The following is a 48,395-nucleotide window of genomic DNA, read 5'->3' as shown; positions in this document are numbered from 1 at the left end:
ACATCATACAATCTATTGAAAAGTAAATATCTTGCTGTTAAACTGAAAATGATATTAGTCTTCAAAAACATACAAAAAATTACAATTTTTTCAAGATTAATAGTTTTAATATACTAGAATAAAGGACGTTAGCTATGAATGAAAAAGGAATGACTCTAATTGAAATACTCGCCTCAATCGTTATTCTTTCTATAATTATAGTGTCAATGTTAACTATGATAGTTCAATCGTCCCAATCTAATACGATTTCAAAAAAGATTATGAGCGCTACTTATGTTGCTGAATCTACGATGGAAGAGTTAAATGGTACAGTTGCTCAATCCACAGATTTAGCGACGACCTTTCCTATAGAATTATACAAACTAACTAAATCTGATGGCAATCCAAAATACACTCTTACTACGATAGTTAACCCTAATTGTCAGACTAATTGTAAGAGCTTTGAAACAACTGTACCTGGATATTATGTATATGTTGAATTGACTTCTCCTCCACCCATTACTAAAGTAAACTCTGCAACAGGAAACCGTTTAGTAAATGTAATCGTACGGGTTTATAAGAATAAGACAACGGCAAAAATAGAAGCTCAAATGGAGATGCTGCTATCATGGAAAAAAGTGTAAGCTTAAATACGCAAAACAACGAAAATGGTGTAACTCTCATTGAACTTTTAGCCGCACTCTCTCTTTTATCAATCATTTTACTTTTAGCAGGTTCTGTTCATTTGCTTGGGATTAAGCAGTCTAGCAGCCAAACTGCTGAAATCAATAACCAATCAAATGTTAGGCTGGCAATGAATATTATTACTCGTGAAATTCGTAAAGCTTCGACCGTAAGCTTTGTGAATATTGATGATTCGGATATTACGAATGATCAATTAAAAATTAATGGGGTCGATGTTTATAAGTTGGCGGATAAAAATATTATGAAAAATGCTGATCCTTTAATTAATAATATTCAAATCTTTAACTTAAAAAAAGTTAAAGACGACATGTACACGATAACCATTGCCAATATCCCCTCAAATAATCTTCCACAAACAACACTTTCGAGCACTATCTATATTAGGAAATAGGTGAAAAGATGAAAAAACTTTTTTCTCATATTAAATCATTAAATAATGAAAAAGGTGTAGCTCTCATTGTTGTTCTTATGGTCCTAGTTGTCATTTCCATTTTGGGTATTAGTCTTCTTGGTCTTGCTTCAACCAATGTAAAGATGAGCAGCGGTGACCGTGATACTCAATCTGCCTATTATGTTGCTGAGTCGGGAATTACTTATCGAATGAATATAATAGAATCAAAGCTTAAAGAATCTTATAGCCTCGCAGTAACTAGTTCCGACTTTTTTACAAGGATGAATAATGAAATGGAGCTAGGAGTGGTAAAAGACTATACGGGTTTTGAAACAACTTCTGGGAGCAAGCCTGTTGCCTCGACAACAATTGAACAGATTCCCAGTAGTACATCAATATCTTACAGTTATGATTACAAAATCACTTCAGTTGGAAAAATTAATAATCGGACAAGAAAAGTAGTGAAAATATTCCATTTATCTTGGAAACCGCGGACAAGTGTAACAATACCGGCAGATACTGTATTGTTTGTAAAAGATAGTTTAGTATTAAAAAACGTACCGGTAGATGGATCAGTGGGAACATCAGCAACTATGAGTGAGGTTACACTAAATGGTAGTAAAGCAATTGTAACAGGAAAGATATATACTAATGTGAGCACTCCATTAAATATACCTGAGTTCCCTGTTTTCTCAATAACAACTACAAATAATTATTCATTTACACCAACGACCCAAACATTAACAATGAACTCTGATCTGGCATTTAATACCCTAACAGTCAATAGTGGGCAAGAGTTAACAATTGATGTTGGTAATTATAATAAAAATTTAGTGTTAAACAATTTAAATGTTTACGGAAAAATTAAAGTGGTCGGTACTGGTAAGCTCTCATTTTATCTAAAAAATCTTGATATGGGGTCAGGCAGTATTATTGGCACGGAAGGGAATATTTTAGGGACTGATTCTAATATAGAAAAAATCTATGTATTTCTAGAAGGAACACCGACAAAAATAAATGGAAAAATATATGGATCCATGTACGCGAAAAATGCGTTAAACGAGGTAATAGTGATTGACCCTGCGAAGGGGAAAGGTGTGCTTGGGCATATTATTGATGCAGGCATTAATACAGGTACTACTATTGGCATTAGTTATTTGAGTAATGATAATACCGTACCAAAAATGATATATGCTCCAAATGCAAGTGTTTCAATAAATACCTCCTTTTCAGGTTCAATCATTGCCCAGTCGTTAACTTCTAGCGGTAATGATGATAACTTTATATTTAAATTTGTTCAAATAAATTATGATAATTCCCCTCTCTTTGTTGATAATGGAACCGGACTTTCGCCTGTTAAAGACAGTATAACTGCCGACCCAACTAGAGAAAGTAATTAATGAAGCAGTATTTTTAAACTCAATCCTTGCTTTTAGGTATTCTGATTTTCTTCCTTAGCAATGATTGGGTTTTTTTCTTGTAAAAAAATTATCAAGATTCTTTCTTACTATAAAAAAATATAATACAATATTTAGTAGGCGGATTTTGTCTAATTTTGTATAAAAAAGTTCTTATTACTTATTTCATAGATAAGAGTCAGCTATAGAAAGGAAGTTTCAACATGCAGTCGTTTATATGGGCCATTGGTTCAGGTTTACTGTTACTATTAGTTTTAAATTTCATACCAATTGGTCTCACCTTCAAAGGAAAGCTTTCTGTTGCTTTGATTGGTTTTGTGTTGGCCCTTGCTGGACTAGCGGTTGATACTTCCATCCCGTTATGGCAGACAGGGTTAATGATACTATTACTAGTGTTGATATCAGCTTATATTATGGATAATCGGTTTGGGGCGTTACTATATATTTCAGAGTCTGATTTACTTGAATTACAAGTAGAGGAAGACATTGAATATGAAGTGTTTAATCAAAGCTCTGAAAAGCATTTAGAAATGGAATTGCTTGATCTAGAAGCCGAACCAGAACCAGAAGTATTACCTACATTACATTTGGAAGAAAATCAGATAATGCCATTCTCCGAAGAATCCCAAAATGAAGTGGAAAATAAGGAAATAGACAATTACGATATGTTAGATCTTGTTGATACGATAGAACTTGATGAAAAAGATGAATATATAGTAGATGAAAAGGAAACTGGAGAAGGCTATCTATCAGATATAGAAAGTTTGCTATTAGAAACCGAACCTGAACTTGAAGTATTACTTACATTACATTTAGAAGAAAATCAGATAATACCATTCTCCGAACAATCCCAAAATGAAGTAGAGATAGAAAATAAGGAAATAGACAATGACGATCTGTTTTTTCTTGATGATACGAATGGATCTGATAACAAGGATGAAGATATCGTAGAGGAAAAGGAAACTGGAAAAGGCTATTTATCAGATATAGAAAGTTTGCTATTTGAAGAGTTGGAAGTGACTGATTCTAATGATGAGGGTCACCTTCGGGATATCAATAATTATTTAACGGAAGACAAAGATACAGAATCGGTTATTAGTGAAGAGGATAAAAATTCACTTAACGAACTTTTCCTTGCAATTGAGGAAGCTGCTTCAGCAAAAAATGAAGAAAGCAAAAAGGAAAGCGATCCGGAGAGGGAATTCAAATTACAAAAGTAGTTTGATAGATTGGGGCAGTGATATGAAGAAAAAAAACTCTCAGTTTATAAAATTATTTATCGTACTAGTCCTTAGTACAGCATTTATCTTTAGTACCTCTCACTTTGGAGCAAAGGCCTATGAAAAATTTTCTTCTCTTGATGGGAAATATTCCGATGGAACCCGAATCGGTCAGATCGATATTTCGGGAAAAACAGCTACAGAAGCAGCCAGTTTACTTGAAAAACAATACCTAGATTGGCTGAAGGAGACTACATTTACCTTTCAATATAGTGAAAAGACAGTTCCGGTTGACTTGAATCTTTTCAATCTCGATAAGGAAACAACAATTAACTCCATTAAGGATGGACAGACCAATCCTGTCTATGTAACGATGGATTTAACACAGCTAGAGGAACAAGTTAGTATTCTTTTCCCAGAGCTTACTAGTAAGGATGTTGATTTTGTAAAACTGAAATCAAGTTTAGAATCAAATGCCTCTACACTTCAAAATAGTCAAAAAATTTTTAACTTAACAAAGGATTACGTGCTGGCAAACTCAGTTAAAAAGGATTTTGTTATCAATGAGGCTGTTCTTAAATTAAACGATATACCTATTGAACTTCCTGAATTTATCGAAAAAAACCCAGAGATTAAAATTGCAGAAGGAGAAACATTTTCCGTTCTTGACTATGCCAAGAATTTGAAGATTACCAATGCCAACTTACTAAGTTTGCTCGGAACAGGGATTTATCAAGCGGTATTACCAACAAATTTCACCATCGTGGATCGAAATATTAGCACTGCACTTCCCTACTATGCAGGATTGGGAATGGAAGCTCGCGTAAATCCTGAGAATAACATGGACTTAATTATCACCAATCCAAATAAAACAAGCTATACTCTTGTGCTTGGATTAAAAAATAATCAATTAACTATGAGTTTAAAGGGTGAAAAGCTCCTTTATTCCTATAAAATCAATAAGATAGACGAACAGTTATTAAAGCCGAAAACGATTGTTCAATATAGCCCACAATTAAAATCAGGGAATACAATCGTCAAATCCGCAGGGAACGACGGCAAATACGTAAAAATTTACCGTAATATCTATCAAGGAGAGCAGCTCTTAAAGACAGAATTTATCTCTGAAGATTATTATTCTCCTTCCTATCGTGTGGAGATACATGCTCTAACGGGTACAACACAGGGAACAGCGACAACCGTAAGTCAGACAACAACAACTACTACTCCTACTCCTTCAACTGAAACTAGTCCTGATGGCAGTCAAACTACTTCAACATCTGGTACGATACAACAAGATTCCAATGTTGATGACCTTTGGGGGAAGCCGAATGAACAACCAAAATAAAGTTGATAACAATAGAAAGCAAACAAGAAAACGATTAGGTGAATTATTAATTGAACAAGGTCTTGTTACACAGGAACAGCTTGCGGCGACCATAGAAGAAAAAGGGTCCAGTCAAAAGCTAGGCGAAGCCTTGCTCCAAAAAGGATATATAACAGACCAACAATTGGCAGAGGTATTAGAGAATCAGCTGGGTATACCACATGTGAATCTAGTACAATATCCATTTGATACAAGTTTATTTTCCTTAATTTCAAAGGATATGGCAAAAAGGAATTTGATTGTTCCGCTTAAAAAAGAGGGAAATAAGCTGTTTGTGGCAATGGTCAATCCCATGGACTTTATCATCATCGATGATTTACGCCTTTCTACTGGGTTCCAAATTGAAGCGGGGATTGCGACAAAGGAAGATATCCTCCGAACGATAAATAAGTATTATGAAGATGATGATGGGTTTGAGGAGCTTTTTGATGACTTGACTTCGAATGATAGGGGCAGGGAGGAAGACGTTACAAACCAGGATTCACCGATTGTGCGCCTTGTTAATCAGCTTCTTACCAATGCCGTTATTCAAAAGGCCAGTGATATTCATATCGACCCACAAGAAACAAAAATCGTCATTCGCTACCGAGTTGACGGTGTGCTTAGGGTGGAGCGTACTTTACCACGTCACATGCAAAGCGTTTTAACAGCAAGAATCAAAATTATGTCCAATTTAGACATCACCGAACATCGGATACCACAAGACGGCAGAATCAAATTACACCTCGATTTTTACCCCATTGATTTGCGTGTATCGACCTTGCCAACTGTCTATGGCGAAAAAATAGTTATGCGATTATTGGACATGGGAGCAGCTCTAAATGATTTAAATAAAATTGGCTTTAATGCTTTAAATTTCAAGCGTTTTAATCAATTAATTGAACAGCCAACAGGGATTGTCCTGATAACTGGACCAACGGGATCGGGGAAATCATCCACCCTTTATGCGGCCTTAAATAAATTAAACAGTGAAGAGGTCAATATCATTACGATCGAAGACCCAGTCGAGTATCAATTGGAAGGAATTAATCAAATACAAGTAAATCCAAATGTCGGAATGACCTTTGCTGCAGGTCTGCGCTCCATCCTTCGACAGGATCCAAATATCATCATGGTCGGAGAGATTCGAGATAAAGAGACAGCAGAAATAGCGATTCGTGCATCTTTAACCGGGCATTTAGTTTTAAGTACACTGCATACAAATGATTCACTAGGAACGATAACACGTTTAAATGATATGGGTGTAGAACCGTTTATGATTGCCTCTTCAGTTAGTGGCATTGTCGCACAACGACTTGTCCGCAAGGTGTGCCGTGATTGTGCAGAATCACAAGAGCCTTCGCTTAGGGAAAAGGAAATCTTTGCAAGACGTGGGTTGAAGATTGACAAGATTATCAGAGGAAAAGGCTGTCCTTCCTGCAATATGACGGGTTATAAAGGAAGAATTGCCCTCCATGAGGTACTGGTCCTAGACGATAATATGCGAAGAATTATTATGAATGATAACTCATTTCAAAAGTTAAAGGAACATGCGATTAAAAATAAAACCATATTTCTAATTGATGATGGGTTATTAAAAGTGAAACAAGGTTTGACAACAACAGAAGAAGTCTTACGTGTTGCCATTCTAGAGTAGGAGCGAGACTATGAATGAAAGAATTGATAATATTCTACGGGCTGCAATGGAATTTAAGGCATCAGATATCCATTTAACCGTTGGAGTACAACCCATTTTTCGGATTAATGGTGATATTAAACGCTATGGGAAAGAGATATTGTTGCCAGCAGACACGGAGGCCATTGCCAAACAAATTATCCCTGAAAACTTATATGAACAATTTAAAGAACGAGGGGAACTTGATTTCTCATATGGAATTCCGGGAGTATCCCGTTTCCGTGTTAATGCCTACCATCAACGTAAAAGTGTTTCCCTTGCCTTAAGGGTGGTTGCGTCTAAAACTCCAACACTTGAAGCTTTGGATTTGCCGGAAATCATTCCAAAGCTTGTTGAAAAGCCACAAGGATTAATTCTTGTGACAGGGCCTACAGGAAGCGGTAAGTCGACAACACTTGCCTCAATGGTAGATTATATGAACCGTACAATGAGGAAGCATATCATTACCCTGGAAGACCCAATTGAATATCTTCATAAACATGGAAATTCGATTATTGATCAGCGGGAGGTAGGATTTGATACTAAGAATTACGCGAGTGGTTTAAGAGCAGCCCTTCGTCAAGACCCTGATGTAATTCTAGTAGGGGAGATGCGTGATTTAGAGACAATTGGTATTGCAATCACAGCTGCAGAAACGGGTCACTTAGTTTTTGGTACACTTCATACATCAAGTGCACCGGCAACCATTAACCGTATTATTGATGTTTTTCCACCGGCACAGCAGCCACAAATTCGAGTCCAGTTAGCTTCAGTATTGGTAGGGGTTATTTCACAGCGTCTATTTCCAACAGTAGATAAACAAGGACGCAAAGCTGCAACGGAGATATTAGTGAATAATCCTGCGATTGCTAACTTAATTAGAAGTGAAAAAATTCACCAAATTCAAAGTACGATGCAAACTTCACGGGCCCAAGGAATGCATACGCTGGAGATGAGTATTAGAGACATGCTTGATCGCAATTTGATTCAGAAAGAAGCAGCAACTAAATATCTCCAAGAAAAGATGATGATGGATGCCTAGATTTAAGTATTCTGGCCGAGATAAACGCGGCAAAAAGCAGGGAGTGATTTCGGCAGCTTCCCGCCGTGAAGCAATGGTTAAACTGAAAGATGATGGCGTAAGAGTAGTAGAAATGAAGGAAGTACCTGAGACTTTAATGACCATGGAATTATCCTTTGGCAATCCCGTCAAAATGCAGGATTTTGTAATTTATCTCAGGCAATTTGCGACCCTATTGAAGGCAGGAGTAACCATTGTAGAGTCAACAGCGGTTCTTGCTGCTCAAACAGAAAGTAAAGGACTTAAACGTGCGCTTCTAGATGTAGAACAGGAACTTCGTGAAGGAAATCCTTTTTCTGACGCAGTTTCTAAGCATCCGAAAATCTTTAATTCGATGTTTGTTAACATGGTAAAGGCCGGAGAAGTCAGCGGAAATATGGATGGAACGCTCGAACGGTTAGCTGAGGATTTTGAGAAGCAGCATCATACAAGGGAAAAAGTTAAATCAGCGCTTACGTATCCTGCAGTAATTGGAGTTATTGCTATACTGGCTGTTATCTTCTTACTTATTGGGGTTGTTCCTAAATTTGTTACGATGTTTACCAATATGAATCTCGAGCTCCCTGCTATTACAAAATTTGTTCTATCCGCTAGTAAATTTATGAAAACATTTTGGTGGTTGATAGGAATTGTTTTATTAGCTATTTACCTATCTTTTATGTTCATGAAAAAAAATAAGCAGGTTAAATACTACCTGGATTTGGTGACATTAAAAATGCCGATATTTGGGAAAATGGTGCAAAAGGCACAGTTAGCACGAATGATGCGTACGCTTAGTACTTTATTCTCAAGCTCCGTGCCGATCCTGCAAGCGATGTCGATTGTCGAAAAGGTTGTAGAAAATGAAGTCATCTCTAAAGTAATTCGTGAATCACGTGATTCGCTCGAAAAAGGAAAATCAATGACAGAGCCTATGCTTGCCCACTGGGCATTTCCTCCACTTGTAACTCAAATGATTATTATTGGTGAAGGAACAGGGGCACTAGATGCAATGCTGTCGAAGATTGCGGAATTCTATGAAAAAGAAGTAGAAGCAGGTACTGACCGGCTTAAGTCCTTGATCGAGCCGATTATGATTGTCCTTTTGGCCGGAGTTGTTGGAGTCATTGTCATGTCGATCATGATGCCGATGTTCTCGATGTACGATCAAATGAGTTGAAAAATTTCAATTTTATTACAAATTTCTAGGAAACATTACAAATATCCAAAATTTGTGACAGAAAATGATACAAAACAGCTTTTACAATCATGTCAATTATTGTATACTCATAGAGAAAATATACTAGGTTCGTAGAACCATGAGGAGTGGGAAAATGGTACAAGCTTTAAAAGCAAAAATGAAAGAACAAAAAGGTTTTACTTTAATTGAATTACTAGCAGTAATCGTAATTTTGGGGATTATTGCTGCGATTGCAATTCCTGCGATTGGAAATGTAATAACTAAATCTGACAATAAGGCAAAGGTACAGGACGCATTACTAATTATTAATGCTGCAAAATTATATGTTGCAGACCAACGTCCAACTGGTAATACAATTCTAACTGTGGATGGTACAACCCCTGCAACAATTTACGATACTACTGCTACTACTCCAACTGTAGCAAGTCTAGATGCTTATCTTGATCGTGTAGCAGACAAAAGTTTTCAAGTATCTGTAATTCCCTCTTTGGCTTCAGATGGAACAACCAAGTATACTTATAGATTAAGTAATCATGATGCTGTAAAGGTAGTTAATAGTAGTACCGATAAGACTGCTACAGTTACCGAGAAAAAATTATCAGAATATAAATAATGATTATAATGATAATTTTTGTCTACGGAATTGTTTTTGGTTCATTCTTCAACGTAGTCGGCCTAAGAGTCCCATTAAAACAATCAATCGTCAAACCAAGATCTGCATGTCCAATTTGCGGACATCAGTTAACACCATTTGAACTAATTCCGGTTTTATCATATATGTTTCAAAAAGGGAAATGCCGCGGCTGTCAGTCGCGGATTTCTCCTATTTATCCTTTATTTGAACTATTAACCGGATTCTTATTTGCAACAGCACCATACGTGTTTGGATGGTCTGGAGAATTAATCGTCGCTTTGACGTTTATCTCAATGTTTATGATTATTACCGTGTCCGATATCCATTATATGATCATCCCTGATAAAATTTTAGTTTGGTTTGCAGGGATTTTTTTATTGGAACGAATTTTTTTGCCGCTTAACCCTTGGTGGGATAGCCTACTAGGGGCCGTTTCAGGATTCCTCTTGCTCCTTATCATTGCTGTTGTCAGTAAGGGCGGAATGGGCTTTGGTGATGTAAAGCTTTTTTCCCTAATCGGATTAGTGTTAGGATTTAAACTGGTACTATTATCATTCTTTTTATCAACATTATTCGGTGCAGTTCTTGGTGGCTTGGCACTTTTGTTTAGAATTGTAAAAAAACGACAGCCAATCCCATTCGGTCCATTTATTGCGGCTGGATCTTTGACAGCTTATTTTTGGGGTAACGAACTTATTAACCTATACTTTCAAATACTTTATTGATGATACATTACTAAGGGGTTCATAACTATGGCTTTTTCCCTCTTTTCTACCAAAAACAGAATAATCAATCTGGTAATAAACGATCATTCCATTCGGTTTTTGGAATTAAAACAAGAGGCCCCGCCTAAACCACTGAGATGGTTAGAGCGTTACTTACCTCCTGGAATTATCACGGATGGAAAGATTGTTGATTTTGATTCTCTATCGAGCATCCTTGAAGAATGTATTGATGAATGGAAGATTAAGCGAAGGTCGATTCGTTTTATTGTTCCAGATCCACTTGTCATTATCCGAAAGGTCACGATACCTGCAGATGTTCGTGATGATGAAATAAAGGGATATTTGTATCTAGAGCTTGGATCTAGTATCCATTTACCTTTTGAAGAACCGGTATTTGACTATTACACACTTCCGGATAATGGCAAGACAAAGGATTTACTATTATTTGCAGCTCCTGAGCAGAGCGTGATGGAATATGTAAACCTGCTAAACCGGATAAAACTAAATCCTATTGCAGCAGATATTTCTCCGCTTTCGTTATACCGTTTATATCATAAATTAGATAGGGCAATAGCGGATGAAATTTTATTCACTGTTCAGTTTGATTTAACAAGTGTTAATTTATGTATCTTTGATGAAACGATTCCGGTAGTGATGCGCCAGTTCTCCTTGCCATTTAATATCGACCAATGGGAAATATCACGAGGTCCAATAGGGTTAATGGTATGTAAGTTTAACGGAGACCCAGAAGAATTGGTGATTCAGTTTGAAGATATTTTTAAAGAAGTGAATAAGTTATTAGATTTTTACCGTTATTCACACAATAATAATGAAAAGCAGGATGTTTCAAAGTTTCTCTTAAATGGCGACCATCCGATGCTGATGGCGATTTATGATGAAATGAAAGAAAGATACGATATTCCTGTTGATCTCATCGCGATTGACAGTGAAGCGAAGAGTAAACAACTAAGCATACCGACCAATCTTTTATTACCTCTAGGTCTTGCTTTAAAAGAGGTGCAATGATGCTAGTAGAAATTAACCTGCTTCCTCAAAAAGAGCCTAAGAAATTTAATATTATTAATTTATCAACTATTGTCGCTGTACTAGCCCTGATAAGCGGTTTATATTTTTGGCAAATTCAATCCGTAAAAAGTGAAGTGGATTATGTAGATAAACAAATAGCTATGACTAAAAAAATAGCTGAAAAGGAAGAAAAAAGTGCCAACACAACTGAAGTTGCTTCATCAGCTAGTTTACTAAAAACAGCAGTAGATTGGGCAGCCGACTATCCGATACAAACAGTCCCTGTAATGAGACACCTTAATTCATTATTGCCAGAACGTGGATTTATTCAATCTTTTGCCTATACTGAGGCTGGAACGATAACAATTAGTGTGCAATTTGATAGTACTCGTGAAGCTGCTTATTTTTTAGAAAGCTTAAAAGAATCTGATTGGATTGAAGACGCAAGCCTTAACTCACTATCTGCAACTGAAACTGAACAAACAGCTGCTAACACTGCCGCACAGTCAACTGGACAAACTTCTGCAAGTGCTGGAACTGAACAACCGACAGCTAGTACAGCAACCACAGCGGCCCAGGGCACTGCTTCTAACCAAGCTACTACTACTGTGGGAAAGACTTCTCAAATAAATACAGCTGAAACTACGACTAATCAAAACAATACAAACTCGACTAATACAGGCGTTGCTGCCAGTGGAACTGCCACTGCCACAACTAAACCTGATCAAAATATTCTTCCTCGTTATGTTGGTCAATTTGAAATTAAATTTAATAAAGATGCGATAAAAAAGTCAACGAAGGAGAACCAGAAGGGCGAGGAAGGGGTGACAGCTCCATGAAGTTCAACCTCTCAAAATTAGATAAGATTATTGTCGGTTCTGGAGCGGTTTTAATTATCATTGTCTTCGTGTATTCTCAGTTTTTTTCGCTTAGTCCCTTAAAGTCTGACTTAAGCATCAAAGAGCAGGCATTGAAATCTGAACAAAAACTATTAGAAGTTGTTAACCAGAAAAACTCGGATACGAACAAGTCTAAACCGGAAAATACAGTCGAACTTCAAAAAAAGGTTCCAGTAGAGCCGCTACAAGAACAGTTTATTCTTGATTTAGAAAAGGCTGAAACGGTGTCTAATAGTAAGATAAAAACGATGAGTTTTTCTAAAGATGCCGCTGTTACGGTTGCCACCGATCAAACAAACGCTCAAAATGCAGCAACAGGTCAAACAACTGCACAAACGACAACAACCAATCAATCTGGTACTGCGACTACTCAGAGTACAACCAGTCCAACATCAACGGATCAATCAGGAACGCAGCAACAAGCTGTTACTCCTTACAGCGGGTTAAAAAAGTTAACCGTTCAGCTGTCAGTAGAGTCAGCAACCTATCAGAATTTGGAGAAGTTTATTCAAACAATTGAATCTCTTCCAAGGATTGTTTCTGTTGAAGCGATCAATTATACGGGTGATAAAGAGGTTACAAGTCTAGAAACAGAGACTCAGCCGTTAACCTATTCGCTTACGGTTTCGACATTTTACATGCCAAGTCTGACCGATTTGCAGGCAGATCTTCCAAAAATGGACTCTCCAGCACCAGCCGGAAAAGATAACCCATTAAGTCAATACCCTGCAACAGCAAACACACAACCATAGTTAAAACAGTGCCGAACTAACAAACAATTTGACGAAAGACTACCATAACAAGACGACAAAAGTCTTGTTATTTTTTTTTGCCGCTATGATAGGATGAAACCAATGACCCTTCGGAAGAGAGAGGAGTACAAACAGTGGACAAGCCTAATAAAGGCAATACAATCACGATTAAATTAAACGGTGAGACTAAAGCCCACCAAGAAGAACCAGCACATACCGAAAAGGAAACTAGCCTCGAATCAACTACAAAAGTGATAAAAATAGATTCGAATAAACTAGATTCAGAAGTGTTTTTTGAAACAGCCGCCGCCCAGGAATCCGTCGATGAAAGCTTTGACTGGATTATTCCCGAATCCTCCGAACATGAGATAGAGGAATTTACGCTCGCAAGCAACAAAAAAACAAACAAAACCAGCCTCCCCAAAATAACAACCTTCTCTACCAATTCAAATAAGAAGAAGGAGCGAAACATTCTATCTATAATAATTTCAGCGACCTTCGCCATCCTGCTCGGTACGACGATTGGGTTTGTGATGTTGAAATTAGTAATTGCTGGGCCTGCGAACAAGACAGGTACTGCAACAATCCCAACTGTCGTTGAAGAAAAAGGAAACACGACAGTTGTGAATACTGGTGAAAAAACAAACAAAGTTACCTTAGACCAAATGACCACCTATGTGATCCAGGGTGGTGTATTCTCTTCGAGCGACGGGGCAAAGGAAACATCTACCGAGGTTACTTCCAAAGGGGTTCCAGCAAAGTTAATTGAAATAAGTGGGAAGCAATATCTATTTCTCGGGGTAGCCAATTCCATTGAAACGGCTAAATCACTTGGTAATCAATATAAAGCAGATGGTGTCGCAGATATCTTTGCCAAGCCGCTATTACTTGATGAAAAACAAGTAGCAGGTCTTAATGACAAAGACAAAAGCTTCCTAGAGAGTGTACCTGCTATCTATGAAACGTTATCACTAGCAACCTCAACAGCGCTATTAAATAATGAACTGTCTTCCGAATCGACAAAGGCAATCACAGGCCTTGAAGAACAATTAAAAACGAGCGGTCTAAAGAATGAAAAGGTACAGACGATAAAAACAGAATTAACAACTGCTGTTGATAAGCTAAATTCTTATCAAAAGTCCAAAAGTAAAAAGAGCCTCAGTCAAGCCCAGCAGCATCTATTAAACTTTCTAAGTGCCTATTATTCATTGTAATCGACAATAGATGATATTTTCCGGGAAATAAGCCTCACCATTTTTGGTGGGGCTTTTGACATTGTACTTAGTAGATAATTCTATTTCGGATTTACTAAACTGAGCTTTTACCTTTTCATTTACATAATTTTACAATATTCCTCAAATTTTTTTCATCTTGAAATTGTGTGCTTCTACAATTTCTGATACCATTAACATGTATCTCCCTATAATAAATGCCAAAAGGTAAGGTGATTGAATGCAAAACCTCATTTTAGCCTCTTCTTCTCCACGGCGAAAAGAACTTCTAGCAAATCTCCACTTATCATTTGCGGTCTCAAGCAGTGAAGTAGATGAAAGCTTTGATCCGGCACTCTCTCCAGAGGAAGTAGTCATGGAGTTAGCCGAGCGTAAAGCACAGGTCGTTTTTCAAAAGAATCAAGACTCTTTTGTAATCGGCTCGGACACGGTTGTGGTTGCGGATAATCAAATCATTGGAAAGCCAGCTGACGAAGCAGAAGCCATTAGCACGTTAAAAAGGTTATCAGGACGGCAGCATGAGGTTTTTACTGGTGTGGCAATCGTGTCCCCAACAGGTATCAGCAAATTTTATGAAAGAACAGAAGTATGGTTTTGGGAGTTAACAGACGAAGACATTAACGCCTATGTGCAAAGCGGTGAACCGTTTGATAAAGCAGGGGCCTATGGAATCCAGCAGCTTGGCAGCATGCTTGTCAAAAAAATAAATGGAGACTATTTTGCGGTTGTCGGTCTGCCAGTCGCTAGGACCATAAGGGAATTGAAAAAGGCCGGCTACTCTTTGCCATATTAGAAAAGACTCCCGCTAAAAGGGAGGAAAATAAGTGTCTGCAAATACGATGATGATCCGTGATTTTCCGCAGGATGAACGGCCAAGAGAGCGGTTTATTAACCATGGACCGCAAAGCTTATCGAATCATGAACTGATTGCCATTCTGCTTCGAACTGGAACAAAAGATGAATCAGTGCTGCAATTATCGAATCGCCTGTTAACTCATTTTGAGGGGCTGCGCATGTTAAAGGGTGCAACCTTAGAAGAAATGACAGAAATCAAAGGGATTGGTGCAGCTAAAGCGATTCAGATTCTTGCTGCGGTTGAAATTGGCCGAAGAATTGCGAATCTTAATTACACAGATCGCTACGTGATTCGCTCACCTGAAGACGGAGCAAAGTATGTCATGAACGATATGCGCTTTTTGACCCAGGAACATTTTGTCTGTTTGTTTTTAAATACGAAAAATCAAGTCATTCATAAACAAACCGTTTTTATCGGCAGCTTAAATGCCTCGATTGTGCACCCGAGGGAAGTGTTCCGCGAGGCCTTAAAGCGTTCAGCTGCATCAATAATTGCCCTGCATAACCATCCCAGCGGAGACCCGACACCAAGCAAGGAAGACATTGATGTCACGAAGCGTCTTGTCGAGTGCGGGAAGATCATTGGCATTGATTTACTCGATCATTTGATTATCGGTGAAAACAAGTTTGTTAGTTTAAAGGAAAAAGGTTATTTATAACACTAGGATATTATTTGACGTTAGGATATAATATTGGGTATGATTTTTTAGGATTGTTTTTTAAAGTAATCATTTAAATAGTACGAAAAAAGACATGATAATTAAGGTGATTACCTGCCTATAGAATTTGTGCATTTCGTATCAGAAAGGGAGATACAACATTATGTTTGGAATTAGACCTAGAGATCTTGGAATTGACTTGGGAACGGCCAACACCCTCGTCTATGTAAAAGGAAAAGGCATTGTATTAAGGGAGCCTTCTGTTGTGGCCATGCAAACAGATACCAAAAGCATTGTAGCAGTAGGGAACGACGCAAAAAATATGATCGGACGGACACCAGGGAACGTTGTTGCCATGAGACCAATGAAGGATGGTGTCATTGCTGACTTTGAAACGACGGCTGCCATGATGAAATACCATATCCGCCAGGCACAAAAAAGTAATAATCTTTTTTCTGGCAAGCCATACGTCATGGTCTGCGTACCATCCGGTATAACTGCAGTCGAAGAAAGAGCCGTAATTGATGCAACAAGACAAGCAGGGGCAAAGGATGCCTATACGATTGAAGAGCCATTTGCTGCGGCAATTGGTGCGAATTTGCCTGTTTGGGAGCCAACCGGAAGTATGGTTGTGGATATTGGTGGAGGTACGACGGAAGTAGCGATTATCTCCTTAGGAGGAATCGTAACGAGCCAATCGATTCGTGTGGCTGGTGATGAAATGGACGAGTCCGTGATTACTTATATCCGTAAAAACTATAATTTGATGATTGGTGAACGGACAGCCGAACAAATCAAAATGGAAATTGGATCTGCAGGCATACCTGAAGGCGTCGATAATATGGAGATTCGCGGCCGCGATTTATTAACGGGTCTGCCAAAAACGATTGAAATTACTGCAAAAGAAATTGCGACTGCCTTAAATGATACCGTTTATGCGATCGTTGAAGCTGTAAAAAATACATTAGAAAAAACACCGCCAGAGCTTGCTGCCGATATAATGGACCGCGGAATTGTCTTAACCGGCGGGGGCGCGCTTCTTCGTAATTTGGACAGAGTGATTAGTGAAGAAACGAAAATGCCTGTCTTAATTGCTGAAAATCCGCTTGATTGCGTGGCAATTGGTACGGGAAAAGCGCTCGATCATATTCATTTATTTAAAAACAAAGCAAGAGATTCACGTTAAACAAGAGATTTTTAAGACTGATACTTTCTTATCTATATAGAAAAAAAGAGGTGTATAATCATGCCACAGTTCTTTATGAATAAACGACTGATTCTATTACTTGTCAGCATTATTGTTCTCGTGGCATTGATTGGGTTTTCTTTAAGGGAGAGAAGCAAACTATCCTGGCCGGAGCAATTTGTCAAAGATACAACCGGCTGGGTTCAATCCTTGGTTTCTAAGCCTACCAACTATGTTGCAGGCTTTTTTGAAAATCTCCAGGATCTTACGAACACTTACGAAGAGAATAAAGAATTAAAATCACGGGTAGAAAATGTTGCCAGCCTTGAAGCACAAGTTCAGGAGCTGAAAAAAGACAATAGCGAACTGCGTGATGTTCTCGGTGAAAAGAAGACCCTGCGAGATTATGAACCACTTCCAGCTACTGTGATTGGAAGAAATCCTGATCGTTGGCATGAAATGATTATAATCGACAAAGGTAAATTAAACGGTGTGAAGAAAAACATGGCGGTTGTCACAGCCAACGGCTTGATTGGAAAAGTAAAGAGTGTGACTCAATTTAGCTCGACCGTACAACTGTTGAGTTCCATGGATCCGAAGAACCGGATTTCTGCGATTGTTCAAGGGAAAACCAATGTATATGGACTGGTAGAAGGCTATGACAGTGAGAAAAAATTGCTTCAGGTCAAAGCCATTCCTTCCGGTGCAAAAATTGAAAAAGGACAAACTGTCATCACCTCTGGGTTAGGGGATGTTTTTCCAAAGGGCTTAATGATCGGAAAAGTGGTTGAAGTAAAACAGGATCAATATGGATTAAACCAAACGGCTTTGGTAAAACCAGGGGCTGATTTTTATGATATTAAAACAGTTATCGTCACGAAAAGAGTAATGGCTCAGCCGGTAACTACAGATACGACATCAGGGAAGGAGACGGGATCGTGAAAAAATTCCTTCTTCCTCTTTTGTTTCTGTTTTTATTTATTTTAGAAAGCTTATTTGTCCAATATGTTCCAACAGATCTTTTGGGGGAAAATAAAATTATTGCCCCGCACTTTCTTTTTGCTGCTTTATTATTTTTGACGATATTTGTAAGCAGAAAACAAGGAATTATTTATGCAGCCATTTTTGGGCTTTTGTTTGATATTGTCTATATCGAAATTATTGGAATATACCTTTTCCTTTTTCCGTTTATTGCGTACCTAGCTTCCAAAATCTTGAATATTTTGCAAAATAATTTTATGGTCGCTATTCTGATCGCGATTGTTGGGATTGCCTTATTGGAAGTAGGTGTTTATGAAATGGACCATCTGATCCATGTGACGGATATGGATTTTATGAGTTATCTTCATTTGCGCTTTTACCCAACCCTTATCTTAAATGCACTATTTGTGATTATTGCAGGATATCCTTTAAAAAGGTTGTTTGAAAAACATATGGATGCAATTAGGCCTGAATAGTCTAATACTTTGTTTTCTTTAAAAAAGGAGAATGGAGCCTTCGTGTCGAATTTGTATTAAATGTCTGTATTTTTTGATTTGGAATAGGTCTTAAGAGTTGCTATTCCTAAATTGTTTTCTTATTATGAGGTGAAAAATTCTCCATGAAAAAGCGGCAAAATGTTACAATAAAAGGTACGAAGGAAGGTCTTGTCCTTCATCTTGATGATACATGTTCCTATCAGGAACTGAAAAAGGAACTGGATCAAAAACTATCGGCAAACTCGAGGATGCAAGATGAGCGCAATTTAATTTCGGTAAAAGTGAATGTAGGTAACCGCTATATAACCTCGGAGCAGCATGAAGAGTTAAAGCAGCTTATTCTTCAAAAGAAGAACTTGGATGTTGATGCGATTGTTTCGAATGTCATTACGCTGGAAGACGCTAAACAGCTGAAGACTGAAAATGAGGTAAAGACTGTTTCAAAAATTATTCGTTCAGGGCAAGTTCTGGAAGCCCCTGGTGATTTACTATTAATTGGCGATGTTAACCCTGGCGGTACAGTTATCGCCGGTGGAAATATTTTTATAATGGGTTCATTAAAAGGTGTTGCTCATGCCGGCTGCTATGGCAATGATGAGGCTGTAATTGCCGCGTCTAGTATGAAACCATCACAGCTTCGGATTAGTGATCAAATTAATCGTGCACCGGATCATGCAGAAAACAATGAACCACGGGAAATGGAATGTGCTTACATAGATGAGGACCGGAAAATCATTGTTGATAGATTACAAGTTTTAGTTCATGTAAGGCCTAATTTAAACAGATTCGAAGGGGGACTTTAGGTGGGAGAGGCAATCGTAATTACATCCGGTAAGGGCGGAGTGGGTAAAACCACTACTTCTGCTAATATTGGGACTTCTTTGGCCCTTCAAGGCAAAAAGGTATGCTTAGTGGATACAGACATCGGTCTTCGAAATTTAGATGTAGTCATGGGCTTAGAAAACAGGATTATTTATGACCTGGTGGATGTAGTAGAAAAGAGATGTAAAATCCATCAAGCGCTGGTTAAAGATAAACGATTTGACGGTTTATTATATTTACTTCCGGCGGCACAAACGGTTGATAAGTCAGCCGTAAAACCGGAACAAATGAAAGAACTTATTCTCGAATTAAAGCAAGACTATGATTATATTATTATTGATTGCCCTGCCGGGATTGAACAGGGTTTTCAAAATGCAATAGCGGGTGCTGATAAAGCGATTGTGGTCACAACCCCGGAGGTATCAGCCGTTCGTGATGCCGACAGGATCATCGGTCTTTTAGAAAAGCAAAAGAATATGGAAGCACCAAAATTAGTCGTCAACCGGATTCGCAATCATATGATGAAGACTGGTGATATGCTTGATATTGATGAAATTACCCAGCATTTATCGATTGAATTAATTGGAATTGTTGCTGACGATGAAGAGGTCATCAAAGCTTCCAATCATGGTGAGCCGATTGCCCTAAATCCAAATAGCAAGGCATCGATTGCCTACCGGAATATCGCAAGAAGAATTCTGGGGGAATCCATTCCGCTTCAGCCGCTTGAGGAAGCAAACAAAGGTGTTTTTACTAAACTTAAAAAATTCTTTGGTGTCAGATAAATCTTCAGCAAGGCAGTAATCGAAATATATACAATCAGCCTGTCCGTTTAATTGCGGACAGGCTTTTTAATGTTTGTCATACTCGTCCTCCTTCGCACATAAACTTGTACAAAAAGCAGGAAAAGGGTTGATGGATATGGCGCGGTCTACACCGGAAGAAATACGGCGGCGAATCGCCAGAAGAAAAAAGGAACAAGGCACCAATGCAAACTCAACAATTCCTGAACGCCAGATTGCTTGGCCAGGGTATGATGAGCACGATGATTTTAAGTATACGAGTCCTTCCGACTCCGGTGGCGGTGATGCCGGACATCCTCTCTTTAAAAAGGAGGTCTTCTTTTTCAAGATTTTGGCTTCAGCACTTCTCTTCTTAGTGGTGGCTCTTCTATTTCGCAATCAAACCGCAAAACTTGATCCGGCTCGGGATTTTATCACAAGTCAAATGGATAAGGACTTTAAGTTTGCCGTGGTATCCAATTGGTACGAGGAAAAGTTTGGTAAACCGTTAGCCCTGCTGCCTTTTACTGACGAAAAAACATCAGACAAAAAAACAGTGGCAGATAATCAAAATCTTTCTGTACCGGCCATGGGGAAGATTCTCGAAAACTTCGAAAAAAATGGCCAGGGAATCATGATTGAAACAGGCAAAGGTGCCCCGGTCCAAGCGATTAATGATGGTCTGGTTACCTTTGCGGGTGTTAAAGAGGGGATTGGCAAAACCGTCATTATTCAGCACTCTGACAAATCAGAAACGTGGTACGGCAATTTGGATGAGGTAAAAGTGAAGCTGTATGAGTATGTCGGCAAAAGAGACGTAGTTGGAACTGTTTCTACCTCTACAGGGGAAGATAAGACAAAAGGAAAATATTATTTTGCCATTAAAAAAGACGATAATTTTATCGATCCGATCCAGGTGATTCGCTTTGATTAGGATGATGACACTTCTAAGACTGATTTCAATCCACCCGTTATTGTGGATTGTCATTGCCTTATCGATTGCTACAGCACATTTCCTTGAAGTGTCTCTGCTGCTGGGAATTATTTTTATACATGAGATGGGGCATGCTGCTGCGGCTTCTTTTTTTTCCTGGCGAATCAAAAAAATTTCTTTGCTTCCATTTGGCGGGGTAGCGGAAATGGATGAGCATGGTAATCGTCCTTTAAAGGAAGAGACGATTGTGGTGCTGGCCGGGCCGCTGCAGCATGTCTGGATGGTTGGGCTCGCTTATCTCTTGTTTTCTCTCCAACTGCTTCCAGAAGATTTATTTCATCTCTTTCTTAATTATAATCTGATGATCTTTGTTTTTAATCTTTTCCCAGTTTGGCCGCTTGATGGGGGCAAGCTGGTATTTTTACTGCTCTCCTTAAAAGATTCATTTCCAAGAGCCCATCAATTCACATTACTGATTTCTCTATTCTGTTTAAGCTTGTTTTCCGTGTTGATTTTAGTAACAGCACCAATGCATTTAAATGTTTGGGTAGTAATCTTTTTTCTCTTTTTCTCGCTTTATCATGAATGGAAACAGCGGCGTTATATCTTTATGAGATTTTTACTTGAACGCTATTACGGGAAAAAGGCGACCCCTGACATTCTGAAGCCCATCCAAGCAAATGAAGAGGACCTGGTCATTCACGTTCTCGAAAAGTTTCAGCGCGGCTGCAAGCATCCCATTATCGTCGAGGCAGATGGACGGGAAACCGGAAAACTGGATGAAAACGAGCTCCTCCATGCCTATTTTTCCGAAAAACGGTTGACCGATAAAATCAGCGACCTTCTTTTTTCATACTATTAGGGTATAATAATAAAAAAGCGAGAAGCGCCCGGTTCACGAGCGCTTCTTCTGCGATTAAGAAAGTTGTAAAGTGAGGACGCTTCGATTGGAACGATTAATTGTAAACTATCATTCACGGGAAAAGCGATTTGCTTACCTAAGGGATAACCGTGTTGAAAATATTGTTATAGACCGACCTGAACATCGTTCGCTGGTCGGTAATATTTATTTAGGGACTGTTACAAAGGTGCTGCCAGGGATGAACGCTGCCTTTATCGATATTGGCGAGGAGAAAAATGCTTATTTGCACCGCAATGTTCTCCCCTCATTCGTTCAATCCAAAGATCAACAAAAGAACGTTACCTCGTTTGTCCATCAAGGTGAAAAAATGCTCGTACAGGTTGAGAAGGATGCGACAGGAACAAAAGGCCCAAAGGTCAAAGGAATCATTGAGATAGAGGGAAATCATCTTGTCTATATGCCGCAAGGGCGGTATGTGGCCGTATCCAAAAAAATTGCCCATGAATCGAAAAAAACGACCTTGCGCAAAATGGGCACAAAGTTAAAAACGGAAGAAGAGGGCATGATCTTTCGGACATCAGGAATCTATAGTTCAGAAGAGGAAATTGCTGCTGAACTTCAAGCGTTGAGAGAACAATACCAAGAACTTTTACAAAAAGCGTCCGTCCAAAAAAAGCCCGGAATTATTTTTCAAAAGGACACCTTTATTGAAATGGTCATCAACCAAGCTGCCCGGATGAAAACAGGTGAAATCATTGTCGACGATCTTTCTCTAAAAAATGTACTCGAAAAGGTCAACGATCACACCAAACTTAGTTTTTACAATGGCAAAGAGAATATATTCTCAAACAGTAAAGTCGAGCATGAAATTGACAAGGCGTTAAAGCGGGTCGTTTGGCTTGACCATGGGGCATACCTGATTTTTGATGAGACCGAAGCGTTAACGATTATCGATGTCAACACAGGGAAATTTTCCGGTAAGATAGACTACGAGGAAACGGTTCTTAAAACCAACCAACTCGCAGCGAAAGAAATCGTCAGACAGCTTCGTCTCCGTGATATTGGCGGAATTGTTTTGATAGATTTTATCGATATGTCCCGGGAGCAGGACAAGCAAACCATTCTAGCTACAGTGGAATTGGAATTAAATAAAGATGAGAGAAGAACAAAAATCATCGGGTTTACAGAACTTGGCATCCTTCAACTGACAAGGAAAAAGACAAAGGTTACCTTATCAGAAGCCCTAAAGGTGAAATGTCCGGTTTGCGAGGGGACAGGCCGCATTCTTAGTCCAGAAACCGTTGCCTTTCGGCTGGAGCGAGAGCTGTTAGAGCACCGCAACTCCGATTTTGAGGCTATCCTGATCGGGACAACTCCAGAGGTAAAAGAAGCTCTCCTCGGAACAGACGAGGCCCATAGAGAAGTATTAGAGGAACTTCTTCATCTGAGACTATATTTTACGCTTCAGCCTGCTTTACCCCATTTTTATCAGCTAAAGCAGTTTGGTCATGATGATGAACTTTCGCAAAAGGAACAGCTCTGACCGATGAAGTGCCCAAATGGCTATTGACACATTCAATTAATCTATGTTAGTATCTTAATGTTATGTTTGTAGCACCCGTGCTACAACCGCACAGTGCAGGTAGTAAGACTTTTGCATTTGCATAAGCGCCTGTATTTGGCGAGTCTGAGTTTATAAGGAGGTGCAGTTCATGTACGCAATTATCGAAACTGGCGGTAAGCAATTAAAAGTTGAAGAAGGCCAAGCTATCTACATTGAAAAATTAGATGTTGAAGCTGGTGAAACAGTTACTTTTGACAAGGTTCTTTTCGTTGGCGGTGAAACTGTAAAAGTTGGAAGCCCTGTTGTTGCAGGCGCTACCGTTACAGCTAAAGTTGAAAAACAAGGCCGTGCGAAGAAAATCATTGTTTTCAAGTACAAAGCGAAGAAAAACAACCGTAAGAAGCAAGGTCATCGTCAACCTTACACTAAAGTTGTCATCGAAAAAATCAACGCATAAGGTGTTGGAAAAATAGATGATTAACATTACGATTTATCGTACTGAGTCCGGAGCGATTCATTCTTTCGAAATGGACGGTCATGCATTGTTCGCAGATCGTGGCAAGGACATTGTTTGTGCAGGCGTATCAGCCGTATCTGTTGGTGCGATTAATGCGGTTCATGAACTAACCGGTGTCACGCCCGATCTAGAACATCGAGCAGATGGCTTTCTCCGCTGCGTTGTACCGGAAGACCTTCCGGTTGACGTTTATGAGAAAGTACAGCTTCTTCTCGAAGGTATGGCTGTGTCATTACGATCGATTGAAGAAACGTACGGAGAGCACATTAAAATAACCTTCAAAAAGCAGGAGGTGGAATGAAATGTTATTAAAATTAGATCTTCAATTGTTTGCATCTAAAAAGGGAGTAGGTTCTACAAAGAACGGACGTGACTCTATCGCGAAGCGCCTTGGTGCTAAGCGTGCAGACGGTCAATTTGTAACTGGTGGTTCTATCCTTTACCGTCAACGCGGTACAAAGATTTACCCAGGTGAAAACGTTGGCCGCGGTGGTGACGACACTCTTTTTGCTAAAATCGACGGCGTTGTAAAATTCGAACGTTTAGGTCGTGACCGTAAGCAAGTAAGTGTTTATCCAGCAGCTGCTCAAGAAGCGTAAGCAATTCATCAGAAACTCTAACCTGATTGGTTAGAGTTTTCTTTTTGCAATAAAGACCTCACTCATAAAATCTTCTTAGAAAGCTCTTTTTGCCTCTAAAAAACTTTTCTTATACAAAAAAGTCTACTCAAGTATGTTTTTTTGATATACTAACAGCAAACAGTGTCAACACTTAAATGTGGGAGTGTACATATGGGGAAAGAATGGGATATCGTGGAAGTGCTGCGGCACTCACGACATGATTGGCTAAATAAGCTGCAGCTAATTAAAGGAAATCTGGATTTGAATCGGATTGACCGGGCAAAACAAGTGATTGACGAAATCGTAATTGAGACCCAGCATGAGACCAAACTATCAAATTTACATATGCCTTTATTTGCAGCGCTGCTTTTAAAATCGAACTGGGAAAATCCTTCCTTTAAGCTCGAATATGAGGTGATGTTTGATCCAGATGCCTCAAAAATTAATGATCTGGCTGTGACGAAGTGGACACATGCCTTTTTTGGCAATTTGAATCAAGCCATTGAGCCATTTCAAGAAAATAATCTATCAATTACCATAGAACCGCAATCAGACGGTGTTCGTTTCTTTTTTGATTTTAGCGGGATAATAACTAACAGAGAACTGATTGAGGGCTTCCTATCTGATAAAACGTTTGATTTGTCGATCAAGGAATTTACAGAAACGGAACTCTCCCTCGAGTTATTTATGCCAATGCTGAAAAATAACTCGGTTTAATTTGAATTTATTTATGTGCAAGACTGGAGGAATAAGATGTTTGTCGATCAAGTTAAGATATATGTAAAAGGCGGTGACGGCGGAAATGGTATGGTTGCCTTTCGCCGTGAAAAATATGTACCAAATGGCGGCCCTGCCGGCGGAGATGGCGGAAAGGGAGCTAATGTCGTTTTTGAAGTAAATGAGGGCTTACGCACACTAATGGATTTCCGTTACAAGCGTCATTTTAAGGCGGAACGCGGAGAACACGGCATGTCGAAGGGAATGCACGGCAGAGGCGCTCAAGATATGATTGTTAAGGTTCCACCGGGAACGGTAGTCCTCGATGCTGAAACAAAAGAGGTCATCGCTGATTTAGTCGAGCATGGCCAAAGGGCGGTTATTGCCAAGGGCGGCCGCGGCGGACGAGGAAATACCCGTTTTGCCACCCCGCAAAATCCAGCACCGGAGATTGCTGAAAATGGTGAACCAGGACAAGAACGAGATGTGGTTCTTGAGTTGAAACTTCTTGCTGATGCAGGTCTAGTAGGTTTCCCAAGCGTAGGGAAGTCGACCTTATTATCAGTCGTATCATCGGCAAAGCCGAAAATTGCGGAATATCACTTCACTACGATTGTTCCTAATCTTGGCATGGTAGAAACAGAAGATGGCCGAAGCTTTGTTATGGCCGACCTGCCGGGATTGATTGAAGGCGCAAGTGAAGGTGTTGGCCTTGGTCATCAATTTTTGCGGCATATTGAGCGGACAAGGGTGATTGTCCACGTGATTGATATGGCAGCAACTGAAGGCAGAGATCCATACGAGGATTATTTGACCATTAATAAAGAATTACAAGAATATAACCTCAGATTAACGGAGCGCCCGCAAATCATTGTCGCAAATAAAATGGATATGCCGGATGCTGAGGAAAACTTAAAAATGTTTAAAGAGCAGTTAGAAGAGGATTATCCGATCTTTCCAATTTCTGCCCTGACGCGAAAAGGTCTTAGAGATCTATTATTTGCGATTACGGATAAAATTGAGCAGACACCAGAATTCCCGCTTGAGCATGAAGAAGAAGTAACGGGCGTACATCGTGTATTATATAAACATGAGGCCGATCCAGATGCCTTTACCATTACTAGAGATCCAGACGGCTCATTTGTTTTATCGGGTGAGAAGCTCGAGCGTTTATTTAAGATGACGGACTTCTCAAGAGAAGAATCTATCCGCCGTTTTGCACGCCAGCTGCGCGGTTTTGGGGTCGATGATGCCTTAAGACAAAGAGGGGCTAAAGACGGGGATATTGTGAAGTTGTTAGAGTTCGAATTTGAGTTTATTGAGTAGTTTTCCGTCCAAGAACGAGGTAGAGTTGAAATGGATAATTTTGATAAAAAGTTTTACCTGGTCCGTGAGGATGTTTTGCCGGAAGCGATGAAGAAAACCCTTGAAGTGAAAGAAATGCTTGATCGGGGCAAAGCAGAATCGATTGCAGATGCTGTTCTTAAAGTGGACCTAAGCAGGAGTGCCTTTTATAAATACAGGGACACGGTTTTTCCTTTTTCGACGATTCAGAAGGAGAAGATTATTTCCCTCTTCTTTCATTTAGAAGACCGCTCAGGCACGTTGTCTAACTTGTTAAGTGTCGTTGCTGGATCAGGCTGTAATGTGCTGACCATACATCAGACGATACCGCTCCAAGGCAGAGCAAATGTGACATTGTCCTTAAATACATCGAACATTATAACAAAGCTGGACGAGTTATTAACGGAACTAAGAAAACTTGAATTTGTTGAAAAAGTGGAAGTGCTGGGAACAGGCGCGTAGTGGACAAGATCCACTATGGGCCGGGTCTTCAGCCTTCCTTTTTAAAAATATAGAGGAGTGGGGAGAATCATGAAGGTTGGTTATTTGGGGCCAAAGGCAACATTTACAGAATTAGCTGTGAGTAAAGTTTTTCATGGATTCGAGCTGGAACCATTTAGCACGATACCGGAAAGTATAGATGCCATAGCGGATCAAAAAGTGAATTTGGCGGTCGTTCCTGTTGAAAACGCGCTTGAAGGTTCAGTAAATATTACACTAGATTATTTAACGCATGTAGTTGATATTCCGATTGTCGGAGAAATTACGCTTCCGATTAAACAGCATTTGATGGTTCATCCTGCTAATAAGGACCATTGGAGGGAAGTTTCCAAAGTATTTAGCCATTCCCATGCAATTGCCCAGTGCCATAAGTTTCTACATACCCATTTTAAAGGTGTACCGATTGAGAGCATCACATCAACCGCTGCGGCCGCGAAGATGGTCATGGAGCAGCCTAAATTGAATGCGGCTGCAATTGCAAATGAACTCGCAGCAAAAGAATATGGTTTGACCATCGTTCAAAAGGACATTCATGATTTTCATTTTAACCATACGAGCTTTTTTGTTTTATCAGAGCAGGACTTGGATTTTGCAGAAATAAGCGGATCATCGCATTATAAAACAACCCTTATGGTGACACTGCCTTCAGATCAGGCTGGTGCCCTTCATCAGGTACTATCAGCGTTTGCCTGGAGAAAATTGAATCTTTCAAAAATTGAGTCAAGACCGATGAAAACAGGAATTGGAAATTATTTCTTTATTATTGATTTGGAAATGAAACTTGACGAGGTGTTAATTCCCGGAGCGATTGCTGAACTTGAAGCACTTGGCTGTGGTGTCAAAGTGCTTGGGAGCTATCCATCTGTGATGGTAAATTTAGATTAAGAGAAGAGACCCGTGCCAAGCTGCAGCGGGTCTCTTTTTTCATTCGATTATGAATCCTTCTTTTTTTAGGGCTTGTTCTGCTTGATCTAAGACCTCGGGATTTGAAGCTGAAATCGTATGGAGGTGATAACCGCCGGTTAACTCCGATAATAAGGAGGCCTTCGTGCTTGTAAGGTTTTCCATGAATTGCTTAACCTCATGGCGGTTTGCCACCATTACGGATGCCGTTAAATCACCGTAAACGGAGTGTTCGATTTTTACATCTTTAACAAGTACACCATGGTCAACAAGTAGATTTAATTCTTTCTCTGTGTCTGCCGGCGAATGTTTGCAGGCTATTGTTCTTTCAAATGTAGGAATACTCGAGCTTGTCTTTAAATAAATATAGCCTTGGCTTGTGGCAATAATAGGTTCATTCTTAGCTTTAAGAAGGGTAATATCCCCTACAATTACTTGTCTGCTTACATTAGTTCTAGCCGCCAGTTCACTGCCTGTGAGCGGTTCAGAGCTGTCTTTCAGCTGCTGGAGAATGAACGACCTTCTTTCCTCCCCCAAAATCTTCTTTTGATCAGCCATAAAAGACCTCCTATAGTTTTTTCTATCTTCCTATTCTAGCACAGAATGTTTCTTTCTATCACATGAGGCCATTTTGAATGATTCCACAATCCTGACCACGGTCTCACCGAGTGTAATTACTTGCTCCTTTGTGGAGGAATGCCCAAGCGAGATTCGGATAAATTCCTTTGCTTCGTTTTTATCTAAACCAAGTGCCTCTGTCACCTTTGCGGGGGCTTGCATCCCGATTTGGCATGCGCTTCCAGTGGAGATGGCAAAACCTAGCCGGTTGCATTCAAGCATCATCCATTGCCCTTCGATACCAGAAATCCGCATCCCAATAATATTGGCTAGCTGCCGATGATCATCAGCTTGATAAACTTCGACCCATTCTTTTATCGGTTCAAGCGTTTCAATAAAGGTATCACGCAACAATTGAAATTTAGTATAGTCCTCATCAAGTCGTCCGATAATTTTCTCGGCCGCCACAGTCAGTGCGGCGACCGCCGGGACATTGACTGTTCCAGGCCGAAGCCCGCTTTCATGTGAACCTCCCGGGAAAAAGGGCTTCCAAGCGATGCTGGGATTAATATAAACTCCGCCGATCCCTTTTGGACCATATATTTTGTGACCGGAAAAAGAAAAACTGCTGACTAAGGGCGCAAGGGTCTTTACATTTATTTTTCCAAAGGATTGGACAAAGTCGCTGTGAAGGTGAATTTTGTTCTCTTTTGCTATTTTCGCGATTTCCTCAACTGGCTGGATCGTTCCAATTTCAGAATTAACATGCTGCACGATCATTAAAACAGTTTCTGGTCTAATCGAATTAATAACAAGATTCATATCAATCAATCCATTTGAAGTAAACGGAATGTATGTTACCTCATAGCCATTCTTTTGGAGTCGCTTTAGCACACCATGGACAGAGGAATGCTCTGCTATACCGGCAATAATATGATTGCCGCTTTTTAATGGAGCGGACAAAAGAGCCTCAATTGCTAAAAAGTTTCCTTCCGAGCCGCCGCTTGTAAAATATAAGCCCTTTTTATTAACACCAAAAACATTTGCCAGTTCTTCCCGGCAATTTTCGAGTAATTGTTGTGATTGTCCGCCGATATCATGGAGGCTCTGGGTATTGCCAAAGTACTCAGTTGCTATTTTTACATAAGCCTCAGCAGCATCAGTATCTAAAGGAGTGGTTGCAGCAAAATCAAAATATATCATCCTATTTCTCCAATAATCTATTTTTTTAGTACTTGTTTTTAGTTTAATTCTGTGTAAATATATATGTCAAGACATCTGTTAATGCCAGGAGGGTCATCCATGACAAATGATGATGTAGTAATAATTGGTAGCGGAGTAGCAGCCTTACAGCTGGCTGTACAATTAAGTAATCATTTAAATGTGAGGATACTCACAAAGGGGAAATTAAGAACGGCTAACTCTTATCTTGCCCAAGGCGGAATTGCTGCCGCCATTGGTGCAAATGACCATCCGTCCAAACATTTTGGGGATACCCTGGAGGCGGGAAGATTTCATAATAACCTTGATACGGTTCGGGAAATTATTAACGCTGCCCCGTCTCTAATCCGAAATCTATCTCAGCAGGGCGATGTTTTTGATAAAGATCCTAATGGTGAATTATTCCTAGGGATGGAAGGTGCCCATAGAGAAAAGCGGATTGTTCATGGCGGTGGTGATGCGACCGGAAAAAATGTAATGGAGCATTTAATCAGCAGACTCCCCCAAAATGTGATTGTTGAAGAGGAAGTCTTTGCTTATGAATTATTATTAAACGAGGAAAAAACCGTTTGTATTGGTGTAAAAGCTAAACAATCGGATGGAACGATACAGCGATATCATGGCTGCCATATCATCATTGCTTCCGGCGGCTGCGGGCAATTGTTCACCTACACCTCAAATGCTATAACCGTAGCTGGAGACGGTATTGCCATGGCCTATTTAGCGGGGGCAGAAATCGCCGACATGGAATTTATCCAATTTCATCCTACCCTTTTGTATAGTAACGGGGAAACAAAAGGCTTAATTTCTGAAGCTGTTAGAGGTGAAGGGGCAATCCTTGTGACCGAAGACGGTACAGCCATAATGGAAGGGATTCATCCCATGAAGGATCTGGGTCCAAGGCATGTTGTTTCTCAAAGAATCTATGAATTTCTGAAAAAGGGAAAACAAGTATTTTTAGATATTCGCAGCATTAAAGAGTTTACCAAAAGATTTCCTTCTATTACGGCACTTTGCGAAGATAATGGAATTTGCTTAGCGGGGGGGAAAATCCCGGTAGCTCCTGGCAGCCACTTTTTAATGGGCGGAATTAAAACAGATTTAATCGGACGTTCTTCCATTAAGGGGTTATATGCAATCGGGGAAGCGGCATGTACAGGATTGCATGGTGCCAACCGCTTAGCGAGCAATTCTTTATTAGAGGGGCTTTATCAAGGTGAGCAATTATCTAAGTGGATTAATGCTGCCAGAACAAATTCGCAACCATTTGATTCTCGTGATTTCTTCCCATCTGCAATTATCCAAAAGGTGAAATTGCCTGATGTTCAATTGATAAAGGATACCATGATGGAGCGGGTAGGGATTGTTAGAAATGAAGCAGATTTGAAAATGCAGCAAGCTTGGCTGGCTCAATTCGGTGCCGATAGGGTCCAGTTAGATACTTGTTCCGAGACGGACCTGACAAAAATCTTTATGGTGATTACAGCCAGTTTGATTACGGAAGCGGCATTACAAAGGACGGAAAGCCGAGGGGGGCACTATCGAAGTGATTTCCCGTTAGAAGATAATCAAAAATGGCTGCGAAAAACCATTATTCATAAATACAATCGGGGATTGGAGAAAAACAATGAATTCACTAAAACTGCGCTCGCAACTTGAGGAATTTTTTATCGAAGATATTGGGGAACAGGATTTAACCACTGATCTCATTTTTACGGATAATACAACAGGGAAAATTGTTTTTCTTTCAAAGGATGAGGGTGTCTTTTGCGGAGAGGAAATTATCAAGACCGGTTTTCAGCTTTTAAATCAAGATATTAGCATCGAGCTACTTGTGAAGGATGGCCAAGCCATCAAGAAGGGACAGGAACTTGCCCATATTTCTGGAAAAATCTCTGATTTACTAAAAGGAGAACGAGTGGTCCTTAATCTGGTTCAACGGATGAGCGGTATCGCCACCTTGACACAAAAGGCCGTATACACGCTTGACAGCAGTCATACAAGGGTGTGTGATACACGAAAAACAACCCCCGGCCTAAGAATGCTTGAAAAATATGCGGTTCGCTGCGGAGGCGGCTTTAATCATCGTTTTGGGTTATACGATGCGGTTATGATTAAAGATAACCACATTTCCTTTGCTGGCTCCATCTCTAAGGCAGTAGAGGCTGTCCGGGAAAAAGCAGGCCATATGGTAAAAGTTGAGGTCGAGGTAGAAACGCTGGAACAAGTACTGGAAGCAGTCGATGCTGGTGCGGATGTGATTATGTTTGATAACCGAACCCCCGATGAAATTAAGGAATTTATCAAACTCGTCCCGGCTGGGATCATTACCGAGGCTTCCGGCGGCATCCAATTATCAAACATCGCGGACTATCGTGACACAGGGGTAGATTATATTTCCCTAGGGCTTCTCACCCATTCCTATAAAGCTCTGGATATCAGTGTAAAAGTATTATGGAATAAAGGAGATGAGTAGAATGAGCTTCTTAGAAACTTTACAAAAGAATGTCATGATTCCTGAAAAATACAAGCAAATGACACGAGAAGAACTTGAAAAACGCGTAATTGAGGTAAAAAAACAGCTTGGCTCACGCTTATTTATTCCAGGTCATCATTATCAAAAAGACGAAGTCGTTCAGTTTGCCGATGCAACCGGAGATTCTTTAAAATTAGCGCAGTTATCGGCTGATAACAAGGATGCGGAGTATATCGTATTTTGCGGTGTCCATTTTATGGCCGAGACGGCTGATATTTTAACAAGTGACAATCAAAAGGTATTTCTTCCTGATATGCGTGCCGGCTGCTCAATGGCCGACATGGCGGATATCGAGCAAACAGAACGGGCTTGGGAAGAACTCCAAGAATTGTTTGGAGATACGATACTTCCGTTAACATATATCAATTCAACCGCAGCAATTAAGGCATTCGTGGGTGAAAATGGCGGCGCCACCGTTACCTCCTCCAATGCCGAAACCATGGTGAAATGGGCTTTTGGAATCAAAGAACGGATTTTATTTTTGCCTGATCAGCACCTAGGCCGGAATACGGCAGCAGATTTAGGGATCGGCTTAGATGAGATGGCGATCTGGAATCCAATCACAAATGCGCTTGAATATGAGGGCGATGTGTCAAACATAAAAGTGATTCTTTGGAAAGGGCACTGCTCTGTCCATGAAAACTTTACGGTTCAAAACGTTGCCGATGTACGTGTTCAATACCCGGATATGAAAATTATCGTTCATCCGGAATGCCGCCGGGAAGTTGTTGAGTTAGCCGATATGGCGGGGTCGACAAGTTATATTATTAACGCAATTGAAAAGGCAGAGTCCGGTTCTGCCTGGGCGATTGGAACTGAGATGAATCTAGTAAACCGCATTATTAACGATCATCCGGATAAACAAATTATCTCATTAAATCCGCATATGTGTCCTTGCATGACCATGAACCGGATTGACCTGCCGCACCTAGTTTGGAGCCTTGATACACTTGATCAACCAAACAATATCATAAAAGTTAGTCCAGAAATGGCAGAAAAAGCAAAATTAGCGCTAGAACGGATGTTGAAAAATTCATAATAAGCGAAAAAAGATGCAATTTATCCTGTTGCATCTTTTTTTCTTACCTTTAAAAAGGTAATTTTTTAAACTTAGATGATATATCGGCGGTTTTTTTTTAAATATCGGCGGTTTTTACTAATTTATCGGCGGAAATATGCAAAATATCGGCGAAACTAGACTTTTATCGGCGCAAACGAATCTCACCGTATCTTTGGGGACTTATTCATAATTTTACAAAAGGAAGCATAGATTTTTTTGAAGAATGTTAGCACTTTGCCCATCTTCACATACACTATATGGACTTATGCCATAGGAGGGAAATCAGAGTGAAGATCCATATCGTACAGAAAGGGGATACTCTTTGGAAGATCGCCAAGAAGTACGGCGTGAATTTTGAAGAGCTGAAAAAGATGAATTCACAGCTCAGCAACCCTGATATGATTATGCCCGGTATGAAAATAAAAGTTCCAACAGCAGGTGGATCCATAAAAAAAGAAGCACCGATGGGAACGAAACCGGAAAAGACAATCAATTTAGGAACAAAGAAAGAAATGCCGATTGCTGAGCATCCGTTTGCCAAAGAGAAACCCGTTCCACTGCCAATCAAAGAGGCCCCAATTGTAAAAGAACAACCGATTGTAAAAGAGAAACCGATTGTGAAAGAACAGCCGATTGTAAAAGAGAAACCGATTGTGAAGGAACAGCCGATTGTAAAAGAACAACCAATTGTAAAAGAACAGCCAATTATAAAAGAAGCACCGAAAGCACCTTACACTCCAAAAATGCCTCTGCAAATCATCCCAGAAATTGATATAAACAATTATTATACGTCCAACATGACCAACATGACCGTTCAACCACAGCTTCCTCCTAAACCTGCTAACATACTTCCTGAGGTCAAAGAAGAAATAAAAAAAGAAATTCCAATTCCGCCTGCGGCACCTGCGAAAGAAATGCCAGTTGAAATGCTGCCGCCGCAAGACTATTGTGTACCAATTACGCCTGTAATGCCGGGACCTGGTTTCTGTCCTCCATCTGGAGGTATGCCGATGATGCCGCCTGTTATGCCTTATCCGGCAGTCCAAGGGGAAGGGTATATGCCACATCCAGGCATGGTCCATGGGACACCTGGATTTAATCCAGCTGTGGCTGGTACGTCCGTTATGCCGGGGCAATTTTACCATGATGAGTCATCATCCTTCATGCCGCAAATGCCTGGTGTAAATCCCGCCTATTCTCCTGGAGCGGTAATGGGAACCCAAACACCAATGATGGACCCTGCAGCATATGGTCAAGCACCAATGGTCTATGGTGGAGTTCCATCCGGAACAGCGCCAATGGGCTATGGTGGGGCACCAGTTGGGTCAACAATGCCTATGGGCTATGGAGGAGGAGGAGCACCAGTTCCAACTCAAATGCCAGCTGAATATGGTGGAACGCCAGCTGGAGCCGCACCAATGCAAGCAGGTTACGGAGGGGTTCCGGCCGGATACGGACAAAATCCAATGGGTTACGGAGAAATCCCGGTCGGATACGGACAAAATCCAATGGGTTACGGAGAAATCCCGGCCGGATACGGACAAAATCCAATGGGTCACGGAGGAATGCCAGCTGGATTTGGTCAAACCCCAATGGGTTTCGGAGGAATGCCTGCAGGATATGGTCAAATGCCAATGGGCTATGAGGGAATGCCAGGAGGAACAGTCGACCCAATGTCAGGGGCACAAGGTTATCCAGCTCCTTATCAAGGAGGGATGCCTCAAGCCTATCCAGGAGGTCCTGGAACCATGTATGGAAACCCTGGAATGGTTAATCCTTACGGAATGGGAACCGCACCATACGGATATCCGCAAATGGGCGGACCTGGACCCCAAGTAATGGGTATGCATGACTTTGAATCATCCGATTTTCATACACATGGAGCAGCAGGGCAAATGCCATATATGCCGTCAGCTCCAGCACAAGGGCTGCCAGTCGGAACCGGAGCTCTAAATGACTGTGGCTGTGGTGGCGGCGGAATGCAGCCTGCTGGAATGGTGCCAACAAGCCCGCCGCCAACCAGCTTTGTACCACCAACACCGCCAATTTACAGTGCTCCATATACAGGGCCTATGAATGTTGCCCATCCGCCTTATATGAATCCATACGGTGTAGGTCCAGCTGGAACAAATCCTTACGGTATGCCAGGTTACCGTGATGAGAGCAATTAATAAACCTGGTAAACAAAAGGGAGACGATGATTACTTGAATCGTCTCCTCTCTTATTTTCAATCACAGTTTCATGAGAAAGTTATTCAGCTGTTGATGGTCCGCAAGTCTGTCTTTTTATTAAAAACAGAAAATAATACCTATATTTTAAAGGGATATCATTCCAATAACAAACTGAAACTTCAAGAAGTCTTTACCGCCACCTTAAGAAAAGAAGGCTTTTTGAAAACATACCAATACTTATCCGGTCCGATCAAAGAACAGCTCTTTTTTGAGGGAACCTATTATGGCTGTATCGAATACCTTCCTCCACACAATACGCCCTTTTCTTATTCAACACAGCGAAATCGCCAAGAAGGCCTTGATCTGCTGAAACAATTTCACCAAACCACAGCTTCAGTTGAAAGTCGATACCGAACTTTGCTTTCTAAAAGTGATTTAATTGCAAAATGGACAGAAAGGCTCCGAGTTTTTTCAGGCAATCTTCCTTTAATAAAATACTTTTTAGATGATTACATGATCTCTGAACTAATTGTATGGGCTAACTGGTCATTGGCAGGGATGATTAAACACCGCCGCTTTTATCAAAAAGAACCGGTTGTAATTCTTCATGGTGATGTAGCCCATCACAATTTCCTGCGTGACAAGAAGGGACAGTTGAATTTAATTGATTTTGACTTAATTAGTATCGGTCCGCCCTCATTTGATTATTTACAGTATGCCAATCGAATTCTTCCCAATCTTGATTGGTCATTGGGAAAACTGGGAAGTTTAAAGCCAATAGGAAAATATTTAGATGAAAAAGCTTTTTTATATGCCTTAGCCTTCCCGGCAGATATTTTTCGAGAATGGAATCGGCTGATTCGGGAAAAAGGCTATAATGACCAGGCAAAAATAAGGATGGTTATGGATTTAACTGTTGATCAATTTCACCTAAGAAAAAAATTTATCAGCCAATTACAGGAAAAAGTGAAATGATTTTATCAGAATGAATTAGAACAGAAGATAACACCCTATAAATGAGCAGAATATTATGCTCAGAATGTACTCTAGGGGGTTTATCGCTTGAACAAAAGACAGTGGATGATTCCTCTTTCCTTCTCTTTATTAGTAGGTATTACAGGATGTGCAAATGATAATAATCGTACGGGTAATGGAAATAACGTCGCTCGGCCGATCGGTTATTATTCGAATGAAAACCACGCCAATAATGATTATGGAATGCTAAGGGATAATGATGGTGCCTTGACAGAAATTATGGACCATAACCTTGGCGTGGAAGATCAAGCTATTAATGAAAAAAACAGCAGGCAGATGCAAACTAGAGACGAAAACGGGAATCCCCCCAATCCAACAGTCCCTAGAGCCAAAACAGACCGCAACTTCTTTCAGCGGGATAATCGTTTTAGTACAAGTGATTTAAACTATCATGGTCACCTGAGTGCTAAAAATGGGAACAATGGAGTGGTCACGAATCCAGAGTTCCAGGATCGCTTTACAGCGAAAATAAGAAACAAAGTGGAAAATATCGATAATGTTAGAAATGTTAGGTCTGTTGCATATGGAAATACTGTCATTGTTTCCGTTTCATTGCATGACAATGATCGGGCAGCTGAAACCAAACGAGCTATTCAGAAAGTGGTTCAGCCATACGCAAAAGGAAAATCCGTCCAGGTTATTACAGACGAGGGCACAATGGGCCGGGACCGTAATATTCATAACGACTCCCAGCGGAATAAGGGCGGCAGCTAATTCACTTCGGAACAAGAGGCAAAGCTTTCGGGCTTGCCTCTTTATTTATGGCTGTGTTAAAGGATTATTGAATTTTAGCATGTTGATTGGAGCGAAGCCGCCTGGAGCGGAAATCAACATTCAAGTTTATAAATAAACGGCTATTATTTTGTCGGATAAAAAGGGAATTAAAGGCTAAACTAGTACTGTAAACTATGTTCAATTATTAAGATTAAGAGGTGAGTGACATGAGGGTCATTTGGATAGCAATGTACCGGTACACATTAGCCGTATTTGCTGTTATTCTCTTCATGTTTATTGGTAGAGTTCCTGGGCTAATCCCAACAAGCTCGGCTGCCCCACAAGATAACCAAATACCGAAGACAGAGCCGCTAAACTTAACGGTTATCTTAGAAAGAGTTTATCTTGACGGGGAAATCAGTCAGGAATTGGTGCACGAGACATGTTGGAAAATGGAGAATTTCTGGGCTAAATATGACCAATGGCAGCTTACCGACATCAACCAGTCAACCTATGTTTTCCGCAAACAAGTTGATGATATCTCGCCATTATTAAAAGCAAATGGTTTTTTTGGTGTCACAGATGATGGTGTTTTGACCATTTTTAATGGCCGGCCGGGACAATCACACATTATCCAGTCATTCTTTCAAATAGATATCAAGAAACTTGAAAGCAAGAAACAAGAGGAATTAATTCAAGGCATTCCCATTAAATCGAAGGACCATTATGTGGAAGTTCTAGAAACATTCGAACCGTATTCTGTAAAAAAACAGTAGACTTTTTATAAATTCAGACTGATTGAATCAAATCAGCCTGTTTTTTTTATATATGAATGATTTTTTCGTAAGTATCCAGCTTTAAAAGAAAGGTGAAGGGAACTGAATTATTAGACTTTTTGATAGGATACGAATTTCTTCAATAACCCTCCGGACTTATGTTAAAATGAAAGACAGCCTATTTTTAAGAGAAAAACCTTTAAGGTTTATTTGGGGAGAGAAAACGTGTGTATGAATTTATCAAAGGGATGGTAGAATTTGTCGGCCCAGAATACATTGTCATTGAAAATAATGGGATTGGCTATCAAATCTCCACACCTAATCCGTTTATTTTCGCTGGTAAAATGGAAACAATGGTTACGGTTTATACCTATCATTATGTCCGCGAAGATGTCCTCGCCCTATACGGATTTGAAACAAGAGAGGAAAAAAGACTTTTTACCAAACTATTAAACGTTTCGGGGATTGGCCCTAAGGGTGCACTGGCCATTTTGGCTTCAGGCGAAGTTCAGCAAGTGGTAAATGCCATTGAAAATGAAGATGAAAGCTTTCTTGTCAAATTCCCTGGCGTTGGTAAAAAAACCGCCCGGCAAATGATTCTTGATTTAAAAGGGAAATTGCAGGATATTGTACCGGATTACTTTCCTAACCTATTCAATGCTGATCAATTCCCACTTCCACAGCAAGCGGCCAATTCGGCTTTTGAAGAAGCTGTCCTCGCCCTGAAAGCTCTTGGTTATTCTGATAAAGAAATAAAAAAAATCTCATCAGAATTACAAAAAGAACAGCTTTCAACCGATCAATATATTAAAAAAGCCCTCCAGCGGCTTTTAAAATAGGTGATAATTCATGGAAGAGCGGATCATATCTAGTGAAGTGAATGAAAACGAGGTCAGTCTTGAACAAAGCCTGAGGCCGCAAACTTTACAGCAATACATTGGGCAAACTCAAGTAAAAGAAAATCTTGAGATCTTTATAAAAGCGGCAAAGCTGCGAAAGGAGACGCTTGATCATGTTCTCCTTTATGGTCCTCCAGGATTAGGTAAGACAACACTAGCGGTAATTATCGCCAATGAAATGGGGGTAAATATCCGGACAACCTCAGGGCCTGCGATTGAACGGCCGGGAGATCTAGCGGCTATTCTAACCTCTCTCGAGCCGGGAGACGTGTTATTTATCGATGAAATTCACAGGCTGCCACGGACAATTGAAGAAGTACTTTATCCAGCGATGGAGGACTTTTGTCTGGATATTGTCATCGGAAAAGGGCCAAGTGCGAGGTCCGTCCGGCTCGACCTTCCGCCGTTTACACTGGTCGGCGCAACTACCAGGGCAGGTTCCCTATCAGCTCCCTTACGGGACCGATTTGGAGTTTTGTGCAGGCTCGAGTATTATAAGGAAGATCAGTTAAAAAATATTGTTGTCAGAACCTCGGATTTATTTGAGACAGAAATTGATGAACTTTCTGCCGTTGAAATTGCCAGAAGGGCGAGGGGAACCCCAAGAATTGCTAATCGGCTTCTCCGCCGGGTTAGGGATTTTGCACAAGTAAAGGGAAATGGTACAATTAACCTGTCCCTTGCGAGAGAAGCTTTGGAGTTACTGCAGGTTGACCGGTTAGGACTTGACCATATTGATCACAAGCTATTAAAAGGAATTATAGAAAAATTCCGCGGTGGTCCGGTCGGTCTTGATACCATTGCGGCCTCGATTGGGGAAGAAGCTGAAACCATTGAAGATGTTTATGAGCCGTACCTGTTACAAATTGGCTTCCTGCAGCGTACCCCGCGCGGCAGGGTAGTGACTGGAGCAGTTTATCACCATTTTGGCATGGAAGTGCCGATGGATTGATCTTTTATAAAAAATAGTAAGGTGTGTTAGTGATGAAAGTAGATATATTTGATTTTCATTTACCTGAGGAACTCATTGCTCAGGTCCCATTAAAAAACAGGACAGACAGCCGATTAATGGTTTTAAATAAGCAAACTGGCGAAATAAAGCATGAAGTGTTTAAAAATATTACGGAATATTTGCGTGAAGGGGACTGCCTTGTCTTAAATGATACCAAGGTATTGCCGGCACGCCTTTTTGGTGTGAAAGATGATACGGGGGCAAAAATTGAAGTCCTGCTTTTAAAACAACTTGAGGGTGATCAGTGGGAAACACTTGTGAAACCAGCAAAACGAGTAAAGATAGGTACAGAAATCACCTTTGGCGATGGAATGCTTACAGCTGTTTGCACCGAGGAATCCGACCATGGCGGAAGAGTATTAGAGTTTAAATATAAGGGAATATTCTACGAGGTACTTGATCAGTTAGGGGAAATGCCGCTGCCCCCATATATTAAAGAACAGCTTGATGACCGTGATCGTTATCAGACGGTATATGCCCGCGAACCGGGATCAGCCGCTGCTCCAACCGCAGGTCTTCACTTTACGGAGTCCCTATTAGAGGAAATCAAAGCAAAAGGAGTACATATAGCCTTTATTACGCTTCATGTAGGTCTTGGGACATTCCGCCCTGTAAGTGTGGACGATGTATTGGAACACGACATGCACGCTGAATTTTATACGGTTACAGAAGGGACTGCCCAATTGCTAAATGAAGTAAGGAAGAGCGGTGGCAGAATCATAACTGTCGGAACCACATCGACAAGGACTTTAGAAACGATTGCATCCGCAAACAATGGACACTTTACCGCGGGAAGCGGCTGGACAAGTATATTTATCTATCCTGGTTATGAATTTAAGGCGATTGATGGAATGATTACGAATTTCCACTTGCCTAAGTCAACGCTGATCATGCTTGTCAGTGCTTTAGCCGGCAGAGAGAATATTTTACATGCCTACAACACAGCCGTTGCTGAACGGTATCGTTTTTTCAGCTTTGGTGATGCAATGTTCATCATCTAAGTTAAGCAGTAGGAAGGAGATAACAATTTGACTGCGATTCGTTATGAATTAATTAAAACATGTAAACAAACGGGGGCAAGGCTTGGCAGAGTACATACACCTCACGGTTCGTTTGACACGCCTGCATTTATGCCTGTTGGAACATTGGCAACCGTTAAAACAATGTCACCAGAAGATTTAAAAGAAATGGGTGCAGGGATTATCTTAAGTAATACCTACCATTTATGGCTCAGACCCGGACACGAAATTATTAAAGAGGCTGGCGGTCTTCATAAATTTATGAATTGGGACCGTGCCATCTTAACTGATTCTGGTGGCTTTCAGGTATTTAGTTTAAGTGAATTCCGTAAAATTGAGGAAGAAGGCGTTCATTTCCGCAATCACATGAGTGGGGAGAAACTATTCTTATCACCGGAAAAGGCAATGGAAATTCAAAATGCTCTTGGATCAGATATTATGATGGCATTTGATGAATGCCCGCCATTTCCTGCCACTTTTGAATATATGAAAAAATCCGTTGAGAGAACTTCGAGATGGGCTGAGCGCTGTTTAAACGCTCACCAGCGTCCAGAAGACCAAGGATTATTTGGAATCGTCCAAGGGGGCGAATATGAAGAACTCCGCAGACAAAGCGCAAACGACCTTGTCTCGCTTGACTTTCCTGGTTATGCAGTAGGCGGGTTATCAGTGGGAGAGCCAAAGGATGTCATGAACCGTGTCCTTGAATTTACCACACCAATGCTGCCAACCAATAAACCACGTTATTTAATGGGAGTTGGGTCTCCAGATTCATTAATCGATGGAGCGATTCGCGGAATTGATATGTTTGATTGTGTACTTCCCACACGGATTGCCCGAAATGGTACATTAATGACAAGTGCCGGACGACTTGTGGTGAAAAATGCTCAATATGCCCGCGATTTTGGTCCGCTTGACCCTGAGTGTGACTGCTATACCTGCCGAAATTATTCGAGAGCGTATATTCGTCACTTAATAAAATGTGATGAAACGTTTGGAATTCGTTTAACGTCTTATCATAACCTCTATTTTCTGTTAAGATTAATGGAGAAAGTCAGACAAGCCATTATGGAAGACAGGCTTGGAGATTTCCGCGAAGAATTTTTTGAACGTTACGGTTTTAATAAGCCTAACGCGAAAAATTTCTAATAGAACTTTTTTGAAAGGAGGGAAACAAGATGCAAGGTATTGGTACAATCATTCCATTAATTTTAATGTTTGTGTTATTTTATTTCCTGTTAATTCGCCCACAGCAAAAACGTCAAAAATCAGTTGCGAACATGCAAAGTGCACTAAAAAAAGGGGATAAAATCGTCACGATTGGTGGTCTTCATGGCTTTATCGACTCAATTGATGAAAATAAAGTCGTGATTAAATGTGGTGACGGAAGCCGTCTTACATATGATCGCAATGCCATCCGTGAGGTAACTGAATCCGCAGCGGGTGCAAGTGAAGGAAGCGTAAATCTTACGAAATAATGAATATGAAAAAAGGAAGCCGCATGTAATAATGTGGCTTCCTTTTCTATTATGCAGATCTACGTGAATTGTTAGAAGCAATATTGACTCCCAAGATTCCACCCATCATCGCAATCAAAGTATAGCAGGTGTGATAGATGACTTGTTCCGCATTAAACAAGCGGTCATATCCAAGGTATTGAAACATAAAGACAACTAATGAATAAATAAGCCCTGTAAATCCCCCGATTAGCCAGCCTTTTTCTTTTCGCTTACCGCCTGAAAGAAAACCGCCGCCAAACAGCCCAATGAAAGACAAAGCTGTAATTACATATTGAAGTGATCCTTCTTGAGCAGATGTAAATCGAAGGATAAAGGCAAATATAAGACTGCAAATTAAAGCAAAGGCAAAAATAAAAATTAATCCATACAGTATGGATATCCCAAAGCTTTTCGATTCGATTTTAACTCTCCCCCTTCGTTCCAAGACTAAACCTTCCTGATTAGCCGGCAAGTCTTAGTCAGTTATTCTTCCTAGTACAAGCGTATTCAGGCTTTGTGCAAAGTAGAATAGATATTTCTGCTTGCCTATTATTTTTTGGAACGAACTTCCTTTCATAAATGCATTTCAAATACGCGATACTATTATTTGATTGAGAAAAAGGGGCGACCAATAGTGGAATATGTATCGATCGTGTTTCGGACCATTTTGTTTTACATTCTCATCCTCATCATTTTTCGGATGATGGGTAAACGCGAAATTGGCGAATTAAGTATTCTGGATCTAGTCGTATTTATTATGATAGGTGAGATGGCGGTCGTTTCCATTGAGAATCATCATTCTCCGTTACTTCACACAATGGTTCCGATGTTAGTGTTAATGGCTATCCAAATTACTATGGCGCTTTTATCCTTAAAGAGTAAAAGGTTTCGTGATCTGATTGATGGGAAACCGATTATTATTATTAACAGAGGAAAAATAGATGAAAAAGCCATGCGGAAGCAGCGCTATAATTTTGATGATTTAATGGTGCAATTAAGAGAAAAGGACATCCGCAGTATTGCTGACGTAGAATTTGCTATTTTAGAGCCGTCAGGAAGTTTATCTGTCATTGAAAAATTAAATAATCCCGAAGAACCGGCTAAGCAAGGTGACATCACGATTCCCTTAATAATGGATGGACAAATTGATGAAGAAAACCTAAAGCGGATCAATAAGACCAACCTTTGGCTGCGCCAGGAATTGAAGAAGAAGGGATATCGGGACATTAAAGATATTTCTTTTTGCAGTTTTGAAAATGGAAATTTCTTTATCGATATAAAGGACACCGACTAAAAAGACACGCCCTAAGGCATGTCTTCTTTTTGCGTGATATGAGCGCTTTCCTTGCACTTATTAAGAAGGAATTAAATTCCCAAACCATGGAATTCGCTTTAGTTCCTCTTTTTTAATGAGGCGGAATAATACGAGCATGACTATATAGGAAACAACCATAGCAAGTGTAGAAGTAATGACACGGATAATTAAATGCTCTTGTAAAAGGAAATGTTCAAAAAGATAATAGCCCAGCAATCCTGAAAGCCCCATCACGAGGAAGCCCTTTAAATATTCCCAGGCATAGAAGGAAAAGGAAACCTTCTTTAAGACGGTTGCAAAATGTAATCCGGTTACAAGGACAAAACCTACGACGATCCCTAAGGCAGCTCCAGTTATACCAAATGTAGCTTGTGAAGCAAGTAAGAAAATGACTGCGGTTTTAACAACTGAACCGATTAGGCTATTAAGCATCGCTGCTCGAGCTAAATTTAAGGCCTGTAATACTGCCTGCAGCGGACCTTGGTAGTAATAAACCAACATAAAGGGAGACATCAAACGGATAAAATAGGCTCCCTTTGTTGAGCCGTACATTAGCTGCATGAGCGGGTCAGCTAGTACATATAGAATAATCACGGCAAGTCCGCCTGATAAGAACACAAACCGCAAGGCCTGCTGCAATCGATGTTCGATTATTTTGTGTTGATTCTTAGAATTTGCCTCACTAATTGCAGGTACAAGGGAGGTTGCCAGCGAGAAGGTGACAAAGGATGGCAACATTAACAACGGCATGGCATACCCAGTTAGGGCGCCATATTGTTTGGTGGCATTGACAGCCAGAACACCTGCAAGGGCGAGACTGTGGGCCACGACAATCGGTTCAAAAAACCAGGAGATCGAGCCAATCATTCTGCTGCCCATCGTTGGCAGAGCAATCTCCATTAATTCTTTAAATGTACGTTTCCCTTTGTGAACAAATTGGAAAAAGTTTTTTCGCAGCTTAAATCGTTTTTTTAATTTAAATGTTGTCAGCAAGTAGATAAGTGAAAGCAGTTCCCCTAAAACGGAAGCCCCCATGGCTGCTGCTGCTGCATATTCCACTCCATATGGAAGGAATGTTTTAGTGGCAGTTGCGATTAACGTAATTCGGACAAATTGCTCGAGTATTTGCGAAATGGCTGAGGGCCGCATATTTTGCCGGCCTTGAAAGTATCCGCGTAAAACAGAGGCCACGGCGATAATAGGCATGGCAGGGGCAATCGCGATCAGCGGATAGTAGGTTCTTTGGTCGGTAAAGAGAGTACTAGATAGAGCGGGTGCCAGTAAAATCAATGCTGGTGTCAGGACTATGGATAAACCCACCGTGATCGCCAAGGATACGACGAGAATTTTTTTGATTTCGGCATAATTCCCTTTGGCCTCTGCCTCTGCAATGTTTTTCGAGATGGCAACTGGAAGGCCTAACTGAATGATCGTTACCACAAGAATGAACGTAGGATAGGCCATCATATATAAACCGACGCCTTCTTCACCAATACTTCTTGCCAGAACGATACGATAAATAAAGCCAAGGACTCTTGTGATAAAGCCCGCAACTAAAAGGATGAAAGTCCCTTTTAAAAACTTCGACATTTAGGTTCCCACCTTCTCAAATAAGAAGAATTCATATACAATTAACTATATGCCTTAGGGTGGACAAAGCATGACAAGTTGTAAAAGCTTTTTAAATGATTTCATTCAAGTGAAAGCGCAAACGAGATTTCTGGGGGGCAGTGAGAATGGATAATAGTCACGTAAACGAAGACTTTCGTACCCAAGTACAGCCGGCATTAAAGAGCAAATTGGAGGAGTTTCGCCTGCTCGGCGTTGATTCTGTAAGAGAACAGGGTCTTTGGGAATTTTTAGTAAAGAAAAAGTGGAAAAAAGTAAAACATGAGATGAAGCTTTATGAAATGATCCAGGATATTCTCTCTGTAAGGGTAAGTGACTATCTAAACTATGTAACAATTGAATCCTATAAAACTTCCGAATTCTCATTTGATAATGAAGCAGAGCTTAAAGAACTTTTAAAATAAGAAATTGTTTTCATTTATGTAAATTGACAGCACTTATAAGTTATTTCATAATGAAAGCAGTGACTTTTTCATTATTTTTGTATAGAGATAGACGTACAGTGCTACATGCACAAGCACTAAGGAGGAACAATACATAATGGTAAAGCGTAGTAGAATTATTGCTTTCTTTCTTGTGATCCTAATAATTGGAGGCACAATAGGGGCAACAACAAAGAACATCTTAAATAATATGAAGCTTGGACTAGACCTTCAAGGTGGATTTGAGGTTTTGTACGAGGTTCAGCCTGCGAAAAAGGGTCAAAAAATTGACAAAAATGTTTTGGCGAGCACCGCTGAAGCTCTTGATAAGCGGATTAACGTTCTAGGGGTAAGTGAACCTAGTATTCAAATTGAAGGTACAAACCGAATCCGCGTGCAGCTTGCAGGTGTTAAAGATCAAAATAAAGCAAGGGAAATTTTGTCCACACAGGCAAATTTAACTTTCCGTGATGCGAATGACAAACTAATGATGGATGGGTCCGATTTGAAACAAGGAGGAGCTAAGCAAACCTTTGATCAAAACGGTGCACCAAGTGTTTCTTTAACATTAAAAAGTGCAGATAAATTCCGCAAAGTTTCTCAGGAAATTTTGAATATGGCGCCTAACAATTATCTAGTTATTTGGCTTGATTTCGAAGAAGGCAAAGATTCCTTCAAAACGGAAGTAACCAAAGCAAAGCCTAAGTTTTTATCGGCTCCTACTGTAAAAGAAGTCTTTAATCAGGATACCGTTTCGATTGTCGGCAGTTTTAAAACGAAAGAAGCGCAAACCTTGGCTTCTCTACTAAATGCAGGTTCCCTGCCAGTTAAACTGAAAGAGGTATACTCCACTTCAGTTGGGGCTAAGTTTGGGGCACAAGCTCTAAATGAAACTATTTTCGCTGGAATTCTCGGTGTGGCAATCATTTACCTATTCATGATTTTCTATTATCGTTTTCCAGGGTTCATTGCTACGATTACATTAACTATTTTTACTTATCTGGTGTTATTAATTTTCGATTGGATGAATGGGGTCTTGACCCTGCCGGGAATTGCCGCCATTATCCTCGGGATCGGTATGGCCGTGGATGCAAACATCATCACCTATGAGCGGATTCGCGAGGAATTGAAGGTAGGAAGAAGCCTTAAATCCGCGTTCGAAGCTGGTGAAAAACATGCCTTTACAGCCATTTTTGATGCTAACTTAACAACCATTCTGACAGCATGTGTGTTATTTTTCTATGGGACAAGTTCTGTTAAAGGGTTTGCGACCATGTTAATCGTGAGTGTTCTAATGAGTTTCTTGACCAATGTTTACGGTTCAAGACTTCTGTTAGGATTATGGGTGAAGAGCGGTCTCTTTAATAAAAGACCGGGCTGGTTTGCCGTACGTCCTTCACAAATTAGGAAAATTACTGATAACGTTGATACAGTCGACCTGCCAACCAGATTTGATAAAATTGATTTTGTTGGAATGAGAAAGAAAGTATTTATTTTATCAGGTACGCTCATTGTTGCAGGTATTATCTGTCTTGCCATTTTCCGATTGAACTTAGGGATTGATTTTTCAAGTGGTACTCGGATAGAAGTACAATCGAAAACACCATTAACCGCAGAAGAAGTGAAAAGTGCTTTTACTGATCGCGGTTTAAAACCTGATGATGTCGTCATCTCAGGAAACAAAAATCAAATTGGTGCTGTTCGAATGATTGGTGTTCTGACAAAAGATGAGATTGCGTCTTTAAAGGCAGATTTCAAAAAGGAATTTGGCTTTGAGCCGAATGTCAGCACTGTTTCTCCGACGATCGGAAAAGAGCTGGCGAAGAATGCCTTTATTTCCGTCTTGCTGGCGTCGATCATCATCATTCTTTATGTTTCTTTACGATTTGAAGCCTATATGGCCATTGCAGCGATTGCTGCTATCCTGCATGATGCATTCTTTATGATTGCCATTTTCAGTATCACAAGACTTGAAGTAGATTTAAACTACATCGCGGCCATTTTGACCATTGTCGGTTATTCAAACCACGATACAATTGTCACGTTTGACCGGGTTCGTGAAAACATGCAGAAGAAAAAGCGTCTTAAAACCGTTCAAGATATTGCGGAAGTGGTAAACGTAAGTATTCGTCAAACATTAACCCGATCCATTAACACAGTTCTTACGGTACTTGTAACGACAGCGTGCTTAATGATATTTGGAAGTCCATCGATTCGTAACTTCTCAATTGCCTTATTTGTCGGTCTAATCGTTGGTGTATATTCATCTATCTTTATCGCAGGTTCTTTATGGTATGTAATGAAGTGCAAAGAACTGAAAAAGAAGGGTGTTATTAGAACGGTTAAAGAAAAGAGAAAATATTCGGATCAGCCACAGGTCTAGAAAAGCGCTGTCCACTAGCTGCTGAATGCGAAGCTAGACAAGTCTTATATTAAAGTTTGTGTTAAAGGTTATGGTTGATTTTCTAGCATGTTGATTGGAGCGGAAGGCGGCGAAGACT

General features: G+C 40.2%; 50 protein-coding genes and 1 other annotated feature. Of the genes, 46 read left to right on the top strand and 4 right to left on the bottom strand.

Annotated features, from left to right (window positions below; genetic code table 11):
• The first annotated feature begins 134 nt into the window (after positions 1-134).
• From V7077_RS03895 to pheA, 31 genes are all read left to right on the top strand, one after another.
• On the top strand, positions 135-623 hold the full coding sequence (locus tag V7077_RS03895; protein ID WP_335498531.1) for a prepilin-type N-terminal cleavage/methylation domain-containing protein: 489 nt from the start codon (positions 135-137) through the stop codon (positions 621-623).
• Complete coding sequence (locus tag V7077_RS03890) at positions 608-1,075, top strand: prepilin-type N-terminal cleavage/methylation domain-containing protein (RefSeq protein WP_335498530.1); 468 nt, start codon at positions 608-610, stop codon at positions 1,073-1,075. The genes V7077_RS03895 and V7077_RS03890 overlap by 16 nt, the downstream gene beginning before the upstream one ends.
• Before the next feature lie 8 nt (positions 1,076-1,083).
• Complete coding sequence (locus tag V7077_RS03885; protein ID WP_335498528.1) at positions 1,084-2,475, top strand: PilX N-terminal domain-containing pilus assembly protein; 1,392 nt, start codon at positions 1,084-1,086, stop codon at positions 2,473-2,475.
• 221 nt (positions 2,476-2,696) lie between these two features.
• Positions 2,697-3,713 (top strand): hypothetical protein, encoded by a 1,017-nt coding sequence (locus tag V7077_RS03880; RefSeq protein ID WP_335498527.1) that lies wholly within the window; start codon positions 2,697-2,699, stop codon positions 3,711-3,713.
• A gap of 22 nt (positions 3,714-3,735) precedes the next feature.
• Positions 3,736-5,061, top strand: coding sequence for a G5 domain-containing protein (locus V7077_RS03875; RefSeq protein WP_335498526.1), 1,326 nt, complete (start codon positions 3,736-3,738; stop codon positions 5,059-5,061).
• Positions 5,045-6,736 (top strand): GspE/PulE family protein, encoded by a 1,692-nt coding sequence (locus V7077_RS03870; protein ID WP_335498525.1) that lies wholly within the window; start codon positions 5,045-5,047, stop codon positions 6,734-6,736. The genes V7077_RS03875 and V7077_RS03870 overlap by 17 nt, the downstream gene beginning before the upstream one ends.
• 10 nt (positions 6,737-6,746) lie before the next feature.
• Positions 6,747-7,796 carry a type IV pilus twitching motility protein PilT gene (locus V7077_RS03865; protein WP_335498523.1) on the top strand — a complete coding sequence of 350 codons (1,050 nt, stop codon included), beginning with the start codon at positions 6,747-6,749 and terminating at the stop codon, positions 7,794-7,796.
• The gene (locus tag V7077_RS03860) at positions 7,789-8,994 is read left to right on the top strand and encodes a type II secretion system F family protein (protein ID WP_335498522.1); all 1,206 of its coding nucleotides are present in this window, start codon (positions 7,789-7,791) and stop codon (positions 8,992-8,994) included. Before V7077_RS03865 ends, V7077_RS03860 begins: the two co-directional genes overlap by 8 nt.
• A 154-nt stretch (positions 8,995-9,148) precedes the next feature.
• On the top strand, positions 9,149-9,628 hold the full coding sequence (locus V7077_RS03855) for a type II secretion system protein (protein ID WP_335498521.1): 480 nt from the start codon (positions 9,149-9,151) through the stop codon (positions 9,626-9,628).
• Positions 9,628-10,374, top strand: a complete 747-nt coding sequence (locus tag V7077_RS03850) for a prepilin peptidase (RefSeq protein ID WP_335498520.1) — start codon at positions 9,628-9,630, stop codon at positions 10,372-10,374. The genes V7077_RS03855 and V7077_RS03850 overlap by 1 nt, the downstream gene beginning before the upstream one ends.
• Positions 10,375-10,401: 27 nt before the next feature.
• A complete protein-coding gene (pilM, locus tag V7077_RS03845) occupies positions 10,402-11,400 on the top strand; it encodes a type IV pilus biogenesis protein PilM (protein WP_335498519.1) in 999 nt (332 codons plus the stop codon).
• The gene (locus V7077_RS03840) at positions 11,397-12,239 is read left to right on the top strand and encodes a PilN domain-containing protein (RefSeq protein ID WP_335498518.1); all 843 of its coding nucleotides are present in this window, start codon (positions 11,397-11,399) and stop codon (positions 12,237-12,239) included. Before pilM ends, V7077_RS03840 begins: the two co-directional genes overlap by 4 nt.
• Positions 12,236-13,051 carry a type 4a pilus biogenesis protein PilO gene (gene pilO / locus V7077_RS03835; RefSeq protein WP_335498517.1) on the top strand — a complete coding sequence of 272 codons (816 nt, stop codon included), beginning with the start codon at positions 12,236-12,238 and terminating at the stop codon, positions 13,049-13,051. The genes V7077_RS03840 and pilO overlap by 4 nt, the downstream gene beginning before the upstream one ends.
• A 134-nt stretch (positions 13,052-13,185) precedes the next feature.
• Positions 13,186-14,265 (top strand): hypothetical protein, encoded by a 1,080-nt coding sequence (locus tag V7077_RS03830; protein ID WP_335498516.1) that lies wholly within the window; start codon positions 13,186-13,188, stop codon positions 14,263-14,265.
• A 238-nt stretch (positions 14,266-14,503) separates the two neighbouring features.
• Positions 14,504-15,076 carry a Maf family protein gene (locus V7077_RS03825; RefSeq protein WP_335498515.1) on the top strand — a complete coding sequence of 191 codons (573 nt, stop codon included), beginning with the start codon at positions 14,504-14,506 and terminating at the stop codon, positions 15,074-15,076.
• Positions 15,077-15,122: 46 nt separating this feature from the next.
• The gene (gene radC / locus V7077_RS03820; RefSeq protein WP_420489607.1) at positions 15,123-15,797 is read left to right on the top strand and encodes a RadC family protein; all 675 of its coding nucleotides are present in this window, start codon (positions 15,123-15,125) and stop codon (positions 15,795-15,797) included.
• Between the two features lie 163 nt (positions 15,798-15,960).
• Positions 15,961-16,983: a rod shape-determining protein gene (locus V7077_RS03815; protein ID WP_335498513.1), complete on the top strand. Its 1,023-nt coding sequence runs from the start codon at positions 15,961-15,963 to the stop codon at positions 16,981-16,983.
• A 60-nt stretch (positions 16,984-17,043) separates the two neighbouring features.
• Entirely contained in the window at positions 17,044-17,925 is an 882-nt protein-coding gene (gene mreC / locus V7077_RS03810) for a rod shape-determining protein MreC (RefSeq protein WP_335498511.1), read from the top strand.
• On the top strand, positions 17,922-18,440 hold the full coding sequence (gene mreD, locus V7077_RS03805; RefSeq protein WP_335498510.1) for a rod shape-determining protein MreD: 519 nt from the start codon (positions 17,922-17,924) through the stop codon (positions 18,438-18,440). The genes mreC and mreD overlap by 4 nt, the downstream gene beginning before the upstream one ends.
• Positions 18,441-18,583: 143 nt before the next feature.
• Positions 18,584-19,264: a septum site-determining protein MinC gene (gene minC / locus V7077_RS03800; protein ID WP_335498509.1), complete on the top strand. Its 681-nt coding sequence runs from the start codon at positions 18,584-18,586 to the stop codon at positions 19,262-19,264.
• Positions 19,265-20,068 carry a septum site-determining protein MinD gene (gene minD, locus V7077_RS03795; protein WP_335498508.1) on the top strand — a complete coding sequence of 268 codons (804 nt, stop codon included), beginning with the start codon at positions 19,265-19,267 and terminating at the stop codon, positions 20,066-20,068.
• Positions 20,069-20,198: 130 nt separating this feature from the next.
• Positions 20,199-20,999 (top strand): M23 family metallopeptidase, encoded by an 801-nt coding sequence (locus V7077_RS03790; RefSeq protein WP_335498533.1) that lies wholly within the window; start codon positions 20,199-20,201, stop codon positions 20,997-20,999.
• Complete coding sequence (locus tag V7077_RS03785) at positions 20,992-21,861, top strand: M50 family metallopeptidase (protein WP_335498506.1); 870 nt, start codon at positions 20,992-20,994, stop codon at positions 21,859-21,861. The genes V7077_RS03790 and V7077_RS03785 overlap by 8 nt, the downstream gene beginning before the upstream one ends.
• A gap of 85 nt (positions 21,862-21,946) precedes the next feature.
• Positions 21,947-23,404: an Rne/Rng family ribonuclease gene (locus V7077_RS03780; RefSeq protein ID WP_335498505.1), complete on the top strand. Its 1,458-nt coding sequence runs from the start codon at positions 21,947-21,949 to the stop codon at positions 23,402-23,404.
• A 74-nt stretch (positions 23,405-23,478) separates the two neighbouring features.
• Positions 23,479-23,560 (top strand) — a sequence feature (ribosomal protein L21 leader region).
• A 13-nt stretch (positions 23,561-23,573) separates the two neighbouring features.
• Positions 23,574-23,882 (top strand): 50S ribosomal protein L21, encoded by a 309-nt coding sequence (gene rplU, locus V7077_RS03775; protein WP_160721963.1) that lies wholly within the window; start codon positions 23,574-23,576, stop codon positions 23,880-23,882.
• A 16-nt stretch (positions 23,883-23,898) separates the two neighbouring features.
• Positions 23,899-24,243: a ribosomal-processing cysteine protease Prp gene (locus V7077_RS03770; RefSeq protein ID WP_335498504.1), complete on the top strand. Its 345-nt coding sequence runs from the start codon at positions 23,899-23,901 to the stop codon at positions 24,241-24,243.
• Position 24,244: 1 nt separating this feature from the next.
• Entirely contained in the window at positions 24,245-24,541 is a 297-nt protein-coding gene (gene rpmA / locus V7077_RS03765) for a 50S ribosomal protein L27 (protein WP_098529850.1), read from the top strand.
• Positions 24,542-24,733: 192 nt separating this feature from the next.
• Positions 24,734-25,279, top strand: a complete 546-nt coding sequence (locus V7077_RS03760; protein ID WP_335498503.1) for a Spo0B C-terminal domain-containing protein — start codon at positions 24,734-24,736, stop codon at positions 25,277-25,279.
• A 36-nt stretch (positions 25,280-25,315) separates the two neighbouring features.
• Entirely contained in the window at positions 25,316-26,605 is a 1,290-nt protein-coding gene (gene obgE / locus V7077_RS03755; protein ID WP_335498502.1) for a GTPase ObgE, read from the top strand.
• Positions 26,606-26,635: 30 nt separating this feature from the next.
• Positions 26,636-27,085, top strand: a complete 450-nt coding sequence (locus V7077_RS03750; RefSeq protein WP_335498501.1) for an ACT domain-containing protein — start codon at positions 26,636-26,638, stop codon at positions 27,083-27,085.
• Between the two features lie 69 nt (positions 27,086-27,154).
• On the top strand, positions 27,155-28,009 hold the full coding sequence (pheA, locus tag V7077_RS03745; protein ID WP_335498500.1) for a prephenate dehydratase: 855 nt from the start codon (positions 27,155-27,157) through the stop codon (positions 28,007-28,009).
• 39 nt (positions 28,010-28,048) lie between these two features.
• On the opposite strand, the gene V7077_RS03740 is transcribed toward pheA, so the two are convergent.
• Both V7077_RS03740 and V7077_RS03735 read right to left on the bottom strand, forming a co-directional pair.
• Positions 28,049-28,585 carry a transcription repressor NadR gene (locus V7077_RS03740; RefSeq protein WP_335498499.1) on the bottom strand — a complete coding sequence of 179 codons (537 nt, stop codon included), beginning with the start codon at positions 28,583-28,585 and terminating at the stop codon, positions 28,049-28,051.
• A 30-nt stretch (positions 28,586-28,615) separates the two neighbouring features.
• Positions 28,616-29,788: an IscS subfamily cysteine desulfurase gene (locus V7077_RS03735; protein ID WP_335498498.1), complete on the bottom strand. Its 1,173-nt coding sequence runs from the start codon at positions 29,786-29,788 to the stop codon at positions 28,616-28,618.
• Between the two features lie 99 nt (positions 29,789-29,887).
• On the opposite strand from V7077_RS03735, the gene nadB reads away from it, so the two are divergent.
• The 12 genes from nadB (at position 29,888) to yajC (ending at position 42,507) form a co-directional block, all read left to right on the top strand.
• The gene (gene nadB / locus V7077_RS03730; protein WP_335498497.1) at positions 29,888-31,465 is read left to right on the top strand and encodes an L-aspartate oxidase; all 1,578 of its coding nucleotides are present in this window, start codon (positions 29,888-29,890) and stop codon (positions 31,463-31,465) included.
• The gene (gene nadC / locus V7077_RS03725; RefSeq protein ID WP_335498496.1) at positions 31,434-32,282 is read left to right on the top strand and encodes a carboxylating nicotinate-nucleotide diphosphorylase; all 849 of its coding nucleotides are present in this window, start codon (positions 31,434-31,436) and stop codon (positions 32,280-32,282) included. Before nadB ends, nadC begins: the two co-directional genes overlap by 32 nt.
• A 1-nt stretch (position 32,283) precedes the next feature.
• The gene (gene nadA, locus V7077_RS03720) at positions 32,284-33,381 is read left to right on the top strand and encodes a quinolinate synthase NadA (protein WP_335498495.1); all 1,098 of its coding nucleotides are present in this window, start codon (positions 32,284-32,286) and stop codon (positions 33,379-33,381) included.
• A 308-nt stretch (positions 33,382-33,689) separates the two neighbouring features.
• Complete coding sequence (gene safA, locus V7077_RS03715) at positions 33,690-35,573, top strand: SafA/ExsA family spore coat assembly protein (protein ID WP_335498494.1); 1,884 nt, start codon at positions 33,690-33,692, stop codon at positions 35,571-35,573.
• Positions 35,560-36,549 carry an aminoglycoside phosphotransferase family protein gene (locus tag V7077_RS03710; protein WP_335498493.1) on the top strand — a complete coding sequence of 330 codons (990 nt, stop codon included), beginning with the start codon at positions 35,560-35,562 and terminating at the stop codon, positions 36,547-36,549. Before safA ends, V7077_RS03710 begins: the two co-directional genes overlap by 14 nt.
• Before the next feature lie 87 nt (positions 36,550-36,636).
• Positions 36,637-37,323, top strand: coding sequence for a YhcN/YlaJ family sporulation lipoprotein (locus tag V7077_RS03705; RefSeq protein WP_335498492.1), 687 nt, complete (start codon positions 36,637-36,639; stop codon positions 37,321-37,323).
• A 227-nt stretch (positions 37,324-37,550) separates the two neighbouring features.
• On the top strand, positions 37,551-38,099 hold the full coding sequence (locus tag V7077_RS03700; RefSeq protein ID WP_335498491.1) for an intercompartmental signaling factor BofC: 549 nt from the start codon (positions 37,551-37,553) through the stop codon (positions 38,097-38,099).
• A 227-nt stretch (positions 38,100-38,326) separates the two neighbouring features.
• Positions 38,327-38,938 (top strand): Holliday junction branch migration protein RuvA, encoded by a 612-nt coding sequence (ruvA, locus tag V7077_RS03695; RefSeq protein ID WP_335498490.1) that lies wholly within the window; start codon positions 38,327-38,329, stop codon positions 38,936-38,938.
• Between the two features lie 10 nt (positions 38,939-38,948).
• Positions 38,949-39,950, top strand: coding sequence for a Holliday junction branch migration DNA helicase RuvB (gene ruvB, locus V7077_RS03690; RefSeq protein WP_335498489.1), 1,002 nt, complete (start codon positions 38,949-38,951; stop codon positions 39,948-39,950).
• Between the two features lie 32 nt (positions 39,951-39,982).
• Entirely contained in the window at positions 39,983-41,011 is a 1,029-nt protein-coding gene (queA, locus tag V7077_RS03685) for a tRNA preQ1(34) S-adenosylmethionine ribosyltransferase-isomerase QueA (RefSeq protein WP_335498488.1), read from the top strand.
• Positions 41,012-41,038: 27 nt separating this feature from the next.
• Positions 41,039-42,178 (top strand): tRNA guanosine(34) transglycosylase Tgt, encoded by a 1,140-nt coding sequence (tgt, locus tag V7077_RS03680; RefSeq protein WP_335498487.1) that lies wholly within the window; start codon positions 41,039-41,041, stop codon positions 42,176-42,178.
• Positions 42,179-42,207: 29 nt separating this feature from the next.
• The gene (gene yajC / locus V7077_RS03675; RefSeq protein WP_335498486.1) at positions 42,208-42,507 is read left to right on the top strand and encodes a preprotein translocase subunit YajC; all 300 of its coding nucleotides are present in this window, start codon (positions 42,208-42,210) and stop codon (positions 42,505-42,507) included.
• Positions 42,508-42,556: 49 nt separating this feature from the next.
• Here yajC and V7077_RS03670 read toward each other — a convergent pair whose 3' ends face one another.
• Positions 42,557-42,973: a TIGR04086 family membrane protein gene (locus V7077_RS03670; RefSeq protein ID WP_335498485.1), complete on the bottom strand. Its 417-nt coding sequence runs from the start codon at positions 42,971-42,973 to the stop codon at positions 42,557-42,559.
• A gap of 186 nt (positions 42,974-43,159) precedes the next feature.
• Here V7077_RS03670 and V7077_RS03665 point away from each other — a divergent pair, with 186 nt between their 5' ends.
• Positions 43,160-43,822 (top strand): DUF421 domain-containing protein, encoded by a 663-nt coding sequence (locus tag V7077_RS03665; RefSeq protein ID WP_335498532.1) that lies wholly within the window; start codon positions 43,160-43,162, stop codon positions 43,820-43,822.
• A 60-nt stretch (positions 43,823-43,882) separates the two neighbouring features.
• On the opposite strand, the gene spoVB is transcribed toward V7077_RS03665, so the two are convergent.
• Entirely contained in the window at positions 43,883-45,433 is a 1,551-nt protein-coding gene (gene spoVB, locus V7077_RS03660) for a stage V sporulation protein B (protein WP_335498484.1), read from the bottom strand.
• A gap of 146 nt (positions 45,434-45,579) precedes the next feature.
• On the opposite strand from spoVB, the gene V7077_RS03655 reads away from it, so the two are divergent.
• Positions 45,580-45,876, top strand: coding sequence for a post-transcriptional regulator (locus tag V7077_RS03655; RefSeq protein WP_215043871.1), 297 nt, complete (start codon positions 45,580-45,582; stop codon positions 45,874-45,876).
• 136 nt (positions 45,877-46,012) lie between these two features.
• On the top strand, positions 46,013-48,277 hold the full coding sequence (gene secDF, locus V7077_RS03650; RefSeq protein WP_335498483.1) for a protein translocase subunit SecDF: 2,265 nt from the start codon (positions 46,013-46,015) through the stop codon (positions 48,275-48,277).
• Positions 48,278-48,395: the final 118 nt, after the last annotated feature.

The sequence above is a fragment of the Neobacillus vireti genome (genome assembly GCF_036962465.1).
GTDB lineage: Bacteria > Bacillota > Bacilli > Bacillales > Cytobacillaceae > Neobacillus > Neobacillus vireti_B.
Note: the sequence above shows the minus strand (reverse complement) of the source record. Positions and strands in the feature narration are given on the sequence as shown.

Bases quoted from the DNA above. Each gene is read 5' to 3' on its own strand.
- V7077_RS03895 (WP_335498531.1), top strand. From the start codon at position 135: ATGAATGAAAAAGGAATGACTCTAATTGAAATACTCGCCTCAATCGTT.
- V7077_RS03890 (WP_335498530.1), top strand. From the start codon at position 608: ATGGAAAAAAGTGTAAGCTTAAATACGCAAAACAACGAAAATGGTGTA.
- V7077_RS03885 (WP_335498528.1), top strand. From the start codon at position 1,084: ATGAAAAAACTTTTTTCTCATATTAAATCATTAAATAATGAAAAAGGT.
- V7077_RS03880 (WP_335498527.1), top strand. From the start codon at position 2,697: ATGCAGTCGTTTATATGGGCCATTGGTTCAGGTTTACTGTTACTATTA.
- V7077_RS03875 (WP_335498526.1), top strand. From the start codon at position 3,736: ATGAAGAAAAAAAACTCTCAGTTTATAAAATTATTTATCGTACTAGTC.
- V7077_RS03870 (WP_335498525.1), top strand. From the start codon at position 5,045: ATGAACAACCAAAATAAAGTTGATAACAATAGAAAGCAAACAAGAAAA.
- V7077_RS03865 (WP_335498523.1), top strand. From the start codon at position 6,747: ATGAATGAAAGAATTGATAATATTCTACGGGCTGCAATGGAATTTAAG.
- V7077_RS03860 (WP_335498522.1), top strand. From the start codon at position 7,789: ATGCCTAGATTTAAGTATTCTGGCCGAGATAAACGCGGCAAAAAGCAG.
- V7077_RS03855 (WP_335498521.1), top strand. From the start codon at position 9,149: ATGGTACAAGCTTTAAAAGCAAAAATGAAAGAACAAAAAGGTTTTACT.
- V7077_RS03850 (WP_335498520.1), top strand. From the start codon at position 9,628: ATGATTATAATGATAATTTTTGTCTACGGAATTGTTTTTGGTTCATTC.
- pilM (WP_335498519.1), top strand. From the start codon at position 10,402: ATGGCTTTTTCCCTCTTTTCTACCAAAAACAGAATAATCAATCTGGTA.
- V7077_RS03840 (WP_335498518.1), top strand. From the start codon at position 11,397: ATGATGCTAGTAGAAATTAACCTGCTTCCTCAAAAAGAGCCTAAGAAA.
- pilO (WP_335498517.1), top strand. From the start codon at position 12,236: ATGAAGTTCAACCTCTCAAAATTAGATAAGATTATTGTCGGTTCTGGA.
- V7077_RS03825 (WP_335498515.1), top strand. From the start codon at position 14,504: ATGCAAAACCTCATTTTAGCCTCTTCTTCTCCACGGCGAAAAGAACTT.
- radC (WP_420489607.1), top strand. From the start codon at position 15,123: ATGATGATCCGTGATTTTCCGCAGGATGAACGGCCAAGAGAGCGGTTT.
- V7077_RS03815 (WP_335498513.1), top strand. From the start codon at position 15,961: ATGTTTGGAATTAGACCTAGAGATCTTGGAATTGACTTGGGAACGGCC.
- mreC (WP_335498511.1), top strand. From the start codon at position 17,044: ATGCCACAGTTCTTTATGAATAAACGACTGATTCTATTACTTGTCAGC.
- minC (WP_335498509.1), top strand. From the start codon at position 18,584: ATGAAAAAGCGGCAAAATGTTACAATAAAAGGTACGAAGGAAGGTCTT.
- V7077_RS03790 (WP_335498533.1), top strand. From the start codon at position 20,199: ATGGATATGGCGCGGTCTACACCGGAAGAAATACGGCGGCGAATCGCC.
- rplU (WP_160721963.1), top strand. From the start codon at position 23,574: ATGTACGCAATTATCGAAACTGGCGGTAAGCAATTAAAAGTTGAAGAA.
- V7077_RS03770 (WP_335498504.1), top strand. From the start codon at position 23,899: ATGATTAACATTACGATTTATCGTACTGAGTCCGGAGCGATTCATTCT.
- rpmA (WP_098529850.1), top strand. From the start codon at position 24,245: ATGTTATTAAAATTAGATCTTCAATTGTTTGCATCTAAAAAGGGAGTA.
- V7077_RS03760 (WP_335498503.1), top strand. From the start codon at position 24,734: ATGGGGAAAGAATGGGATATCGTGGAAGTGCTGCGGCACTCACGACAT.
- obgE (WP_335498502.1), top strand. From the start codon at position 25,316: ATGTTTGTCGATCAAGTTAAGATATATGTAAAAGGCGGTGACGGCGGA.
- V7077_RS03750 (WP_335498501.1), top strand. From the start codon at position 26,636: ATGGATAATTTTGATAAAAAGTTTTACCTGGTCCGTGAGGATGTTTTG.
- pheA (WP_335498500.1), top strand. From the start codon at position 27,155: ATGAAGGTTGGTTATTTGGGGCCAAAGGCAACATTTACAGAATTAGCT.
- V7077_RS03740 (WP_335498499.1), bottom strand. From the start codon at position 28,585: ATGGCTGATCAAAAGAAGATTTTGGGGGAGGAAAGAAGGTCGTTCATT.
- V7077_RS03735 (WP_335498498.1), bottom strand. From the start codon at position 29,788: ATGATATATTTTGATTTTGCTGCAACCACTCCTTTAGATACTGATGCT.
- nadB (WP_335498497.1), top strand. From the start codon at position 29,888: ATGACAAATGATGATGTAGTAATAATTGGTAGCGGAGTAGCAGCCTTA.
- nadC (WP_335498496.1), top strand. From the start codon at position 31,434: ATGAATTCACTAAAACTGCGCTCGCAACTTGAGGAATTTTTTATCGAA.
- nadA (WP_335498495.1), top strand. From the start codon at position 32,284: ATGAGCTTCTTAGAAACTTTACAAAAGAATGTCATGATTCCTGAAAAA.
- V7077_RS03710 (WP_335498493.1), top strand. From the start codon at position 35,560: ATGAGAGCAATTAATAAACCTGGTAAACAAAAGGGAGACGATGATTAC.
- V7077_RS03700 (WP_335498491.1), top strand. From the start codon at position 37,551: ATGAGGGTCATTTGGATAGCAATGTACCGGTACACATTAGCCGTATTT.
- ruvB (WP_335498489.1), top strand. From the start codon at position 38,949: ATGGAAGAGCGGATCATATCTAGTGAAGTGAATGAAAACGAGGTCAGT.
- queA (WP_335498488.1), top strand. From the start codon at position 39,983: ATGAAAGTAGATATATTTGATTTTCATTTACCTGAGGAACTCATTGCT.
- yajC (WP_335498486.1), top strand. From the start codon at position 42,208: ATGCAAGGTATTGGTACAATCATTCCATTAATTTTAATGTTTGTGTTA.
- spoVB (WP_335498484.1), bottom strand. From the start codon at position 45,433: ATGTCGAAGTTTTTAAAAGGGACTTTCATCCTTTTAGTTGCGGGCTTT.
- V7077_RS03655 (WP_215043871.1), top strand. From the start codon at position 45,580: ATGGATAATAGTCACGTAAACGAAGACTTTCGTACCCAAGTACAGCCG.
- secDF (WP_335498483.1), top strand. From the start codon at position 46,013: ATGGTAAAGCGTAGTAGAATTATTGCTTTCTTTCTTGTGATCCTAATA.